General features: G+C 65.8%; 49 protein-coding genes (2 of these 49 cut by a window edge). 36 read left to right on the plus strand and 13 right to left on the minus strand.

From position 1 onward, the window contains the following. Positions 1 to 1,634: the 3' portion of a zinc-dependent metalloprotease gene (locus OU995_RS09360; protein ID WP_267835250.1), read on the plus strand. Its footprint begins 1,111 nt before the window's first position; only the last 1,634 of its 2,745 coding nucleotides appear in the window; its start codon lies off the left edge, out of view; its stop codon occupies positions 1,632 to 1,634. A gap of 240 nt (positions 1,635 to 1,874) precedes the next feature. Here OU995_RS09360 and OU995_RS09365 read toward each other — a convergent pair whose 3' ends face one another. The 4 genes from OU995_RS09365 to thiD all read right to left on the minus strand — a co-directional run bounded on the left by OU995_RS09365 (position 1,875) and on the right by thiD (position 6,806). Beyond that, positions 1,875 to 2,945, minus strand: a complete 1,071-nt coding sequence (locus OU995_RS09365) for an AI-2E family transporter (RefSeq protein WP_267835251.1) — start codon at positions 2,943 to 2,945, stop codon at positions 1,875 to 1,877. 140 nt (positions 2,946 to 3,085) lie between these two features. Then, positions 3,086 to 4,450, minus strand: coding sequence for a UDP-N-acetylmuramate:L-alanyl-gamma-D-glutamyl-meso-diaminopimelate ligase (mpl, locus tag OU995_RS09370; RefSeq protein WP_267835252.1), 1,365 nt, complete (start codon positions 4,448 to 4,450; stop codon positions 3,086 to 3,088). Between the two features lie 92 nt (positions 4,451 to 4,542). Continuing rightward, complete coding sequence (gene hemL, locus OU995_RS09375; RefSeq protein WP_267835253.1) at positions 4,543 to 5,829, minus strand: glutamate-1-semialdehyde 2,1-aminomutase; 1,287 nt, start codon at positions 5,827 to 5,829, stop codon at positions 4,543 to 4,545. Between the two features lie 11 nt (positions 5,830 to 5,840). Further along, complete coding sequence (gene thiD / locus OU995_RS09380) at positions 5,841 to 6,806, minus strand: bifunctional hydroxymethylpyrimidine kinase/phosphomethylpyrimidine kinase (RefSeq protein ID WP_267835254.1); 966 nt, start codon at positions 6,804 to 6,806, stop codon at positions 5,841 to 5,843. A 151-nt stretch (positions 6,807 to 6,957) separates the two neighbouring features. Here thiD and OU995_RS09385 point away from each other — a divergent pair, with 151 nt between their 5' ends. The 10 genes from OU995_RS09385 to OU995_RS09430 all read left to right on the plus strand — a co-directional run bounded on the left by OU995_RS09385 (position 6,958) and on the right by OU995_RS09430 (position 22,260). Next, positions 6,958 to 7,131 carry a rubredoxin gene (locus OU995_RS09385; protein WP_267836224.1) on the plus strand — a complete coding sequence of 58 codons (174 nt, stop codon included), beginning with the start codon at positions 6,958 to 6,960 and terminating at the stop codon, positions 7,129 to 7,131. Positions 7,132 to 7,349: 218 nt separating this feature from the next. After that, a complete protein-coding gene (locus OU995_RS09390) occupies positions 7,350 to 7,730 on the plus strand; it encodes a response regulator (RefSeq protein WP_267835255.1) in 381 nt (126 codons plus the stop codon). A 125-nt stretch (positions 7,731 to 7,855) separates the two neighbouring features. Next, positions 7,856 to 8,221, plus strand: a complete 366-nt coding sequence (locus OU995_RS09395; protein WP_058936517.1) for a response regulator — start codon at positions 7,856 to 7,858, stop codon at positions 8,219 to 8,221. A gap of 4 nt (positions 8,222 to 8,225) precedes the next feature. Further along, positions 8,226 to 8,744: a chemotaxis protein CheW gene (locus tag OU995_RS09400; protein ID WP_092944394.1), complete on the plus strand. Its 519-nt coding sequence runs from the start codon at positions 8,226 to 8,228 to the stop codon at positions 8,742 to 8,744. Positions 8,745 to 8,802: 58 nt separating this feature from the next. Beyond that, positions 8,803 to 11,073 (plus strand): methyl-accepting chemotaxis protein, encoded by a 2,271-nt coding sequence (locus OU995_RS09405; protein ID WP_267835257.1) that lies wholly within the window; start codon positions 8,803 to 8,805, stop codon positions 11,071 to 11,073. Positions 11,074 to 11,150: 77 nt separating this feature from the next. Continuing rightward, positions 11,151 to 17,699: an Hpt domain-containing protein gene (locus OU995_RS09410; RefSeq protein ID WP_267835258.1), complete on the plus strand. Its 6,549-nt coding sequence runs from the start codon at positions 11,151 to 11,153 to the stop codon at positions 17,697 to 17,699. 34 nt (positions 17,700 to 17,733) lie between these two features. Next, the gene (locus OU995_RS09415; RefSeq protein ID WP_267835259.1) at positions 17,734 to 18,771 is read left to right on the plus strand and encodes a GGDEF domain-containing protein; all 1,038 of its coding nucleotides are present in this window, start codon (positions 17,734 to 17,736) and stop codon (positions 18,769 to 18,771) included. Positions 18,772 to 19,062: 291 nt separating this feature from the next. Then, positions 19,063 to 20,523 (plus strand): CHASE3 domain-containing protein, encoded by a 1,461-nt coding sequence (locus OU995_RS09420; RefSeq protein WP_267835260.1) that lies wholly within the window; start codon positions 19,063 to 19,065, stop codon positions 20,521 to 20,523. Beyond that, positions 20,504 to 21,142 carry a response regulator transcription factor gene (locus OU995_RS09425; RefSeq protein ID WP_267835261.1) on the plus strand — a complete coding sequence of 213 codons (639 nt, stop codon included), beginning with the start codon at positions 20,504 to 20,506 and terminating at the stop codon, positions 21,140 to 21,142. The genes OU995_RS09420 and OU995_RS09425 overlap by 20 nt, the downstream gene beginning before the upstream one ends. 233 nt (positions 21,143 to 21,375) lie before the next feature. Then, entirely contained in the window at positions 21,376 to 22,260 is an 885-nt protein-coding gene (locus OU995_RS09430; protein WP_267835262.1) for a diguanylate cyclase domain-containing protein, read from the plus strand. 37 nt (positions 22,261 to 22,297) lie between these two features. Here OU995_RS09430 and OU995_RS09435 read toward each other — a convergent pair whose 3' ends face one another. Continuing rightward, positions 22,298 to 23,806: a cryptochrome/photolyase family protein gene (locus OU995_RS09435; protein ID WP_267835263.1), complete on the minus strand. Its 1,509-nt coding sequence runs from the start codon at positions 23,804 to 23,806 to the stop codon at positions 22,298 to 22,300. A 33-nt stretch (positions 23,807 to 23,839) separates the two neighbouring features. Between OU995_RS09435 and OU995_RS09440 the strand changes: the two genes are divergently transcribed. From OU995_RS09440 to OU995_RS09470, 7 genes are all read left to right on the plus strand, one after another. Next, positions 23,840 to 24,418, plus strand: coding sequence for a YqgE/AlgH family protein (locus OU995_RS09440; RefSeq protein WP_267835264.1), 579 nt, complete (start codon positions 23,840 to 23,842; stop codon positions 24,416 to 24,418). 191 nt (positions 24,419 to 24,609) lie between these two features. Continuing rightward, complete coding sequence (ruvX, locus tag OU995_RS09445) at positions 24,610 to 25,005, plus strand: Holliday junction resolvase RuvX (protein ID WP_267835265.1); 396 nt, start codon at positions 24,610 to 24,612, stop codon at positions 25,003 to 25,005. Further along, entirely contained in the window at positions 25,002 to 25,496 is a 495-nt protein-coding gene (gene pyrR / locus OU995_RS09450; protein WP_267835266.1) for a bifunctional pyr operon transcriptional regulator/uracil phosphoribosyltransferase PyrR, read from the plus strand. The genes ruvX and pyrR overlap by 4 nt, the downstream gene beginning before the upstream one ends. A gap of 2 nt (positions 25,497 to 25,498) precedes the next feature. Beyond that, on the plus strand, positions 25,499 to 26,461 hold the full coding sequence (locus tag OU995_RS09455) for an aspartate carbamoyltransferase catalytic subunit (RefSeq protein WP_267835267.1): 963 nt from the start codon (positions 25,499 to 25,501) through the stop codon (positions 26,459 to 26,461). A gap of 19 nt (positions 26,462 to 26,480) precedes the next feature. After that, positions 26,481 to 27,803 carry a dihydroorotase gene (locus OU995_RS09460; protein WP_267835268.1) on the plus strand — a complete coding sequence of 441 codons (1,323 nt, stop codon included), beginning with the start codon at positions 26,481 to 26,483 and terminating at the stop codon, positions 27,801 to 27,803. After that, the gene (locus tag OU995_RS09465) at positions 27,803 to 28,540 is read left to right on the plus strand and encodes a lysophospholipid acyltransferase family protein (protein ID WP_267835269.1); all 738 of its coding nucleotides are present in this window, start codon (positions 27,803 to 27,805) and stop codon (positions 28,538 to 28,540) included. Before OU995_RS09460 ends, OU995_RS09465 begins: the two co-directional genes overlap by 1 nt. Before the next feature lie 22 nt (positions 28,541 to 28,562). After that, the gene (locus OU995_RS09470; protein ID WP_267835270.1) at positions 28,563 to 29,435 is read left to right on the plus strand and encodes a ribose-phosphate diphosphokinase; all 873 of its coding nucleotides are present in this window, start codon (positions 28,563 to 28,565) and stop codon (positions 29,433 to 29,435) included. 51 nt (positions 29,436 to 29,486) lie between these two features. Here the strand turns inward: OU995_RS09470 and gpmA are convergent, their stop codons facing one another. Beyond that, complete coding sequence (gpmA, locus tag OU995_RS09475) at positions 29,487 to 30,230, minus strand: 2,3-diphosphoglycerate-dependent phosphoglycerate mutase (RefSeq protein ID WP_267835271.1); 744 nt, start codon at positions 30,228 to 30,230, stop codon at positions 29,487 to 29,489. Between the two features lie 261 nt (positions 30,231 to 30,491). Between gpmA and OU995_RS09480 the strand changes: the two genes are divergently transcribed. From OU995_RS09480 to OU995_RS09495, 4 genes are all read left to right on the plus strand, one after another. Further along, entirely contained in the window at positions 30,492 to 30,908 is a 417-nt protein-coding gene (locus OU995_RS09480; RefSeq protein WP_267835272.1) for a rhodanese-like domain-containing protein, read from the plus strand. Between the two features lie 57 nt (positions 30,909 to 30,965). Beyond that, positions 30,966 to 31,223 carry a glutaredoxin 3 gene (gene grxC, locus OU995_RS09485; RefSeq protein ID WP_267835273.1) on the plus strand — a complete coding sequence of 86 codons (258 nt, stop codon included), beginning with the start codon at positions 30,966 to 30,968 and terminating at the stop codon, positions 31,221 to 31,223. Between the two features lie 419 nt (positions 31,224 to 31,642). Then, positions 31,643 to 32,104 (plus strand): protein-export chaperone SecB, encoded by a 462-nt coding sequence (gene secB, locus OU995_RS09490; RefSeq protein WP_267835274.1) that lies wholly within the window; start codon positions 31,643 to 31,645, stop codon positions 32,102 to 32,104. A 114-nt stretch (positions 32,105 to 32,218) separates the two neighbouring features. Beyond that, positions 32,219 to 33,229 (plus strand): NAD(P)H-dependent glycerol-3-phosphate dehydrogenase, encoded by a 1,011-nt coding sequence (locus tag OU995_RS09495; protein WP_267836225.1) that lies wholly within the window; start codon positions 32,219 to 32,221, stop codon positions 33,227 to 33,229. A gap of 136 nt (positions 33,230 to 33,365) precedes the next feature. On the opposite strand, the gene OU995_RS09500 is transcribed toward OU995_RS09495, so the two are convergent. Both OU995_RS09500 and OU995_RS09505 read right to left on the minus strand, forming a co-directional pair. Then, positions 33,366 to 33,836, minus strand: a complete 471-nt coding sequence (locus tag OU995_RS09500; RefSeq protein WP_267836226.1) for a tRNA (cytidine(34)-2'-O)-methyltransferase — start codon at positions 33,834 to 33,836, stop codon at positions 33,366 to 33,368. 173 nt (positions 33,837 to 34,009) lie between these two features. Further along, positions 34,010 to 34,348, minus strand: coding sequence for a ComF family protein (locus OU995_RS09505; protein ID WP_267835275.1), 339 nt, complete (start codon positions 34,346 to 34,348; stop codon positions 34,010 to 34,012). 831 nt (positions 34,349 to 35,179) lie between these two features. Here OU995_RS09505 and OU995_RS09510 point away from each other — a divergent pair. The 7 genes from OU995_RS09510 (at position 35,180) to OU995_RS09540 (ending at position 41,221) form a co-directional block, all read left to right on the plus strand. Then, complete coding sequence (locus tag OU995_RS09510; protein ID WP_267835276.1) at positions 35,180 to 36,097, plus strand: biotin synthase; 918 nt, start codon at positions 35,180 to 35,182, stop codon at positions 36,095 to 36,097. Between the two features lie 310 nt (positions 36,098 to 36,407). Next, positions 36,408 to 37,595, plus strand: a complete 1,188-nt coding sequence (gene coxB, locus OU995_RS09515) for a cytochrome c oxidase subunit II (RefSeq protein ID WP_267835277.1) — start codon at positions 36,408 to 36,410, stop codon at positions 37,593 to 37,595. Positions 37,596 to 37,637: 42 nt separating this feature from the next. Further along, positions 37,638 to 39,263 (plus strand): cytochrome c oxidase subunit I, encoded by a 1,626-nt coding sequence (ctaD, locus tag OU995_RS09520; protein ID WP_267835278.1) that lies wholly within the window; start codon positions 37,638 to 37,640, stop codon positions 39,261 to 39,263. 7 nt (positions 39,264 to 39,270) lie between these two features. Beyond that, on the plus strand, positions 39,271 to 39,387 hold the full coding sequence (locus OU995_RS09525) for a cytochrome oxidase small assembly protein (protein ID WP_267835279.1): 117 nt from the start codon (positions 39,271 to 39,273) through the stop codon (positions 39,385 to 39,387). A gap of 10 nt (positions 39,388 to 39,397) precedes the next feature. Further along, positions 39,398 to 40,021, plus strand: a complete 624-nt coding sequence (locus tag OU995_RS09530) for a cytochrome c oxidase assembly protein (RefSeq protein WP_267835280.1) — start codon at positions 39,398 to 39,400, stop codon at positions 40,019 to 40,021. Further along, entirely contained in the window at positions 40,018 to 40,266 is a 249-nt protein-coding gene (locus OU995_RS09535) for a DUF2970 domain-containing protein (RefSeq protein ID WP_267835281.1), read from the plus strand. Before OU995_RS09530 ends, OU995_RS09535 begins: the two co-directional genes overlap by 4 nt. 73 nt (positions 40,267 to 40,339) lie before the next feature. Continuing rightward, a complete protein-coding gene (locus OU995_RS09540; RefSeq protein ID WP_267835282.1) occupies positions 40,340 to 41,221 on the plus strand; it encodes a cytochrome c oxidase subunit 3 in 882 nt (293 codons plus the stop codon). Between the two features lie 265 nt (positions 41,222 to 41,486). Here the strand turns inward: OU995_RS09540 and OU995_RS09545 are convergent, their stop codons facing one another. Further along, a complete protein-coding gene (locus OU995_RS09545) occupies positions 41,487 to 41,744 on the minus strand; it encodes a DUF2909 domain-containing protein (RefSeq protein ID WP_267835283.1) in 258 nt (85 codons plus the stop codon). Between the two features lie 74 nt (positions 41,745 to 41,818). On the opposite strand from OU995_RS09545, the gene OU995_RS09550 reads away from it, so the two are divergent. From OU995_RS09550 to OU995_RS09575, 6 genes are all read left to right on the plus strand, one after another. Then, positions 41,819 to 42,595, plus strand: coding sequence for an SURF1 family protein (locus tag OU995_RS09550; protein WP_267835284.1), 777 nt, complete (start codon positions 41,819 to 41,821; stop codon positions 42,593 to 42,595). Next, complete coding sequence (locus tag OU995_RS09555; protein ID WP_267835285.1) at positions 42,585 to 43,250, plus strand: SCO family protein; 666 nt, start codon at positions 42,585 to 42,587, stop codon at positions 43,248 to 43,250. The genes OU995_RS09550 and OU995_RS09555 overlap by 11 nt, the downstream gene beginning before the upstream one ends. Before the next feature lie 10 nt (positions 43,251 to 43,260). Further along, a complete protein-coding gene (locus OU995_RS09560) occupies positions 43,261 to 44,553 on the plus strand; it encodes a COX15/CtaA family protein (RefSeq protein WP_267835286.1) in 1,293 nt (430 codons plus the stop codon). Beyond that, positions 44,550 to 45,458 (plus strand): heme o synthase, encoded by a 909-nt coding sequence (cyoE, locus tag OU995_RS09565; protein WP_267835287.1) that lies wholly within the window; start codon positions 44,550 to 44,552, stop codon positions 45,456 to 45,458. Before OU995_RS09560 ends, cyoE begins: the two co-directional genes overlap by 4 nt. A 52-nt stretch (positions 45,459 to 45,510) precedes the next feature. Then, on the plus strand, positions 45,511 to 46,122 hold the full coding sequence (locus tag OU995_RS09570; protein WP_420714842.1) for an SCO family protein: 612 nt from the start codon (positions 45,511 to 45,513) through the stop codon (positions 46,120 to 46,122). Between the two features lie 218 nt (positions 46,123 to 46,340). Further along, positions 46,341 to 47,573 (plus strand): Fic family protein, encoded by a 1,233-nt coding sequence (locus OU995_RS09575; RefSeq protein ID WP_267835288.1) that lies wholly within the window; start codon positions 46,341 to 46,343, stop codon positions 47,571 to 47,573. 84 nt (positions 47,574 to 47,657) lie between these two features. On the opposite strand, the gene OU995_RS09580 is transcribed toward OU995_RS09575, so the two are convergent. The 4 genes from OU995_RS09580 to OU995_RS09595 form a co-directional block, all read right to left on the minus strand. Beyond that, positions 47,658 to 48,587, minus strand: coding sequence for a M14 family metallopeptidase (locus OU995_RS09580; RefSeq protein WP_267835289.1), 930 nt, complete (start codon positions 48,585 to 48,587; stop codon positions 47,658 to 47,660). 200 nt (positions 48,588 to 48,787) lie between these two features. Beyond that, positions 48,788 to 51,787, minus strand: coding sequence for a sensor histidine kinase (locus OU995_RS09585; protein WP_267835290.1), 3,000 nt, complete (start codon positions 51,785 to 51,787; stop codon positions 48,788 to 48,790). A 359-nt stretch (positions 51,788 to 52,146) separates the two neighbouring features. Next, positions 52,147 to 53,118 (minus strand): RNA polymerase sigma factor RpoH, encoded by a 972-nt coding sequence (rpoH, locus tag OU995_RS09590; RefSeq protein ID WP_267835291.1) that lies wholly within the window; start codon positions 53,116 to 53,118, stop codon positions 52,147 to 52,149. A gap of 391 nt (positions 53,119 to 53,509) precedes the next feature. Beyond that, positions 53,510 to 56,254, minus strand: a complete 2,745-nt coding sequence (locus OU995_RS09595; RefSeq protein WP_267835292.1) for a CHASE domain-containing protein — start codon at positions 56,252 to 56,254, stop codon at positions 53,510 to 53,512. Positions 56,255 to 56,626: 372 nt separating this feature from the next. Here OU995_RS09595 and OU995_RS09600 point away from each other — a divergent pair, with 372 nt between their 5' ends. Then, a protein-coding gene (locus tag OU995_RS09600) for a trifunctional serine/threonine-protein kinase/ATP-binding protein/sensor histidine kinase (RefSeq protein ID WP_267835293.1) crosses the window boundary here: on the plus strand, positions 56,627 to 57,398 show its start. It continues 4,418 nt past the right edge of the window; only the first 772 of its 5,190 coding nucleotides appear in the window; it begins with the start codon at positions 56,627 to 56,629; the stop codon falls past the right edge of the window.

Raw genomic sequence — 57,398 nt, forward strand, 5'->3', positions numbered from 1 at the left:
CCTTTGAGAAGATCGGTTTCAAGAATGCCGTGGTGGCCAGGCAGCAGCCGGATGATGCGGACTGGGACAACATGGATGCGCAACATGCGTCCATCCGCTGGTTTGTGGGGGCGGACGTGGGTTTTGCCATCGGCCCCAGCCATGTGGACCCGCGTACGGGCGAGATCCTGGATGCCGACATCGGCATGAGTGATGTGTTTGCCCGTGGCGGCCGCGCCTTCATCAGTGAGGACACACCGCGCCTGACCAGCCTGAGCGACGAAGAGAAGGCGCTGTCGCAGATCAATCAGGGGTGGCGTGAAGGTCGCAATGCCAGCTATTGCACCTACGCCATGGATGCGGCGTCGGAGATGAACTTCGCGCTGGACATTCTGGAGGCGCGGGGCGATATCGACCCGAACAGCCCGGAGGCGGAGGCCTTTGTGCAGGCCCGCATCAAGGATGTGATCATGCATGAGGTGGGCCACACGCTGGGCCTGAAGCACAACTTCAAGGCCTCGACCACCGTGACGCAGGCGCAGCTCAAGGACAAGAGCTATACCGATGCCCATGGCATTTCCGGCTCGGTGATGGACTACAACGCCTACAACATTCCGCTGGAAGGCGAGGCGCCCACCACCTACAACAACACCACGCTGGGGGCCTACGACTACTGGGCCATTGAATATGCCTACAAGCAGCTGCCCAAGGAGCAGGAAGCGGACGAGCTGACTCGGATTGCATCCCGCAATACCGACCCCGGCCATGCATATGCCGATGACACCGACGCGGGCGGCTTTGGCCCCTACGACGGCATGGACCCGATGATCAACCGCTTTGACCTCGGGGATGACCCGCTGTCTTATTATCAAAAGCGGTTGAAGCTTTCGCAGGAATTGTGGACGCGGGTGCAGAACCGCAAACCTGTGGCGGGGGAAGATCCGCTGCGTCAGCGCCGCTCGCTGATCAACGGCTTCACGCAACTGGCCCGTGCCTCGGAACTGGTGGGCAAGTATGTGGGCGGCATGTACACGACGCGGGACGTGCCCGGTGCTGCTCGCCCGGCGCTGGCGCCGGTGGACCCGGCCAAGCAGCGCGAGGCCTTGCGTTTCCTGGCCACGGGCCTGTTCAGCGCGGACAGCTTCCGGTTCAAGCCGGAGTTCCTGAGCTCGCTGACGGCGGACTATGTGGAGTTTGCGCGGCCGCAGTGGGTGAGCATCCCGGGGGCGGTGTCGCTGGTGCAGTTGTCGGCCATGAACCGTCTGCTGAGCGTGAGCACGGCAGTCCGATTGATGGAGCTGCCCAACTATGTGCCGGTGTCGCAGCGCAAGGGCATCATCTCGCTGAACGAGGTGTATGGGACGCTGCAGTCCTCCATCTGGAGCGAACTCAAGACCGGGGGCGAGATTGACCGTCTGCGCCGCAATCTGCAGCGGGAGTATCTGCGTCGCCTGCAGGCCAACCTGACGCATGGCAACGCGTCGGGGCAGTTGGCGGATGCCTTCGCCCTGATGCGGTTGCATGCCACGCAACTGCAATCGGATCTGCGTGCGGCCCAGGCGAAGGGCGGGCAGTCGGTCGAGACGCGTGCTCACATTGCGGAGAGCCTGGACCTGCTGAGCACCACGCTGAAGGCGACGATGAGCCGCAGCTGAGGTTGATCGGTCCAGCAAAAAGGCCAGCAGAGATGCTGGCCTTTTTTATCGTGGTGCCTGAAAGGACAAAGGGCGCTGGCTCAAACAGCACAGCACCCCTGCGGCGGGACTGCCGGCAGATCATCGCGCCGATGTCTGGCGCTGCCGATCGCTGTTGGTGGGGCGGTGAGTGCCTGACTGAAAGTGCTGCGCTTCACTGAATCCCTGGTCGCAGCTTCTTCGGACAGCACGGGGATGTGTTCATGCATCCGGATACCGCCGCTCTGCCGCGACAATGTCCCACACCGCGATGAACATCGCAGCGATCAGCGGACCCACCACAAAGCCGTTGATACCGAACACCGCCATGCCACCGATCGTGGTGAGCAGCACCACATAGTCCGGCATCTTGGTGTCCTTACCCACCAGCAGCGGACGCAGCAGGTTGTCCACCAGGCCAATCACCGCCGTGCCGTAGACGATCAAGCCGACGCCCGGCCCGACGGACCCGGTGGCCAGCAGATAGATCGCCACCGGCGCCCACACCAGTGCGGCCCCCACCGCTGGCAACAGCGACAGGAAGGCCATCAGCACCGCCCACAGCACCGGGGCGTGAATGTCCAGCACCCAGAAGGCCAACCCGCCCAGCGCGCCTTGCAGCGCCGCCACCGCAATGTTGCCCTTCACCGTGGCGCGGATCACCGTGCGGAACTTGTCGCCGAGTTGTCGCTTGTAGGCGTCCTGCAGCGGCAGCGCATCGCGGATGCGCTTGGACAGCTGGTCGCCGTCCCGCATCAGGAAGAACAACAAATACAGCATCACGAAGAAGCTGACCACAAAGTCGAAGGTGTCCTGCCCAAAGCCCAGCGCCTTGGTGGCAACGAACTGGCTGATCTGGTTGAGCGCGGAGCCCAGCCGGTCCTGCAGGCTGGTCAGGTTCTGCAGCCCCAGCCGTTCCAGCACCTCCATCATCCAGCGCGGCATGGCCCCGTAGATCTGCTGCACGTAGGTGTGGAAGTCGAACTTGCCCGACTTGAACATCTCATACAGCACCGTTGCCTCACGCACCAGGGCGGCCGTCACATAGACCATCGGCACCACCACCAGCAGCACGATCAGCAGGATGGTGACCACCCCGGCCACATTGGGCCGCTTGAGCTTGCGCAGCAGCCACAGATACAGCGGGCGGAACACGATGGCCAGGGCCACGCCCCAGAGAATCGCGCCCACCATCGGCCAGAGGATCCAGCCAAATCCCAAGGTCACCAGCGTCAGCAGGACGAGGAAGGAACGGTTCTGCAGTGCTGGAACCTGTTTGCCTGGAAGGCTCATCGTGTGGGTGCTCCTGAATGAACGAATGCGGCACAACGGCAGCGGGATCTGCATGGCCGAACCGTGCGGCACCGGCGGGAAGGCAATCGAGCCGCCCGATCCCTCGGCTCAAGGGCTGGGGCCCGTTGTCGGGTGCGAGCTTACTTCAGCGCCGCGAGCAGTTTGTCGTGAATGCCACCGAACCCGCCGTTGCTCATGCACAGCAAGTGGTCGCCCGGCCGAGCGGCCGCCTTCACCAGGCGGACCAGGTCGTCCACATTCGCCCCCACCACGCCCTGCTCGCCCAACGGCGCCAGGGCTTCGCGGGCGTCCCAGGTCAGGCCGTCCTGGTTGCAGAAGCTGATATCCGCCTCTTCCAGCGCCCAGGGCAATTGGGCCTTCATCGTGCCCAGCTTCATGGTGTTGGAGCGCGGCTCGAAGATGGCCAGGATGCGCTCCGCAGGCGCGATCCGACGCCGCAGGCCATCAATGGTGGTGTGGATGGCGGTGGGATGGTGGGCAAAGTCGTCATAGACCTTGATGCCCCGCGCTTCCCCCCGCAGTTCCAGCCGTCGCCGCACACTCTTGAAGCTGCCCAGCGACGTGGCCGCCGCCTCCGGGTCCACCCCCACATGCTCGGCCGCCGCGATGGCAGCCAGCGCATTCAGCTGGTTGTGCTCCCCCAGCAGCTCCCAACTCACATGCCCCACCTTCAGGCTGCCGCGCAGCACATCGAAGGAGGTGGGCTCACCCCGCGCCCGCAGCGCGCCAGGTTCTTCCTTGCGCGCGCCGAAACGCTGCACCTCGCTCCAGCAGCCGCGACTGAGCACCCGCTGCAGGGCATCCTCGCGGGCATTCACCACCAGCCGGCCCGACGGCGGCACGGTGCGCACCAGGTGGTGGAACTGGGTTTCGATGGCGGCCAGATCCGGGAAGATGTCCGCATGGTCGTGCTCCAGGTTGTTGAGCACGGCGGTCCGGGGCCGGTAGTGAACGAACTTGCTGCGCTTGTCGAAGAAGGCGGTGTCGTATTCGTCCGCCTCGATCACGAAGTACCGGCCGCCGCCCAGACGGGCCGACACTCCGAAGTTCTGGGGGACGCCCCCGATGAGGAACCCCGGCGCCATCGCCGCCGATTCCAGGATCCAGGCCAGCATCGAGGTGGTGGTGGTCTTGCCGTGTGTGCCGGCCACGGCCAGCACATGTTTGCCCTGCAGGACATGCTCGGCCAGCCATTGGGGGCCGCTGGTGTAGGGCAGCCCGGCATCCAGGATGGCCTCCATCAGTGGAAAACGCCCTTCGGATGACCGCGTCACCACATTGCCCACCACAAACAGGTCGGGCTTGAGGTCCAGTTGCTCGGCCCCGAACCCTTCGATCAGCTCAATGCCCAAGGCCTCCAGCTGCGTGGACATCGGCGGATACACATTGGCGTCGCAGCCGGTCACCCGGTGCCCGGCCTCGCGCGCCAGGGCCGCCAGCCCGCCCATGAAAGTGCCGCAAATGCCCAGAATGTGGATATGCATGGTTCGTGCTTCAGCTGCTGTACCAAACGGTAAGCAAGAGTAATACCTGTCTCAGGGTGGGCCGTTGGCGACACGTCTGGCGCGGGGCTTGCCTAGCGCAGCGCCTCGCGTGCGGCGGCCAGCGTGGCGTCGATATCGGCGTCCGTGTGAGCGGCTGAGACAAATCCCGCCTCATACAGCGCCGGCGCCAGATAGACACCAGCGTCCAGCATGGCGTGGAAGAAGCGGTTGAAGCGCTCCTTGTCGGTGCGCATGACTTCGGTGTAGTTCACCGGCAGGCTGGGCAACAGGAAGAAGCCGAACATGCCGCCCTGGCTGTCGGCGCTGAAGGGCACGCCGTTGTCGCGGGCCACCGAGGCGAGCCCCTGCACCAGCCGCTGCGTACGGGCCGACAGGGCCTCGAAGAACCCCGGCTTGCGGATTTCCCGCAGCGTGGCCAGGCCACAGGCGGTGGCCACCGGGTTGCCCGACAGCGTGCCGGCCTGATAGACACCACCCAGCGGTGCCAGGTGCTTCATGATGTCGCGGCTGGCGCCAAAGGCGGCCAGTGGCATGCCGCCGCCGATCACCTTGCCGAAGACGCTGATGTCGGGCTTGAAGCCGGGAATCAGGTCGGCATAGTGACCCTGGGCGCTGCGCAGGTCCACCCGGAAGCCGGTCATCACCTCGTCCAGCACCAGCAGGGCCCCGTATTCGCTGCAGAGCTCACGCAGCCGGGTCATGAAGGGGAGGCTGGCGCGCACGAAATTCATGTTGCCGGCAATCGGCTCGACGATGACGCAGGCCAGGTCCTTGCCGTGGAGGGCGAATGCGTCCTCCAGCTCCTGCACGTTGTTGTATTCCAGAACCAGGGTGTGCTGGGCTGTGGCTTCCGGGACCCCGGCACTGGTGGGGTGGCCGAAGGTCGCCAGGCCCGAGCCGGCCTTGACCAGCAGGGCATCGGTATGCCCGTGGTAGCACCCTTCAAATTTAATGAACTTATTCCGGCCGGTAGCGCCTCGTGCCAGGCGGATGGCGCTCATCGTGGCCTCGGTGCCGGAACTCACCAGCCGCACCTGCTCGCAACTGGGCACCAGCTGAAGGATTTCTTCGGCCAGCTCGATTTCGCGCTCGGTCGGGGCGCCGAAGGACAGGCCCTCGGTCACCGCGCGCTGCACGGCCTCGATCACCGCAGGATGGCCATGGCCCAGGATCATCGGGCCCCAGGAACCGATGTAATCGATGTAGCGCTTGCCGTCGGCATCCACGATGTAGGCGCCTTCGCCGCGCGCGATGAAGCGCGGTGTACCGCCGACGGCCCGGAAGGCCCGCACCGGCGAGTTGACGCCGCCGGGGATGACTCGCTGGGCACGTTCAAAGAGGGAATCGTTCTGGCTCATGATGAGGGCAATCAGTGGATGCGACGCGGGCCGCGGGTGGTCGGCTCTTCGATACGGGGTTCTTCCGCCGAAGGCTCGCTGCCGTCCTCCGGGGCGCCTTCTTCCCCGGGGGGGAGGGCCCAGAAGAAGCGGTCCGGCACCACATTGCCCATGCCGGGCCGGAAGCCCGCCTCGAGCGACTGGTCGAGGAAGGCGAGCGCCTCACCCACCGCATCATGCGGCTCGGACCCCACCGACAGCAGCGCCGCCAGGGCTGCCGACAGCGTGTCACCGGCGCCGACGAAGCTGGCCTCGAACCGTTCAAATTTTTCGCCGGTGATGGCGCCCTGCGGACCGGCCAGCACATTGTCCAGATACTGGTTGGGCAGGCTGATGCCGGTGACCAGCACATGGGCGGCGCCATGCTGGTGCGCGGCCACCGCCAGTTCGCGCGGCGAGGCGGGCCGGTCGGCATCCCATTCGGGGAGCAGGCAGTCGCTCAGTGTCTTGTGGTTGCCCACCAGCACCAGGGTCTGCGGCAGCACCAGCTCCCGGAAGGCATCCAGATAGCTCTGCTGCTGTTCTTCATCCAGCCAGGCGATGCTGGGCAGATAGGCCACCAGCGGCACGTCCGGATAATCGGACAGCACCTCCGCCACCGATGAGATGCCTTCCGCGCTGCCCAGGAACCCGACCTTCCAGGCCGCCACCGGCACATCTTCCAGAATCGACCGGGCCTGTTCCACGATGCAGTCGCCGTCCAGGGTCTGGTGGTCAAACACCTCGGCGGTGTCTCGCATCACGATGGCAGTCACCACCGGCAGGGCGTGGGCGCCCATGGCCGCGATGGTGGCCACGTCGCCTGCGCTGCCGCCCGCACCGCTGGGGTCACTGGCGTTGAAGCTCATCACACAGGCGGGTGGTGGCGATTCCTGCTCCTCGCCCGGCTGGGTGCCGGTGGGGTCGGGGGCAGGGGAGGTGGGGTCTTGACGGCTCATGGATGGGCGGCGGGAAGCCGTGAACTGATGCGCGAAATGTGACGAAGGACCGGTTTTAACTGTTGTTTCATCGGTACTTCTGCCCTCCGGGATACCCAGGGGGCGTGGCTACAATCTTTCGATCATTGTAGTGATGCAAAGTCAACCCATCGTGAGCGACCCAAGGACCTGGATGTGCCTAATTTGTGGCTGGATTTATGACGAGGCCGCCGGAGACCCCGAGCACGGTATCGCGCCCAACACACGTTGGGAAGATGTGAACATGAACTGGACCTGCCCGGAGTGCGGAGCCCGCAAGGAAGACTTCGAGATGGTGCAGATCTGAGCTGAGAAGGCTGAGCTGAGAAGGCTGAGCTGAGAAGAGGGGACGGCGGGCCGGACTCGCCTGAACCTCGTCACAGCCGGACCACGAACTGGCCATGACCCGGCCACGAACTGGGGCCGAGCGCGAAACGGATCACGGAAGCCCTCCGGTTCACTTGTCGCCCGGCACTGAATCGCAACAACACTGACGACCCTGGTCTGACATTTACGGAGAACAGCTTGGAATCCAAGGCCACCAAGGTGCTGGTCATCGACGACAGCAACACCATTCGCCGCAGCGCAGAAATCTTTCTGAAGCAGGGCGGCCATCAGGTGGTGCTGGCGGAAGATGGCTTCGACGCCCTCGCCAAGCTGAGCGACTACCAGCCTGATCTCGTGTTTTGCGACATCCTCATGCCTCGATTGGACGGTTACCAGACCTGCGCCATCATCAAGCGCAATCCGCAGTTCGCTTCGGTCCCTGTGATCATGCTGTCTTCCAAGGACGGCCTGTTCGACAAGGCTCGCGGACGGATGGTGGGTTCGCAGGACTACCTGACCAAACCTTTCACCAAAGATCAGTTGCTACAGGCGGTACAGCAACATCGGCGCGAGCCCTGAACGTCAATAACCTCACACCGCCGCGACTTCGCGGCGTTTGAACTTCCGAGTTTCCTGTCAATCTCATCATCCCTGACAAAAAGGCCTTCGCGGCCGCTGTCTGGCCGCGTTACCTGGGAGCATTCATGTCCATCCAAAAAATCCTGGTCGTCGATGATTCGAAGACCGAGTTGCACCACCTGAGCGATCTGCTGACCAAGCGCGGTTACACCGTGCGCACCGCTGAAAACGGTGAAGAAGCCATGAAGCGCCTGGAAGAAGAAAAGCCGGACCTGATCCTCATGGATGTGGTGATGCCCGGCCAGAATGGCTTCCAGCTGACCCGGGCCATCACCCGCGACGAGCGTTATGCCGACGTGCCGGTGGTGATCTGCACCAGCAAGAACCAGGAAACCGACAAGGTCTGGGGCATGCGCCAGGGCGCCCGTGATTACGTGGTCAAGCCGGTCAAGGCCGACGAGCTGATCGCCAAGATCAAGGCACTGGGCTGACACCATGGCCAACAAGCAAGCCCTGCGCGACCTCCAGCAACGCCTGGCGCAACGGATGCAGGCGGCGCGTGAAGCGCCGCAAGCCGCCAACTGGCTGGCCGTGGAGTGCGCCGGCCTGGGCTTGCTGCTGCCGCTGAAACAGTCCGGCGAAATCTTTACCCCTGTGCCGCTGCAGCAGGTGCCCTATACCCAGCCGTGGATGCTGGGTGTGGCCAACCTGCGCGGCGGCTTGCATACGGTGGTGGACCTGTCGGCCTTCCTGGGCCTGCGGGGCGCCACTTCCCTGACGCCCGCCCATCGGTTGGTGTCGATCAACCCGGAGCTGGGTATCAACTGCGCGCTGCTGGTGGACCAGCTCCTCGGCCTGCGCGGCGACGAACAGCTTCAGGCCGAGCCGGATACGGCCGGCCATCCCGACTTCGCCCCAACGCGCATGCGCGATGGGCAGGGTCGACGCTGGCAGGTGCTGGATTTGGATGCATTGATTCTGCATCCCCAATTCCTGCGCATTGTTTTGAACTGATGGCTGAACGCGGCCTCTGATGGCCGGCTTCGACGAAACGAGACCAAACGAGGGTGTGATGAGCTTCCTGGACAAAATCAAGAACAAGGGCAAAAACGAGGGTAAGGCGGACGTCGACATCGACGACACCGGTCCCTCGACCGAATCCACAGCAGTGGCGGATGAATCGCAGGACTTCCAGCCCTCGATCATCACAACCGCCCAGCCCACCGCTGAATTCCAGGAAACCGGCGCCGGCTTCCAGCCGACGGCCGCCGCTGCGGAATCCGCGTCGTCCATGCCCAAGAAGCTGCCGCCCCAGGCGCCTCGCCGCACCGGCCTGCTGACGGCCCTGGTGGCGGCCGGCCTGGTGGGCACCGTGCTGACGGTGACCATGAGCCTGGTGGGTTCAAACCGCGCCGCCGACCAGGTGGCGGCTGCCGGTCAGGCCATGACGGAATCGCAGCGTCTGGCAAAGGCGGTCTCGACCGCTCTGCTGGGCAACAAGAACGCCTTCCCTGAAATGAAGGAAAGCGCGCAGGTGCTGACCAGCGTGGTCGCCGGCCTGCGGGATGGGTCGGACTTCCTCTCGGAAGCCCCGGGCTCGGTCAAGCCGCTGCTCGAAAAGATCGCGCCGATGATCGACCGGGCCGACAAGAACACCAAGGTGATGCTGGCCCAGGAAAAGGTGTTGACGCAGGTGGGTGCCGCTCTGCGCGCCATCAACCGCCAGTCGTCCGACCTGCTGGAAAGCGCGGAAGCCGTGGCGTCGCTGTCCATCCAGGGCAACGGCACCACCGGTGAAGTGGCGGCCGTGGGTCAGCTGGTGATGCTGACGCAGCGGATCGGCAAGTCCGCCAACGAATTCCTGACCCAGGACGGCGTGAGTCCCGAGGCCGTGTTCCTGCTGGGCAAGGACTTGAACGCCTTCCGTGAAATCGCTCAGGCCCTGCTGGACGGCAACCCCGAGCTGCGTCTGAACGGCGCCAAGGACCCACAGGTGCGTGAGCGCCTGAAGGTGCTGCTGAGCCAGTACGACCAGACCCGTACCCAGGCCACCGCGATTCTGTCCAACCTGCAGGGCCTGGTGGCCTCGCGGGAAGCGCAGACCGCCATCCTCAACGACAGCGAAGTGCTGCGCAAGGACCTGGGCGATCTGTCCAACGGCCTGACCTCGGCCGGCGGCCTGAACCCGCTGCTGCTGATCGGCATGGTGCTGTCGCTGGTGGGGCTGGTCGCAGGTGCGGTGGGCTTCCTGAACCTGTACGTGAAGGATCAGGCGCGTCGTGCCCAGCTCGCAGATGAACAGCGTCGCGAGGCGGAAGCGCAGGAGCAGGAAGCCAAGCGCGTCAACGACGCCAACCAGGCCGCCATTCTGCGTCTGATGAACGAACTGCAGACCGTTGCTGAAGGTGACTTGACCCACCAGGCCACGGTGACGGAAGACATCACCGGCGCCATCGCCGACTCGGTGAACTACACGGTGGAAGAGTTGCGCAGCCTGGTGCATCAGGTGCAGACCACGGCCGTGCGGGTGACCGACACCACCGCCCAGGTGGACCAGACCTCCACCGAACTGCTGGCCGCCTCGACCGAACAGCTGCACGAGATTCGCGCTACCGGTGAAGCGGTGCTGCAGATGGCGCATCGAATCAACGAAGTGTCCACACAGGCGCAGACCACGGCCGAAGTGGCCCGCCAGTCGCGTATGGCTGCTGAACAGGGTCTGCAGGCAATGCAGAACAACATCGGCGGTATGAACCAGATTCGTGACCAGATCCAGGAAACCTCCAAGCGGATCAAGCGTCTGGGCGAGTCGTCGCAGGAAATTGGCGAGATCACCGAGCTGATTTCGGACATTACCGAACAGACCAACGTGCTGGCCTTGAACGCTGCCATTCAGGCAGCGTCCGCCGGTGAAGCCGGCCGCGGCTTCTCGGTGGTGGCGGAAGAAGTGCAGCGACTGGCGGAACGCTCCGCCGACGCAACGCGCCGGATTGCCGCGCTGGTGAAGACCATTCAGACCGACACGCACGATGCGGTGGCCGCTATGGAACGGTCCACGCTGGGGGTGGTGGAAGGTACCAAGCTGTCTGACGCGGCCGGTCGCGCCCTGGAAGACATTGACTCGGTGTCTCGTCGCCTGGACGAACTGATTGGCGAAATTACCAACGTGGCCCAGAACGAAGCCCGTGCCGCCAACGAAGTCGGTGCAAACATCCAGCACATCTTTGCCGTGACCGAGCAAACCTCCGAAGGTACGCGTTCCACCGCCCAGATGGTGCATGAGCTGTCCCGGTCGGCGGAAGCGCTGAAGCAGTCGGTGGCGCGATTCAAGGTGACCAACTAACCTCTGTCGGCCACCGCCACATAGGGAAGACGGCCGCCACAGCGCCCACCATTACAAAGCGACAATAAAGAGCGAGCATGGACCTTTCGCGCGAATCCGAGTTCCCGGCTGATCTGAGCCCTTTGGCTTGGGTCCAGGAGGAATTGCGTCGCACGCTGGAATCGGTGCACAAGGCCCTGCGCCGAGTGCTGCGAGATACCGACGCGCGCGTTTCCACTCTGGGCGGCGAAGGCCAGCCCAGCCCGGCGCTGCAGGGAGCGGCCCAACAGATGCACCAGGCCGCCGGTGTGTTGTCGGTGGTGAGCCTGCCGGCCGCTGCGCAATTGCTGCGCGCGGCGGAAGCCACGCTGTTCCGCCTGGCCGAAAACCCCTCTGCGGTCTCGGTGGCCGAGGTGGAAGCCGTGGAGCGGGCGGACTTCGCCGTCCTGGCCTTCATCGCCAAAACCCTGGCCGGCGGCCAGCCCAGCTCGCTGGCGCTGTTCCCGGCCTATCAGACCTTGCAGGAACTCAACGGGGCAGGCCGTATCCATCCGGCCGACCTGTGGACCCAGGAGTTCCGCTGGCGTGACCTGCCCGCCGACAAGGCGGTGCGGGCCCTGACGCCCGAGCAGATGCGCGCCCCGTTCGAGGCGCTGCTGCTCAAGCAGATGCGGGCCCCGGCCCCGGGCCAGGGGCAGTTGCTGAGCGACCTGTGCGCCGGCTTGGCGCTGACCCAGACACAAACCAACGGCCGCACACTATGGATGCTGGCGGCTGCGCAGTTCGAAGCCCAGTCTCGGGGCCTGCTGCCGGTGGACACCCTGGTCAAGCGCCTGGGTTCGCGTCTGCTGGCCCAGTTGCGCGCCGGCCGGGATGCCGCGCCGTCCGAACGTCTGGCCAAGGACTTGCTGTTCTTCGCCGCCGCCGCCAAGCACCCCGCGCCCGGTACCTCGCCGCGCCTGGAAGCGGTGCAGGTGGCCTATGGCCTGGTGGAAGCCCCGGCTGTTGATTACCGCGACGACACGCTGGGCAAGATCGACCCGACGTGGGTGCAGGCCGCCAAGCGCCGTGTGGCGACGGCCAAGGAATCCTGGGGCTCTGCCGCCGAAGGCGAAACCCATCGCCTGGGTGGCCTGGACGAACAATTCGCCGGTGTGGCGGAGTCCTTGCAGAAGCTCTTCCCGAGTGGCGAGGTGCTGGGGGACACCCTGCGCCGCGCCATCGTGGCCACGCTGCGTTCGGGCCGCGCGCCCGAGCCGACGCTGGCCATGGAGATCGCCACGGCGATGCTCTATCTTGAAGCGGCCCTCGAGGACGAAGCCTTCGACCAGCCCGAGCAGGCGGAACGGGTGACCAACCTGTCGCGCCGGATCGAGGCCGTGGCCAAGGGCCAGACGCCCGAGCCGCTGGAAGCCTGGATGGAAGAGCTGTACCGCCGTGTGGCGGACCGCCAGACCCTGGGTTCCGTGGTGCATGAACTGCGCGCCAGCCTTTCCGAGGTGGAGCGTCAGTGCGACGAGTATTTCCGCGACCCGACCAAGCGTGAGCTGCTGATCCCGGTGCCCGGTCAACTGCAGACCATGCGCGGCGTGTTCAGCGTGCTGGGTCTGTCCCAGGCCGCACAGGCCACGCTGCGCATGCGCGACCAGGTGGATGAGCTGGCGCAGACGGAAGTGGACCCGGCTTTGCCAGGCCCGCGTGCTCAGTTCGACCGTCTGGCCAACAACCTCGGCGCGCTGGGGTTCCTGATCGACATGCTGAGTGTCCAGCCGCAGCTGGCCAAGCGCATGTTCCGCTTCGACGATGCCTCCGGCCTGCTGCAATCGCTGGTGGGTCGTGAGAGCGAGCACCCTCCGGTGCCGGAAGAAGTGAAGCAAGAGGTGCCCGCGCCGCAACTGCTGGACCAGCTCCAGGCCACCGCCGCCGCTGTGGCCCAGGGCGACCGCCCGGCCGAAGACCTGGCACGCGATCTGGAGCGCATCTCGCAGGAAGCCCGCGCTGCGGACGACCTCAACCTGGCCCAGGCTGCTCAACAGGCCCAGCAACAACTGCTGAACGAAGGCCAGGAAAGCACTTCGGCTGCCGAGTCGCTGCAGCAGTTCATCGAGGCTTCGGCCCCGGTGGCGCCGCCGGCCGTGCCTGAATCCGCCCCGATTCCGCAGGAAGAGGCCGACGTCGACCAGGAGATGCTGGAAATCTTCCTGGAAGAAGCCGGCGAAGTGGTCACCACCGCCCGCGATGCGCTGGCCGTGCTGGCCCGCGACAGCACCAACCGCGAAGAACTGACCACGGTCCGTCGCGCCTTCCACACGCTCAAGGGCAGCTCCCGCATGGTGGGGCTCAACGAGTTTGGGGAAGCCGGCTGGTCCTTCGAACAGCTCTACAACCATCGCCTGTCGGAGCATCCGCAGGCGGACGCCGATCTGCTGCGTCTGAGCCACGAGGCGCTGGAGGCTTTCCAGTCCTGGGCCACCGCCATCGGCGAGAAGCGTCCGCATGGTTTCCACAGCGCGCCGTTCCGCGCTGCGGCCGATGCGCTGCGTCTGAACAACCGCTATGAGCCGCTGCAGCTGTCCGCTGCACCGGTCGCTGCTCCTGTGGCTGCCCCGGTGGCTGCACCGGTCGTGGCCGCCCCGCCGGTGACGCCGCCGGTCGAGGTGCCGGAACTGGTGGAAGTGCCGGAACTGGTGGAGGTGCCGGAGATCATCGAGGTGGCCGAGGTGCCCGAAGTGGTGGAAGTGGCCGAGCTGCCCACCGCGATCGAGACCCTGGACGACCTGCCGCTGGCTCCGCAGGAAGCCGGTACGGCGGTGGCTGCCGAGGCCGCCCTGCCCGCGCTGGACCTGCCCCCGCTGTCCACCGACAGCGCGCCGACCTTGGCGGACGAGCCGACGCTGGACCTGTCGCTGGACTTCCCGACCGACGTGTCGGCACCCACCCGCGATGTGCCGCAGCTGGACGCCGCCCTGGACCTGCCTGCGCTGACGGCCGAAGCCGCCATGGACGTGGCCCCGGCCGTGCCGGAGCTGCCGGAAGGTTGGCCGGACAACGTGACCACCGAAGAGGTCACGGCCACCGAGCCGGTGGCGCTGACGACCGAAACGGCCGAGGCCGCCGACGAGCTGCAACTGGACCGTCTGGATCTGTCCAGCCTGGACCTGGCCACCGCCCCGACGCTGGAGACGCTGGACACTCCGGTCACCGCCGTTGAATCGGTTGACTCGGTTGATTCGGTTGAATCAGTTGAATCGGCAGCGCTGACCGGAGCGGTTGAGTCGGTGGATCTCCAGCTCGACCTGACCAGCGAACTGGTGAGCACCCCCGCAGCGGAAACACCGCCGCAGGCCGAAGAGCCCATCATCGAACAGGCCTTTGCGCCGGCCGCGCCCGTGCTGAGCCTGGTCGGTGGTACGGCCGTGGACGCGGGCGAGACGGAGGAGGCCGAGGAGGCCGAAGACAGCGACGAAGGCGTCAAGGTCATTGGCCATCTGCGCATCAGCATCGCGCTGTTCAACATCTTCCTCAACGAGGCGGACGAGCGCTCGCGCCGTCTGCAGGTGGAGCTGACCGAATGGTCGCTGCTGCCGCAGTCGCCGCTGCCGCAGGATGCCGAGCCACTGGCCCACGGCCTGGCCGGCAGTGCCGCCACGGTCGGGTTTGACGACCTGTCCACGCTGTCGCGTGCGCTGGAGCATGCCCTGGGCCGTGCCCAAGGCCATGAGGTGGCCGACCCGACGCTGTTCCAGCGGGGTTCGGATGAGATCCGCCGTTTGTTGCATCAATTCGCTGCCGGTTTCCTGAAGGAGGTCGACGGGGAGCTGCTCGCCCAGTTGCAACTGTTCCAGCCCGGTGCGCCGCTGCCGGATGGCTCGCAAGACAGCGATGAAGGCCTGCTGGCCATGACGCTGGACGAGGTGTCGACCGCTGCGCATTCGGTGGACGCCGTGCCGGCCTACCTGACGCCGACGCCTGTGGCCCAAGAGCCGCAGGCACTGTCCGACGACGATTTCGACTTCAGCCTGCCCGACCAGATCGAGCCGGAGCTGATGCCGATCTTCGAAGAAGAAGCGGAAGATCTGCTGCGCCAGCTGCATGCCTACCTGCGTGAATGGGCGGCCCAGCCGCAGGATGCCTCCCGGGCATCCGCCTGCATGCGGGTGCTGCACACCTTCAAGGGGGGCGCCCGTCTGGCCGGCGCCATGCGCCTGGGTGAACAGGCCCACAACCTGGAGTCCCAGATTGAGCGCCTGATCGGCGACGGCAATGCGGGTCACGGTCAGGTGACCGAGCTGCAGGACGTGGCCGACGCGCTGGATTACAGCTTCCAGAATCTGCAACGCGACTGGCGCAACCCGGCGCCGGTGGTGCCGGCGCCGATGGTGCCGGTGGCCGCTCCAGTGGCTGCACCCGTTGCAGCACCGACCCCTGCGGCCGTCCCTGAAGCCCTTGAAGCTCCGGTGGAGGTGGCAGAGCCGGTGGAACTGCTGGATGTGGTGGAAGCGATCGAGGTCCCCGCTGTGGTGGAGGCGCCGGAGGCCGCTGCCGAACTGCCGGTGGAAGGCTCGGACGCCGTCACGGTCAGCGAGCCGGTGGCACTGCTGCCGGAAGTCGCGCCCGAAGTGGCCGCCGAGACAGCGCCTGCTGATGAAGGCGCCGCCGCTGTGGCCCCGGAGCAGGTCACCCCCGTGACGCCGGTCACGCCGGTGGCTCCTGCCGACATCAACATCGACTGGGCTCACTTCAGCGAAGTCGCCGACCTCGGCCAGCCGATGGAAAGCGCCCCGGTGGCGCCTGCCGCGCAAGTGCGTGTGCGGGGCGTGCTGCTGGAACGCATGGCCGCCTTGTCTGGCGAAGTGGCGATCCGTCGCGCCCGTCTCGAATCCGAGCTGGGCCAGATGCGTACGCTGCTGGGCGACCTGGACGACAACCTGGAGCGTCTGCGCACGCAACTGCGTGAGCTGGAGCTGCAGGCGGAAGCCCGCATCGCTGCCCGCCAGGAAGCCGCGCAGGCCACCGGCAAGGACTTCGACCCGCTCGAATTCGACCGCTACACCCGCTTCCAGGAACTCACCCGGATGCTGGCCGAATCGGTCAATGACGTGGCGACGGTTCAACGCGGCCTGCAACGCAACGTGGCGGCCGGTGAAGACGAACTGGCGGGCCAATCCCGACTGACCCGTGAACTGCAGGATGACCTGCTGCGCACGCGGATGGTGGAATTCGACAGCAGCCTGGGTGAACGTCTGCATCGTGTGGTGCGTCAAGCGGCTCGCGAAAGCGGCAAGCAGGCGCAGCTGGAAGTGCGTGGCGGTGGCGTGGAACTGGACCGCTCCGTGCTGGAGCGTCTGACCGGTGCCTTCGAACACTTGCTGCGCAACAGCGTGGTGCACGGCATCGAGGCGCCTGCGGCCCGTGAAGCGGCCGGCAAGCCGGCGCTGGGCCGCATCGTGCTGAGCCTGCATCAGGAAGGCAACGAAATCCAGGTCCGCTTCACCGACGACGGTGCCGGCCTCAACCTGGACCGCATCCGCGCCCGGGCCGAGAGCCTGGGCATGGTCCAGCCCGGCCAGTCGCTGACCAACAAGCAGCTCATGGAACTCATCTATGAGCCCGGCTTCTCCACCGCCGAATCGCTGACCGAAATGGCCGGCCGCGGCGTGGGCATGGACGTGGTGCGTTCCGAAGTGAACACGCTGGGGGGGTACGTCATCACCGACTCCACGCCGGGGCAGGGGGCGACCTTCGAGCTGCGTGTGCCGCTGACGACCGCACTGACCCAGGTGGTGGTGCTGCGTTATGGCGACCGCAAGGTGGCGGTCCCCGCCAGCCTGATGCTGTCCGTGCTGCGCCTGAGCGCCGACCAGGTGGGCAAGGCCTACGAAGACGGCTTCATGCAGGCTGCCGGCGAGCAGTTGCCCTTCTACTGGCTGGGCGGCCTGATGAACGCCAGCGAGCGCGGCCAGGCCCAGGGCAAGACCCTGCCGGTCGTGCTGGTGCACAGCGCACAGCAGCGTCTGGCTCTGCACGTGGACGAAGTCCTGGGCAACCAGGAAGTCGTGGTCAAGAACCTCGGCCCGCAGCTGATGCAGGTGCCGGGTCTGGCGGGCATCAGCCTGCTGGCCTCGGGCGACGTGGCCCTGATCTACAACCCGGTGGCGCTGGCCAACCGCTATGGCCATGGCGCGCAGCAGCGTGTGCATGACAGCGCGGCCGCCGCCCAGGTGGTGGTGGAAGCGCCGCGTGAGCCGCTGCCGCCGCTGGTCATGGTGGTGGACGATTCGCTCACCGTGCGCCGTGTCACGCAACGCATGCTGGAGCGTGAAGGCTACCGTGTGCTGCTGGCCAAGGACGGCCTGGATGCGATGGAGCGCCTGGCGGGTGATGAATTGCCGGCCGTGGTGCTCTCCGACATCGAAATGCCGCGCATGGATGGCTTCGATCTGGTCCGCAACCTGCGTGCAGATGCGCGCTTGCGAGCCCTGCCGGTGATCATGATCACTTCGCGGATCGCTCAGAAGCATCGCGACTATGCGCAGCAATTGGGGGTTGATGACTATTTGGGCAAGCCGTACGACGAAGAGCACCTTCTGGGCCTCATCGGTCGATACACTTCCCAAAACCTCGCCGGTCAGGCGGTAGTGTCGTAACGCCCGACGAATGGGCGTGGATTGAAACAGCGCCATGCCTCAGGTCGTTGATCACCTTGCGGAGCTCACCGGTTTTCGTGACCGTGACGTCATGGACGTCACACTGGTCACGGCACTCCGGGATCTCCTTGAAACCCCGGCCTCGGTGGCGATCTACCGGAGCGTGGGAGAGCCCGGCCAGCAACGCTGGCTGACCCGGGCCCGCCTGCGTGCTGAAGACACTGTTGCCACCGCCGACTCGGTCTGGGTCGACCCCGAAACGCTGCCCCGTCTGGAAGATCTGCCGCGCCGGCATCAGTGCCTGAAGGAACGCGCCATCCTGCAGGACCGCGACCACAAGCAGTGGGTGACCTACTTCCCCTTGGCCACCGAACGCGACGTCATCGGTGTGCTGGAACTGCAGACCGGCAGCCGTCCGCGGCCGTCCGCACAGCGCCTGGTCACCAGCGTGCTGCGCATTTATCACAACTTCCAGGGGCTGCTGGATTACAGCGAGCGCGACACCCTCACCGGCCTGCTCAATCGCAAGACCTTCGACGAGAGTTTCCTCAAAGCCGTCTCTGAGCTGCCGCTGCGGTCACCATCGTCCAGCCAGGAAGAACGCCGCCAGGTGGAAGTGCATCCGCAGTATTGGCTGGGCGTGCTGGACATTGACCATTTCAAATCGATCAATGACCGGTTCGGCCATTTGATTGGCGATGAAGTGTTGCTGCTGTTGTCCCGGCTCATGCGCAATACCTTCCGCTTCAATGACCTGCTTTATCGCTTTGGCGGCGAAGAATTCGTGGTGCTGATGCGCTGCGAAAACGAAGAGGACGCTGCTCACGCGTTTGAGCGTTTCCGCTACAACACCGAGCAATACGCCTTCCCGCAGGTGGGGCGCATCACGGTCAGCATTGGCTTCACGCAAATCCGTGCCGGGGATTCCCCCGCCGGGGCGTTTGAGCGGGCGGACAAGGCGGTCTATCACGCCAAGGGTGCCGGCCGGAATCAGGTGCAAAGCCATGCGGCGCTGATTGCGCAGGGGCAGATGTCCGAAGCCAATCACCTCAGCGACGTCGAGCTGTTCTGAGCCGCGTCTGCATGCCGGACAAGGTCCGGCGGCCTATTCTTCTCATTGCGCCCTCCCTTTCCCCTCCCTTTCCCCTCCCTTTCCCCCCATTTCGCGCCGATTTCCGATGACGGCGCCGCATGACGGGCTTGCATTTATGGCCGCCCGCCTCTAGCGTAGGGGGGGCACCAATCTGTGCGATTGGCGCGCAAGATGGTTGCTGGCCTGATGTCATGGCGATGCGTCGTCCAAGCGTCGTCCAAGGGCAGCGACTGCAGGGCCATTCAAGAGGGCCGAAAGGTCCCCACATGCATGCGTTTTCTGAGCTTCCCGGTGGCTGCGGGGCTGCTGCTGGCCGGTTGCGTGGCTTTTATCGCCACCGCCTACGGTGAATACAGAAGCCTGGGCGAATTGACCCGCCTGGAGAATGTGCGTGCCCATGCCTTGAGCACGCAGGCGCTGATCAGCCGCTTGAATCACCTGCTGGTGGACCTGGAAACCGGCCAGCGAGGTTTCCTCATCACAGGGGATGCCAGCTTCCTCGAACCCTACGATCATGGCCTGCGGGAACTGGACCCGCGTTATGGCGAGTTGAAGGCCGCCCTGCAAAGCTCCGGCGATGCGCAGGAGGCCGCCATTGCGCGGCTGGACCGCCTGATTGCCGACCGTCGGGTGCAACTGGCCCAGAATGTGGACAGCCGCTGGAAACAGGGCGAGGCCGCCATCCGCAATGTGCAGGCCTGGGTGGCCGGCAAGCAGTTGATGGACGAAATCCGCGGCGAGCTGGACCGGCTGGATGCGCTGCAGCAGCAGCGCATCAACGACATCGAGATCGAGGTCCGGGACCAGCAGGAGCAGACCGCCCTGCTGGCCCAGATCCTTCCCGTGGTGGGCGGGGCCCTGGTCGCCGCCGCGCTGGTGGCGCTCTGGCTGGAGCGGGAACGCCGCGACGAAGCGGAGCGGGCCCTGCGCGACAGTCATGCCCAGTTGGAAACGGTGGTGGGCCTGCGCACCCTGGCCTTGCGGGAAGCCCTGGACCGCATCCAGAGCTTCGCCGCCGAGCTGGACCGGAGTGTCGAAGGCGAACGCCGCCGGCTGGCGCGTGAGGTGCATGATCAGCTGGGCCAACTGGGGACGGCCAGCAAAATGCTGGTGATGTCGCTCACCCGCAAGATGACGCCGACCAAGGAGCCGATGCTGGACGAGTTGCTGGCGATTGCCGACGACGTCATCGGCGCGGCCCGGCGCATTGCCTCCAGCCTGCGCCCGCCGCTGCTGGATGACTTCGGTTTCGCAGCGGCCGTGCAGCATTACGCCCAGGGGCTGGAACGACAGTCCGGCCTGGTCGTCACGCTGGACCTGGCGACCGATGAAGGATTGGATGTCGAGCAGCACAACCAGTTGTTCCGTCTGCTGCAGGAGGCCGCCACCAACGTGCTGCGGCATGCGAAGGCGCAGCATCTGGTGATCGAGTCACGCCTTGAAGGGAACGACTATTGCCTGCGTATCCAGGATGATGGCGTGGGGCCCGGACATGTCCGGGCCGACGCGTGCGGGTTGAGAAACATGCACGAGCGCGCCGTGCTGGCGGGGGGCGACATGGCGTTCGGCCCGGCCCCCGGGCAGGGAACACGGGTGGAAGTGCGCGTGCCGTTGAAAGCGGCGGTTCAGACGTCGGCGTTAAGCTCGTTGCCAGCGCCGGGCGCCACCGCCACGTCCAGAACTGATGCCATTGAGAGCGAGGAGGGTTGGGATGAGGTTTCTGATCGTTGATGACCATCCGATCATGCGGCTGGGGGTCAAGCAGCTGATCCATGCCCATTGGCCTGAGGCCCAGATTGATGAAGCGCCCACCATTGCAGAGGCGCTGCAACTCGGCCAGGCCCATGCGCCGTCGGCCATTGTGCTGGACCTGTCCCTGCCGGACGCCACCGGCACCGAAGGCGCCAGCCGCATTCTTCGCGCCATCAAGGGCGTGCCGGTGCTGGTGCTCAGCCTGAATGCCGAATCCGCCTATGCGGCGCGGCTGCTGCAGATGGGCGTGTCCGGCTATCTGCCCAAGGACAAGGCCACCGACGAACTGGTGCAGGCCCTGCAGCGCCTGCTGGCCGGCGGGCGTTATGTCACCGCCGCCATGGCGGACCACCTGCTGGGGCTGCTCAGCGGCCATGCGCCCAACCAATTGCCGCATGAACAGCTGTCCGCCCAGGAGCATCGGGTGATGCTGTTGATTGCCGCCGGCAAGACCCCGGCAGAGATTGCCGAGACCATGCACCTGTCGGCCAAGACGGTGGGCACCTACCGTGCACGCATCCTGGAAAAAACGGGTTGGCGCAACAACACCGAACTGACCAAATACTGTCTTCAGCAGGGGTTGACCGACGCGACCTGAAGACCCCGTGCGGCCAAGCGCACGACAGGTCCCGGCAACGGCCTGGACCTGCGGCGCCGACGTGTTTGTCACCGAACTACCGCTACCCTGACGCTGTAGGTCATTTCAGTACATCCGCTGCGGCGAGCGTCCGACATCCGCATGCGTGGGCTGCTTCTGACCGATCCCGTGCGGCGGGCCCAAGATGTGGTCCATGCCGTTTAACCAGGAACGGCGCCAGATGAAAGCGTCCCATGGATATCTTCCTCGTCGAGGACTCTGCCGCGATTCGACGACTGTTGGCGGCCCGGCTCGACACCCTGCCGGGTGCCCGTGTGGTCGGCGAGGCCGAAGGGGCGCCGCAGGCGATTGCGCTGATCGACTGGCTGCAACCCGCCACGGTGCTGCTGGACATGAACCTCGCCATCGGTACCGGGCTGGATGTGCTGCGTGCCCTGCGCGGCCGCGGCTACCAGGGACGCATCCTGATGCTCAGCCATCAGCCGGCCGAGGTGTATCACGATCTCTGCATCAAGGCGGGCGCTGATGGTTTTTATGACAAGGGCACCGGGCTGGAGACCTTGTTTGCGGATCTGGAAGAGCTGCTGCAGAGTGAGCGGGTCAGTGGCAAGCAGACCCATGTGTCGCCGCTGCTGCGGGACACGGTGACCGGCCTGCTCGGCCAGGTGGCCCTGCTGGAGCGGCTGGACCAGGTGCTGCGCCTGCTGCGCTCCAACCCGCAACCGGTGGCCGTTGCTGTGGTGGTGCTGCGAGGCTTGCAGGCGTTGATGCAGTCCCATGGACCGGCGGCCACAGCGCCGATGCTGGTGGAACTGGGGCAGCGGCTGAAGAGCTGCACCGGCGAGAACGACCTGCTGGCCCGCCACGCCGACGAGCAGTTCGCCCTGGTGGTCACGCGGGTGGAACACGCCGATGCCGCTGAGGCGCTGGCCCGGCGGCTGGAGGAAGCCCTGCGTCATCCGTTCCAGCTGGCAGGGCGCCCGCTGGTGCTGCACAACTCGGTGGGGGTGGCCAACTATCCCCGCGACGCCATCAGCGCGCGAGGGCTGCTGACCCTGGCCGAATGCCGCGCCCATGGGCAATGCCTGCCGTCGGACGGCAGCGTGGTGGTGCACTGAGCGGAGCGCCCGCGCCCCCGCAGGCTCCCGCCAGGTGTCAGGCCTCGGCAGCGTCGCCAGGCAGCTGCCGGTCCTTGACGACCGAATACCGGTCCAGCGTGGCCACGCGGGCCACGTCATGCCGCACGATGGGTTCGGGATAGTCCCGACCCAGCGCCACGCCACAGGCCTGCAGTTCCACCGGCCTTGCCGTCCACGGTGCATGAATCAGCTTGGGCGGCAGCCTGGCCAGTGCCGGCAGGTAGCGTTTGATGAACTTGCCGTCGGCATCGAATTTCTCGCTCTGGCTCACCGGGTTGAAGATGCGGAAGTAGGGCTGGGCATCACAGCCGCTCGATGCGGCCCACTGCCAGCCGCCGTTGTTGGCCGCCAGGTCAAAGTCCAGCAGTTGCCGGGCGAAATACTGTTCCCCCCAGCGCCAGTCGATGCCCAGGTCCTTGATCAGGAAGCTGGCCGTCACCATGCGCAGCCGGTTGTGCATGTAGCCGGTGTCGTTGAGCTGCTTCATGGCCGCGTCCACGATCGGGTAGCCGGTCCGGCCTTCACACCAGGCGTTGAACAAGGCCTCGGCGTCCGGCCCGGTCTCCCAGCAGATCCGGTCGTATTCGGGCCGGAAGGCGCGCTCCACCACATGCGGATGGTGGTGCATCACCTGATGATAAAAATCCCGCCAAACCAGCTCGGACAACCAGGTCTGCGCGCCTTCATCGCCCTTGTTGGCGCGGGCCCAGGCCTCGCGCGCAGCCTGACGGATGGACAGCGTGCCAAAACGCAGATGCACGCTCAGGTAGCTGGGGCCCTTGACCGCTGGGAAGTCCCGCTGCTCGTCATAGCGGTCGATGCGGGTGAGGAAGTCCTTGAAGAGGCGCTGGGCGCCATCGCTGCCCTCCAGCAAGGTGGGGTTGATGTCCACTGGCTGGAAGCCGATGTCCTTCAAGGTGGGGATGTGCCGGTGCGGCGTTGGGGCCAGCCGGGCCGCATACCGGTGTACCGGATAGGCACTGAGATAAAAGTCGGTGACCGTCTTGAGCCAGTTGTTCTTGTAGGGTGTGAAGACCCCATACGGCTGCCGGCTCCCGGTCAGGATCTCGGAACGCTCGAAGATGACATGGTCCTTGAAACTGTGGACCGCCACCCCCCGCGCCCGCAGAGCCTCGCCCACGGCCGCATCGCGCTGCAGAGCCTGCGGCTCATCGTCATGGTTGACATAGACCGCACCCGCGCCGAGTTCGGCCACCAGCGCCGGCAGTTCCTGCCCGGCACGGCCGTGGCGCACGATCAGCCCGGCGCCGTGGGCCAGCCGGTGCAGATCGGCATCGAGCACGCGCAGCGCGTCCAGGATGAAGGCGACACGGCGGTCGGCCCGTGGGAGCAGGTCCAGGATGTCGGTGTCCAGCACAAAGCCGCAATACACCCGCTCGTGCCGCCGGAGCGCGTGATAGAGCGCCGCATGGTCTTCGGCCCGCAGATCCCTGCGAAACCAGACGAGGGCGGTGTTCGGATCAGGGGCGGCGGTCGAGGCGCTGGTGGAAGAAGCGTTCGTCATGGACGGGGAGTGTCGGTGAAATAGAATGCCCGCATGTCCAAGGACCGCATCGATCTGACCAACCAGTTCCTGATCGCCATGCCGGGCATGGTGGACGAGACCTTTGCCGGGTCGGTGGTCTACCTGTGCGAGCACAACGAAAAGGGCGCCCTCGGGCTGGTCATCAACAAGCCGATTTCATTGACCCTGGGCAACCTGTTCGAGAAGGTCGAACTGGAGTTGCCGGATGAGTCCATGGCGGCACGGCCGGTGTTTTACGGCGGCCCGGTGCAGACCGAACGCGGTTTTGTGCTGCACGAGCCGCTGGACGCGCAGGGCAATCACTACAACGCAACGCTGGCAGTGCCCGGCGGGCTGGAGATGACCACCAGCCGGGATGTGCTGGAGGCGCTCTCCAATGGCGCCGGCCCGAAGCGCGTGCTGATCACGCTGGGCTACAGCGGATGGGCGGCCGGGCAGCTGGAAGAAGAGCTGGGCCGCAACGGCTGGATCACGGTGGATGCTGCGCCGGAGATCATCTTCGAAACCCCGATCGAGGAGCGCTACGAAAAGGCGCTGGCCCTGCTGGGCATCGATCCCCGCATGCTGAGTCAACAAACTGGGCATGCGTAGATGTGGGCCCCCCAGTCGCTGCGCTCCTGCCCCCGAGGGGCGCCGCCTGGTGGACTGGCGGAGCCAGATCCACGGGCGTGGCTGGGTGGAGCCCCCCAGTCGCTGCGCTCCTGCCCCCGAGGGGCGCCGCGCGGTGGGCTGGCGGAGCCAGTGGAGTTTGGCCAGCTCCAGGGGGCTTGGGGGGCGGTGGGATGAGTGAGGGGCGGGCAGTGTCGGTGTTGGGGTTTGACTTCGGGACAAAACGGATCGGGGTGGCGATAGGGAATCGGCTGTTGGGTACCGCGCGAGGCTTGCGGACCGTGACCGAGCAGGGCGATGCAAAGTTCGCGGCCATCACCCAGCTGATCAAGGAGTGGCAGCCCGATGCACTGGTGGTCGGCGTGCCCAGACATCCGGATGGCCAACCCCATGACATGACACAGAGAGCCCTGAAATTTGCAGGGCAGCTGCGCGGGCGCTTTCGCCTCGCCGTGATCGAAGTCGATGAACGCTATACCAGCGCCGAAGCCCAGGCTCAAGGCGCTCGCGATCTGGATGCCGCCAGCGCAGCCCTGATCCTCGAACAATATTTCCGGGAACATCCATGAGTACTCTTCATCTCGACGCACAAGCGCTCTACGCCGACCTGCGCCGCGGCGTGCAACGCCTGTTGCAGCCCCAGGCCGTGCTCGTCGGTATCTGGTCCGGCGGCGCCTGGCTGGCCGAACAGCTTCAGCAGGACCTGCAACTGGAAGGCCAGCACGGCGTGATCTCCAGCGCCCTGCATCGCGACGATTTCGGCTCCAAGGGCATGAGCGCCACCACCGACCACACCCGCCTGCCCTTCGATATCAACGACCGCCACATCGTGCTGATCGACGATGTGCTCTATACCGGCCGCACCACCCGCGCCGTCATCAATGAGCTGTTTGACTTCGGCCGCCCCGCCAGCGTCACCCTGGCCGTGCTGGTGGACCGCGGTGGCCGCCAGTTGCCGATCGAGCCAGCCTTCTCCGCCGCCCGCGTCGCCCTGGCCCCCGAGCAACGCCTGCGCCTGGCCAAGGCCACCGATGGCCGCTTCAGCTTTGACGTGAAATGACCATGCTGAGTAAACGAAACCCCCAACTGAACAAGCACGGCGAGCTGGTCCACCTGCTCTCCACCGAGGGGCTGCCCCGCGCGATCATCCATCAGATCCTGGATACCGCTGGCACCTTCCTGTCGGTGAATGACCGGGAAGTGAAGAAGGTGCCGCTGCTGCGCGGCAAGTCAGTGTTCAACCTGTTCTTCGAGAACAGCACCCGCACCCGCACTACCTTCGAGATCGCCGCCAAACGCCTGTCGGCCGATGTGATCAACCTGGACATCGCCCGCTCCAGCACCGCCAAGGGCGAGACCCTGCTGGATACCGTGGCCAACCTGTCCGCCATGCATGCCGACATGTTTGTGGTGCGCCATAGCGAGTCCGGCGCCCCCTACCTCATCGCCCAGCACTGCGCGCCGCATGTGCATGTGGTGAATGCCGGCGATGGCCGTCATGCCCACCCCACCCAGGGGCTGCTGGACATGTACACCATCCGCCACTACAAGAAAGACTTCACCCAGCTCACCGTCGCCATCGTCGGCGACATCGTGCATTCACGGGTGGCCCGCTCCGACATCCATGCGCTCAACATCCTGGGCGTGCCCGAGATCCGCGCCGTCGGCCCCAAGACGCTGGTGCCCGGCGACCTGAAGGACATGGGCGTGCGCGTGTGCCACGACATGGCCGAAGGTGTGCGGGATGCCGACGTGATCATCATGCTGCGGCTGCAGAACGAGCGCATGAGCGGCGCGATGCTGCCCAGCGCCGGTGAGTACTTCAAGAGCTTCGGCCTGACACCCGACAAGCTGGCACTGGCCAAGCCGGATGCCATCGTGATGCACCCGGGCCCGATCAACCGGGGCGTGGAGATTTCGTCGAGCGTGGCCGACGGACAGCACAGCGTGATCCTGCCGCAGGTCACGTTCGGCATTGCGGTGCGGATGGCCGTGATGTCCATCCTGGCCGGCAACGAGGCCTGACAAGAGGCTGGAGCACTGTATGAAGATCCTGATTCAAAACGGACGCCTGCTGGACCCCGCCTCGGGCCTGGACCAGACCGGTGACCTGGCCATCGCCTCGGGCCGCATCGTGGGCGTGGGCAGCGTGGGCGACTTCACTGCCGATCGCGTGATCGACGCCACCGGTCTGGTGGTGGCCCCCGGCCTGGTGGACCTGGCCGCCCGCCTGCGCGAACCCGGCCATGAGCACGAAGGTCTGCTGGAAAGCGAACTGGCCGCTGCGGCGGCCGGTGGCGTCACCAGCCTGGTCTGCCCGCCCGATACCGATCCAGCCTTGGACGAACCCGGCCTGGTGGAGATGCTGAAGTTCCGCGCCCGCAAGCTCAGCCGCTGCCGGTTGTTCCCGCTGGGCGCCATCACCCGCGGACTGGCCGGTGAAACACTGACCGAAATGGCCGAGCTGACCGAGGCCGGTTGCGTGGGGTTCTCCCAGGCCGCCGAACCCATCCGCAACACCCTGACCCTGCAGCGGGCCATGCAATATGCCGCCAGCTTCGGTTACGCGCTGTGGCTGCATCCGCGCGACCCGTGGCTGAGCGGCGGTGTCGCCGCCAGCGGCGCCGTGGCCACCCGCCTGGGCCTGTCAGGTGAGCCGGTGGCCGCCGAAACCGTGGCGCTGCACACCATTCTGGAACTGGTGCGGGCCACCGGTGCCCGGGTGCATCTGTGCCGCATCAGCAGCGCCGCCGGCGTGGATCTGGTGCGCCGGGCCAAGCAGGAAGGGCTGCCGGTGACCGCCGACGTGTCGATCAATTCGCTGCATCTGACCGATGTGGACATCGGCTACTTCAATCCGGCCTTCCGCCTGCAGCCGCCGCTGCGCCAGCAACGCGACCGCGACGCGCTGCGCCAGGCCTTGGCCGACGGCACGCTGGATGCGCTGGTGAGCGACCACAACCCGGTCTCCACCGATGAGAAGCATCTGCCGTTCGCCGAGGCCACGCCCGGCGCCACGGGCCTGGAATTGCTGCTGAGCCTGGCGCTGCGCTGGGCCCAGGACGAAAAGCTGCCGCTGTCCCGCGCGCTGGATGTGATCACTGCCCGTCCGGTGAAGGTGCTGGGCCAGGCGCTCGGTTCGCTCGCCGCCAGCGCCGGCCGGCTGGTGGAGGGCGGGGTGGGGGACGTCTGCGTCTTCGACCCGGCCGCCTCCGGCGCCGTCACTCCGGAGCGCCTGGTGAGCCAGGGCAAGCACACGCCGTTTGCCTTTGACATCACTGGTTTTGAGCTGCCCGGCCAGGTGCGCTTTACGCTGGTGGCCGGCACGGTGGCCTATGAGTCCCTGGTTACGGAGGCTGTGGCCTGATGCGGGCCGTGGTGGCCGCCGGGCGCGTGGCCCGGATGGTGGCGCATATCGTTCACGGCCTGTGGATCGTGAACACGCGCTGGAAGGGCCTGGATGCGGCGGAGCGCCATCGCTACGTCGGCTGGTGGTCGGCCAAGCTGCTGCGGGTGCTGGGTGTGGGCCTGGATGCCGCCATCACCCCGCAGACCACCGCGCGGCTGATCACCGCCAACCACATCTCCTGGCTGGACATCGCCGCCATGCATGCGGTGCTGCCGCAAGCCCGGTTCGTCTCCAAGTCCGACATCAAGCATTGGCCGCTGGTGGGAGGCCTGGCCACGGCGGTGGGTACGCTCTACATCGAGCGCGCCAGCAAGCGTGACGCATTGCGGGTGGTGCACCAGACCGCCGAGGCATTGCAGCGCGGTGAAACCGTGGCGGTGTTTCCGGAAGGCACCACCGGGGCGGGGTATCCCTTGCTGCCGCTGCATGCCAACCTGCTGCAGGCTGCCATCAGCGTCAATGCGCCGCTGCAACCCGTGGTGCTGCGCTGGTATCAGCCCGGCCACCCCTACAGCCCGGCTGCCAGCTACATCGGCCAGATGACGTTGATGCAGAGCCTGTGGCGCATCCTGACCGCCCGCGACCTGTCGGTGCGGGTCGAAACCTTGCCCCTGATCGAGACCCATGGCCAGGAGCGCCGTGCGTTGGCGGAGGTGCTGAGTCAGCGCCTGTCGGCCGCGCTGCCCAAGCCCTGAGCCCGGATCAAGGAAGCTCCCCATGCTGCTGGCCTTCGATGACGAACAGGTTCTGGCCCAGCGCCTCGCCGCTGAGCTGCAATGCCCGCTGGCCCTGATCACTCGCCACCGCTTCCCCGATGGGGAGGTGCGCCTCGTGCTGCCCAAGCCGCTGCCGCCGCAGGTCTGGCTGCTGCGCGGCCTGCAGCATCAGCCCAATGACCGGCTGGTGGAGTTGCTGATCGCGGCGCCCGCGGCCCGGGCCTGGGGCGCAAGGCAACTGGTTTTGGTGGCCCCCTACCTGGCCTACATGCGGCAGGACATGGAATTCACGCCGGGTGAGGCGGTCAGTCAGCGGCACATTGCCGCCCTCCTGGCGACCCAGTTCGACCGGGTGGTGACGGTGGACCCCCATCTGCATCGCATCAACAGCCTGGATGAGGTCATGCCGCCCGGGGTGGGTACGGCCCTCTCCGCTGCCAGCCTGCTGGGCCGGTGGATCGCGGCGCAGGGGCCTGGCGCCTTGCTGGTGGGGCCGGACGAGGAATCGGGCCAATGGGTGGCAGAGGCCGCCCGTGCCGCAGGCCTGGACCATGCGGTGGGCCGCAAGGTTCGCCATGGTGACACCCAGGTGCAACTCGCTTTCCCCGACGTGGCGGTGGCGGGCCGACCGGTGGTGTTGCTGGACGACATGGCCTCCACCGGCCGCACCCTCATCGGCGCGGCCCGGGAGGCGTTGGCGCGTGGGGCCGTGTCGGTGGACGTGGCGGTGACCCATGCGTTGTTCAACGGCGACGCCCTGCCGGCGCTGCAGGCGGCTGGCATTCGCCACGTCTGGAGCAGCAATGCGATTCCCCATGCCAGCAACGCGGTGTGCATAGCGCCACTGGTCGCAGCCGCACTGCGCGAGCGGTGAGGGTGCCGGGTCACACCGACAGCGACCGGGGAATCGATCCTTGAATGCGGCTCAGGCCTTGCCTTGGCTGGCGACGGCTGCAGCGGCCTTGGCGGCGGCTTCGGCGTCGCCCAGGTAATAGCTCTTGATGGGCTTGAGGTCGGCGTCCAGTTCGTAAACCAGCGGAATGCCGTTGGGAATGTTCACGCCCACAATTGCGTCGTCGGCGATGTTGTCCAGATATTTCACCAGGGCCCGAATGCTGTTGCCGTGGGCTGCAATCAGCACGCGCTGACCCGACTTGATGGCGGGAGCGATCTGTTCATTCCAATAGGGCAGCACACGCGCGACCGTGTCCTTGAGGCATTCGGTCAGCGGAATCTGGGCGGGGTCGAGACCGGCATAGCGGATGTCGCCACGCTCGCTGCGCGGGTCGGTGGCTTCCAGGGCTGGCGGCGGCGTGTCGTAGCTGCGGCGCCAGACCAGCACCTGCTCGTCACCGTACTGCTTGGCCATATCGGCCTTGTTGAGGCCCTGCAGGGCGCCGTAGTGGCGCTCGTTCAGGCGCCAGCTGTGACGCACGGGCAGCCACTGGCGGTCCATCTGGTCCAGGCAATGCCACAGCGTCCAGATGGCGCGCTTGAGCACTGAGGTGTGGGCGACATCAAAGTCCAGGCCGGCTTCCTTGAGCAGGCGGCCGGCCTGTTGCGCCTGGGCGACCCCGGTGGCGGTGAGATCCACATCGGTCCAGCCGGTGAATCGGTTCTCGAGGTTCCAGGTGGATTCGCCGTGGCGAATGAGCACGAGCTTGTACATGGTGGATCTGTGAAGTTTTGCCGGTCTCCGGCGGGGCTGCGCGGATTCTAGAGGCAGCCCTTTGGCGCGGCGGGATCCAGAAGGTTTTTGAAGGACCGACATCCGGTTCGTGCGGGACGAAAGGCTGGGAGCGGGGAGCGAGTCGTTGCTCGGCGCCTGCCGGATCGGTGGCTGCCAGGCGTTGCATGCTGGGGCTGTCGGGAGGGACGTGGCGGCAGGCTGAAACCTATAATCTGCGGTTTTCATTGGTTGGGCCTGGCTTTGAAATTCCTGATCGACAACTGGTATCTGGTGCTGACGGCGGTGATTTCCGGCGGCTTGCTGCTGTGGACGTCGCTGCGCGGCAAGTCTGCGGGCGTGACCACTACGGAAGCGGTGCGGCTGCTCAACCGTGAGAAGGGTGTGCTCATTGACGTGAGCGAGCCTGAAGAATTTGCGCAGGGTCATGCGGTGGGGGCGCGCAATGTGCCGCTGAAGCTGCTCAGCACGGGTGAACCTGTCAAGCAACTGCCCACCAACAAAGCCCTGCCGCTGGTGCTGATGTGCAAGACTGGCGCACGTGCGGGCCGTGCGGCTGGCATGCTTCGTCAACAGGGCTACACGCAAGTGGTGGCCGTGGCCGGTGGTTTGGCTGCCTGGCGGGAGGCGAGCCTGCCGGTGGAGAAGTCCGCAGCCTGACGGGGCGGGTGACCGGAACGCCGCAACGAGGTTGCAAGTCAAGTTTGGAGGTAGGCGATGCGCGCCGTGAAGATGTACACCACTCAGGTCTGCCCGTACTGTGTGCGGGCCAAGTCCTTGCTGAAGCAGCGAGGCGTGGACGAGATTGAGGAGATCCGTGTGGATCTGGACCCATCGCAGCGGGACACGATGATCCAGATCACGGGTCGCCGCACGGTGCCGCAGATTTTCATTGGTGACACGCACGTTGGCGGCTGCGACGACCTCATCGCCCTCGACCAGCGCGGCGCCCTCCAGTCCCTCCTGCAAGGCTAACGCCCGCCCCCACAAAGGCCCCGCCCACCACCCAAGGGCGGCCGCTCAACCTCCACCACCGCGCCAGTCGCCTTGCCGCCCGCCCCCAGCAGAGTCTGGAGATCCGGCTTTGCCGGGCTCCGACTGCCCCCCGGGGGGCGCGCGAAGCGCGTAGGGGGGAGACAAAATTAATTTGCCGCCCGCCCCCAGCAGAGTCTGGAGATCCGGCTTTGCCGGGCTCCGACTGCCCCCCCGGGGGGCGCGCGAAGCGCGTAGGGGGGAGACAAAATCAATTTGCCGCCCGCCCCCAGCAGAGTCTGGAGATCCGGCTTTGCCGGGCTCCGACTGCCCCCCGGGGGGCGCGCGAAGCGCGTAGGGGGGGGCCATGTAATAATGGTTCACGGCCCGCGCCTGCGGGCTTTCCCATTTTTGGAAGAAGCATGGCCGACGACAACAGCACCCCCGTGTTCCAAATTCAGCGCATGTACCTGAAGGACCTGTCGCTGGAGCAGCCCAATGCCCCGCAGATCCTGCTGGAGCAGGCGCAACCGCAAGTTGACATCAAGCTGGCCCTGTCCGCCGAGCCGGTCGCCGAAGGCCTGTTCGAAGTGAGCGTGACCGGCACCGTCACCACCACGGTGCAGGACAAGACCCTGTTCCTGATCGAAGCCAAGCAGGCCGGTATCTTCGAGATCCGCAATGTGCCGCAAGATCAGCTGGAAGGCATCCTGGCCATCGTGTGCCCGCAGATGATCTACCCCTACCTGCGCGCCATCGTGTCCGACGTCTGCACCCGTGCCGGCTTCCCGCCCGTGCTGCTGACCGAAGTCAACTTCCAGGCCATGTTCGAAGCCCAGCAGGCTCAAGCCCTGGGCGCCAGCGGAGAATCCGCTCCCAACTGAGCGGCCTCCCTCTGATGCACGCCGGCCCCCGCGGAAGCGTCCGCCCGGCCGGCGTCGTTGTTTTTTCAGGTCTCTGACATCCTCTTGTCATCCATGTCCGATCCCATCTCGCGCATGAAGATCAGTGTGCTGGGCGCTGGCGCCTGGGGCACGGCGCTGGCCATTGCCGCGAGCGCGCGGCACGAGGTGCTGCTGTGGGCGCGCGATGCGGCCGGCGTCACCGCCATGCGGGCCGACCACCGCAACGCGCGCTATCTGCCCGACTCCCCACTGCCTGAGTCTCTCGGTCTGACCGACGACCTGTCCGCCGCGCTGGCGCATGGGCAGCATGGCCTGGTTGTCATTGCCACGCCAATGGCCGCCTTGCGCGGCATGCTGGCGACGTTGCCCGCCGGGGCACGCTGCCTGTGGTTGTGCAAGGGCTTCGAAGCGGGCACGGGCCTCCTTGGCCATGAGATCGCCCGCGAGGTGGTGCCGCATCTGGCCACCGGTGTGTTGTCCGGCCCGAGCTTTGCGCAGGAAGTGGCCGCCGGTCAGCCGACCGCGCTGGTGTCTGCGTCCGAAGACGCGGCGCTGGCCCAGCTTGGGGTTCACGCGTTTCACAGCGAACGCCTGCGCGTGTATTCGTCCGCCGACCCGGTGGGGGTGGAAGTGGGCGGCGCTGTCAAGAACGTGATGGCGATTGCGGTGGGCATTGCCGATGGTCTGCGCCTGGCTGCGGAACTGATGGGACGCAAGGGCCCCGGCCTCAACGCCCGCGCGGCGCTCATCACGCGTGGCCTGGCCGAGATGCAGCGTCTGGCGCTGGCCCTGGGCGCGCAGCCGGAAACCCTGCTGGGCCTGGCCGGTCTGGGCGATCTGGTGCTGACGGCCACCGGAGATCTCTCCCGCAACCGGCGTGTCGGCCTGCTGCTGGCCGAGGGCCTGGACCTGGAAGCCATCCTGCAACGCCTCGGCCATGTGGCGGAGGGCGTCTACAGCGCCCCCACCGTGCTGGCACGGGCGCGTTCCCTGGGTGTGGACATGCCAATCACCGCCGCTGTTGTGGACGTGCTGGAAGGTCGGTTGGATACCCATGGCGCCATGGAAGCGCTGATGGGACGGCAGGCCAAGGCTGAGTGGTGAAGGCCGAGGGGTGAAGGCTGGATGTCGGGCCCGGATCTTGGGCCCGGCGGGTGAGGCTTTCCGATCAGACCGCCGTGGACAGTGCCCTTACCCCCGGACGACTCCACCTGTGGCGCCAGTGGCCTGGGATGCTGCCCTAGACACCGTCCAGATAACCGTTCTGCCGCCAGCCCTCGAAGACCGCCACCGCCACCGCATTGCTGAGATTCAGGCTGCGCTGGCCCGCCCGCATCGGCAGGCGGACCCGCTGCTCCAGCGGGAATTGCTCCCGCAGTTCGGGCGGCAGGCCGGCGGTTTCACAGCCAAAGACCAGATAGTCCCCGGCGCGCAGCGCCACTTCCGGCAACAGCCGGCTGCCGCGCGTGGTGAAGGCCAGCAGCCTTGTCATGTCCGGCTGCTCGGCCTGCAGGAAGGTGGCCCAGTTTGCATGGCGCATCACCGGGGCGTATTCGTGATAGTCCAGGCCTGCGCGCTGCAGCAAGCGGTCTTCCATTGAAAACCCCAGCGGCTCGATCAGATGCAGCCGGCAGCCGGTATTGGCCGCCAGACGGATGACATTGCCGGTGTTGGGCGGAATTTCCGGATGCACCAGCACGATATTGAACATGGGAACCATGACCTTCTTGGGTGACCGTCGGCGCCGTCCGGTGGGGACGACGGCGTCTGCGGTCGGGCTTCATTCAATGTTGGGGTCTGCCGCCGCAGCGCGGACCAGACCGGATGGCGGCGCGTGCCGACATCCGCGCACTGGCCGCCCCCGGCTGTAGCCGCCCCGTTGATTCACGGGGTGCGTGCCACCACCCAGGCCTGCACCGACGCTGCGCCAGCGCGCTGCAAGGTGGCGGCGGCCTCGAACAGGGTGGCGCCACTGGTCATCACATCATCCACCAGCGCCACATGCAAACCCTGGACAGGCCGCACCACACCAAAGGCCTGGCGCAGATTGGCGCGGCGCTCGGCCAGCGGAAGATCCGACTGACGCAGGGTATGACGCAGACGAATCAGGGTCTGGGCACACAAGCGGTATTGTCGCTGCCCGGGCAGGTGCCGCGCGATTTCCAGGCTTTGATTGAAGCCCCGTTCCTTCAGCCGAGCGGCGGACAAGGGAATGGGCAGCACCAGGTCGGCTGCTTGCGGGGCACCGGGCCCCCTTGCTTCGACTGCCGGGCCGGTTGCTTGTAAGTGAGCCCGGGCTAACGCCGCACCCATGACCTGGCCGAGCAGCGGTAGGGCCTCCAGCCTCCCGTGGAACTTCAGGCTTTGCAGGAGATGGTCCCAGGGAAACGCGTAATCGAGGGCCACCACACAGCGATGAAGGGGAGGGGGCTTGACCAGGCAGCGGCCGCAGCGCCAGGTTGAAGGGTTGGCCTGATGGCAGGGAGGCGGGGAGGGAGGAAGGGAGTGGGGGAGCCTCAAAACGAGCCCGCAGAGTGTGCATCGCGGGCGAACATCGCCGTGTATCCAGGCTTGGCAGGCGTCGCAGCAGCGGCCTCGACACCATTGGCGGCAAAGCAGGCATTGCCCTGGAAGTCCGGCGTTGATGATTGCGGCAATCTGGCTGGCGATCTGTGCAGGGCGTCCCGCCAATGGCGACGTCACTGCCGGCCCATTTGCCAGTTGGACGGCCCGCTGCCCGTCCCGTTTCACGGCCCGTTCCACCAGCGGCATCAGCGGCGGTTTCAACGGCGGTTTCAACGGCGGCTCCACGTGCGGTTCCGCCGTTGGCGTCATGGTCGCCTCCCCAGTTGCCGCCCCGGTTGCTTCTGCGGCCGCGTCCCCGGCCACCCCGCCGACGCTCTCGTCGGCCGATATCCCGTCTGATATCCCGACCGAGTTCCCCCCGCTCCCAGGGGCCCCCCCGGCGCCCACCCGCCACCGCCGCCACAGGCTGTGCGACGGCAAACTCCAGCGCCGGGTGCGGTCTCCCATGGCCCCCTACAATCCCGCCCCATGAGTGGGAATGAGGCCATGCCGCCAGGCACACAGCAGATTGATGCAGCGGCGGCACGGCGGCAACGCCGTCGTCTGGCTTTGGCGGACCAGCCCCCCTGGCTGCATCAGGAAGTGGCCCAGCGGATGCTGGACCGCCTTCCGGTGATCAAGCTCCAGCCTGCCCAGGTGTTGCAGCGACGTCCCTCCCTGGGGGGAGGCGATGCCGGGTTGCGACAACAATATCCCCAAGCTGTGCAGCAATGGTGCGAACCGGACGAAACCGTGCGTGCCCATTGGCAGCAACGCTTGCGGCGCGGCTGGATGCAGTTGATGATGGATCGCCTGCGCGGCGGCAGCTCGCCCGACGTGGTGGGTCAGGCCCCATTGGGTGCGGCGCAATTGCTGTGGTCCAACATGGAACTGCATGCAGAATCCGACAAACCGGGCCTGATCCGCGAGTGGCATGACGCGCTGGCGGTGGACGGATTTTTGATGTTCTCGTGCTTCGGCCCGGACAGCTTCATCGAGCTGCGGCCCCTGTACGAGCGCGAAGCTTGGGGTGTGCCCACGCCGGAATGGGTGGACATGCATGACCTGGGTGACATGCTGGTGCATGCCGGTTTTGCCGACCCGGTGATGGATCAGGAGCATCTGCGGCTGACCTGGGGAACGCCGCAAGCCCTGCTGGCGGACCTGCGGGCGCTGGGGGGCAATGTGTCGGTCTTGCGGGCCTCGGGCCTGCGAGGCCGGGCCTGGCGAGACCGCCTGCTCGGCGCGCTGGAGTCGCTGCGGGGGCCGGACGGCCGTTTGGGCCTGAGCGTGGAGCTGGTGTATGGGCATGCGTTCAAGCCGCAACCGCGTTTGAAGGTGGCGGCCCAGACCGAGGTGCCGCTGGATCAGATGCGCGCCATGATTCGAGGGCCAGGCAAGCACTGACCCCACAGAATGGGGCGGCCATGGGCCGCCAACAACGCCTTGATTTGGGTCAAGCGTTGCGGACAGCGTCACACAAGGGCGCTCTGAGGGTAATCCTGGGCGGTTGACGCCCTCGGTGGCAGTCATAGTCCAGCTTTGGTGCACGGTGCTCCGTGGGTGAAAGCGCGGACAGGGCCGAAAAGGGGCGTGGGATAAAATCTGCCCCCGACTGGAGTACGTCTGCTGGCCCCTGAGGATTTCGCCATTCGACACCGCCTGGTGGAGACCCGGGTGACGAGAGCTTGAGAAAGACTGGATGAAGAGACGAACCATGACGATGATGAACAGTGATGTGCATCAGCTGGGGCGCCGGTGGCGCCAGCTGGCGCTGACCGCAGTGGTCGCGCTGGCCAGCCAGTCGGCCCTGGCGGTGAACGACCTGCCGGGAGGCCCTGCGGTCAACCAGCTCAACCTGCATCCGGCGGTCACCAAGATCGCACACGAGCAGGCCTGGCTCCACAACATGATGTTGGTCATCTGCCTGGCCATCTTCATTGCGGTGTTTGGGGTGATGTTCTATTCCATCTTCAAGCACCGGAAGTCCAAGGGCGCAGTGGCCGCCAACTTCCATGAGAGCGTGAAGGTGGAGATTGCCTGGACGGTGGTGCCTTTTATCATCGTGATCCTGATGGCGCTGCCGGCGACCAAAGTGGTGGTGGCCATGAAGGACACCACCAATGCCGACCTCACCATCAAGGCTACCGGCTATCAGTGGAAATGGGGCTACGACTACGTCAAGGGTGAAGGCGAAGGCATCGGTTTCGTCTCCACGCTGGATGCTTCACAGCGGGCCCTGTCGGACTCCGGCAAGCCGGGTGATGTCGACAACTACCTCCTGAAGGTGGACAACCCGCTGGTGGTGCCCGTCAACAAGAAGGTGCGCATCATCACCACCGCGCAGGATGTGATCCATGCCTGGATGGTGCCGGCCTTCGGCGTGAAGCAGGATGCGATTCCCGGCTTTGTGCGGGACACCTGGTTCAAGGCCGAGCAGGAAGGCGACTTCTATGGCCAGTGCGCTGAACTCTGCGGCAAGGAACACGCCTACATGCCCATTCATGTGAAGGTGCTGAGCCAGCAGGCCTATACCGCCTGGGTGCAGGACGAACAGAAGAAGATCGCGGCCAAGGCGGATGACCCGTCCAAGGTCTGGGCACTGGATGAGCTGATGGCCCGCGGCGAGAAGGTCTACACCACCAACTGCGCCGTCTGCCACCGTCCGGATGGCAAGGGCGCCGGCCAGTTCCCGGCGCTGGATGGCTCCAAGGTGGTGGTGTCGGACACCCATGCCGACCAGATCCATGTGCTGCTCAACGGCCGCAACCAGATGCCGGCCTGGAAAGCCATCCTGAGCGACAGCGAAATCGCCGCAGTCGCGACCTACACGAAAAACAGCTGGTCCAACAAGACTGGCCAGATCGTTCAGCCCGCAGAAGTCGTGGCCGAGCGTGCCAAATAACGGCTGTAAGCCAACCGTGTCTTAGACGGACGAGGACTTCCCATGAGTGCAGTGCTTGACCACCCGACCGGTCACGTTCATGACCATCATGATGACCACCATGCGCCGACCGGCTGGCGACGCTGGGTGTTCGCCACCAATCACAAGGACATCGGCACGCTGTATCTGCTGTTCAGCTTCACCATGCTGATGATCGGCGGCATTCTGGCGCTGTGCATCCGCGCCGAGCTGTTCCAACCCGGGCTGCAGTTCTTCAATCCGGAACAGTTCAACCAGTTCACCACCATGCATGGCCTCATCATGGTGTTCGGCGCCATCATGCCGGCCTTCGTGGGCTTTGCGAACTGGATGATTCCGCTGCAGATCGGCGCCTCCGACATGGCCTTCGCGCGGATGAACAACTTCAGCTTCTGGCTGATGATTCCTGCCGCGCTGATGCTGGTGGGATCGTTTTTCATGCCCGGCGGCGCACCGGCTGCCGGCTGGACGCTCTACGCGCCGCTGACGCTGCAGATGGGCCCGTCGATGGATGCCGGCATCTTTGCCATGCACATCCTCGGCGCGTCGTCGATCATGGGCTCGATCAACATCATCGTCACCATCCTGAACATGCGGGCGCCCGGCATGACGCTGATGAAGATGCCGATGTTCGCCTGGACCTGGCTGATCACTGCCTACCTGCTGATTGCCGTGATGCCGGTGCTGGCCGGTGCCATCACCATGACGCTGACCGACCGCCATTTCGGCACCAGCTTCTTCACACCGGCTGGTGGGGGTGACCCGGTGATGTACCAGCACATCTTCTGGTTCTTCGGCCACCCCGAGGTGTACATCATGATCTTGCCGGCCTTCGGCATCATCAGCCAGATCGTGCCGGCCTTTGCGCGCAAGCGCCTGTTCGGTTACGCCTCGATGGTGTATGCGACGGCCTCCATCGCCATCCTGTCCTTCATTGTGTGGGCCCACCACATGTTTGCCACCGGCATGCCGGTGACGGGCCAGCTATTCTTCATGTACGCGACCATGCTGATCGCGGTGCCCACCGGCGTGAAGATCTTCAACTGGCTGGCCACCATGTGGCGCGGTTCGATGACCTTCGAAACCCCGATGCTGTGGGCCGTGGGCTTCATCTTCGTGTTCACCATGGGGGGCTTCACCGGCCTCATCTGCGCGGTGGCCCCGATCGACATCCAGATCCAGGACACCTATTACGTGGTGGCCCACTTCCACTACGTGCTGGTGGCGGGCTCCTTGTATGCGCTGTTTGCCGGTGTCTATTACTGGGGCCCGAAGTGGACCGGTGTGATGTATTCCGAAACCCGCGGCAAGATCCACTTCTGGGGCTCGTTGATCTTCTTCAACCTGACCTTCTTCCCGATGCACTTCCTGGGTCTGGCCGGCATGCCCCGTCGTTATGCTGACTACCCCATGCAGTTCACCGACTTCAACATGGTGGCTTCGATCGGCGCCGTCGGTTTCGGTCTGATGCAGGTCTACTTCTTTGTGTTTGTGGTCATTCCGATGATGCGCGGCAAGGGCGCCAAGGCCCCGCAGAAGCCCTGGGAAGCTGCGGAAGGTCTGGAATGGGAAGTGCCGTCTCCGGCACCGTTCCACACCTTCGAAAACCCGCCCAAGCTGGACGTGACCGCCACTCGCATCGTGGGCTGAGCTCGCCATGACCACCCCGAACGACCAGAAGAAGAGCAACCTGCGACTGGCGCTGATCCTGTTCAGCGTGGCGCTGTTGTTCGGTCTGGGCTTTGTGGCCAAGATCATCTGGCTGGGCCGCTGAGGAGCTCGCGATGAGCCGCCGTCCCCTGGCCGCCTGGATCCGCAGGGACAACCTGAGGATGACCGGCAAGCTGCTGGTGGTGGTGGCCATGATGGGCTGCTTCGGTTATGCGCTGGTGCCCATCTATCGCGCGGTGTGTACAGCGCTGGGCATCAATGTGCTGGCGTTGGGGGAGCGGCAGCATGGGGTCAAGCGGGAAGACGTGCGCAACACGCAGGTGGATTACAGCCGTCGCATCAGCGTGGAGTTCGACGCCAATGCAAGGGGCCCGTGGGACTTCAAACCCGCGGTGCGCCACATGGAGGTGCATCCGGGTGAGCTGACGACGGTGATGTACACCTTCCAGAATGTGCAGGACCGGGTGATGGCCGCGCAGGCCATCCCCAGCTACGCGCCCAAGCAGGCCACGCCCTACTTCAACAAGTTGGAGTGTTTCTGCTTCAATGAATACACCTTGCAGCCCGGCGAGCAGAAGGTGTGGCCGGTGGTGTTTGTGATCGATCCCAAGATCCCGAAGGACGTGAAGACCATCACCTTGAGCTACACCTTTTTTGAAGTGCCCGGCAAGAACAAGGCCGGGGTGAAGGTGCAGGCGGAGGCCACGCCAGCCGCTGCCGTGGAGCCCCGCACATGACCCCGCCGCGTCCTGGCGACGACCTCAAGCAGGCGATTCAACGTTCCGGCTCCTTCTGGGGCACGGTGCGTGCCGTGTTGTGGTCGTTCTTCGGTGTGAGGCAGGGGGCGGAATATGACAAGGACGTGTCGCAGCTCAATCCCCTGCATGTCATCGTCGCCGGCGTGCTGGCCGCGGCGCTGTTCGTGCTGGGCTTGCTGCTGCTGGTGAACTGGGTGGTGGGCAGCGGCGTGGCCGGGACCTGACGCGCCACCCGCCGAGACAAAGAACGCAGTACCGGTATCGACGAGATCGCCAAGCATTCGAGGAGACCAAGGTATGTCGGCAACGACTCACGGCAAGACCCCTTATTACTTTGTGCCGGCGCCCTCGCGCCATCCCGCCATGGCGGCCTTCGGGCTGTTCTGGGTGATCCTGGGGGCAGGGCAGTGGATCAATGGCCATGACTGGGGCGCGTGGTCGCTGCTGTTTGGCCTGCTGTGGTGGGCATTTGTGCTCAAGCAGTGGTTCGGGGATGCAATCCATGAAAGCGAAGGCGGCCTCTACAGCGAGCGGATCGACCTGAGCTACCGATGGAGCATGGGCTGGTTCATCTTCTCGGAGGTGATGTTCTTTGCCGCGTTCTTCGGGGCGCTGTTCTGGTCGCGCGGTTATTCCATCCCGACGCTGGGCGGGCTGGACAACGCGCTGTTGTGGCCGGATTTCAAGGGCGTCTGGCCCAGCGCGTCACCCGGTGCCACCGGTTCACCGGCCGGCACGGTGGAGCCGTTCCTGATCATGGGTCCGTGGCCGATCCCGACGATCAACACCGCGCTGCTGCTGACGTCGGGGGTGACGCTGACCATCGCCCACCATGCGCTGATTGCCAACCATCGTGGCCGCGCGATTGCGTTCATGTGGGCGACGGTGCTGCTGGGCATCACCTTCCTGGGCTTCCAGGGCTATGAGTATGCGCACGCCTACCATGATCTGAATCTGAAGCTGACCTCGGGCGTGTATGGCTCGACCTTCTTCATGCTGACCGGCTTCCACGGCTTCCACGTGTTTGTGGGCATGCTGATGCTGCTGTTCATCACGCTGCGGCTGATGAAGGGGCACTTCACGCCGGACCGGCACTTCGGTTTCGAAGGCGCCGCCTGGTATTGGCACTTCGTGGACGTGGTCTGGCTCGGCCTCTACATCATCGTATATTGGTTTTGACCCCCCCCCTACCGCCTGCGGCGGCCCCCCCAGGGGGGCGAGCCCGGTGGCCTGGTGGAGTTAGACCCCCCCCTACCGCCTACGGCGGCCCCCCCAGGGGGCGAGCCCGGTGGCCTGGCGGAGCCAGTTCCACGGGCTCCGCTGGAGGGGGCGGCGCTGCGCGCGCCGGGGCACACTGCGCATCCCGCTTTGCCGCAAACTCTCGACTGCGGCGGCGCTGCGCGCGTCGGGGCATAGATGCGGTATGAATGAGTTGGGGGAGGGCTTAGTGGGTGAGGGGGACGCCGGTGGGGTGGATCCAGCCCATGTATGAGCTGAACAAGATAAAGAGGAATAAGGCAATGGAGATGGCGACACGGATCGCCAAGGCATTGGCCATGGTGGCTTTGCCCTTGTGGGGGCCGCCCGCCTCTTGTTCCTCATTGGCCGGCTTGTCGCCCTTGGGGCGGCGCAGCATCAGTACGCCCGCACTGAAGAGAGCCCCAAGAATCCCGATAAAGGCCAGGGTGACAATGATCTTCATGATGATCGATTATTCCACTCGGCCCTCCGTCCGACCCTTCGGGTATGACCACCCTCGCTGGTGGGGTGCCATGCATGCTTAAGCAGCGTTGGGGCCTGGCGCTGTCCACCTTGATCGGGTTGGGCGCTGCCAGCGCGCTAGGGACGTGGCAGTTGGATCGCGCGGCGCAGAAGATCGCCCTGCAGTCGGCACTGGAGCTGCGCGGGCAGCAAGCCCCACTGTCCAATGCAGATTTGCCAGCAGCCGATGAAAGCCCCGCCGAGGCGCTGATGTACCGGCGCGCCACGCTGGCAGGCCGCTGGGATGCTGATCCCGGCCACACCGTGTTTCTGGATAACCGGCCAATGGATGGGCGGGCCGGATTCTTGGTGGTGACACCGTTTCAGTTGCGCGACCGCTCAGAAGCCGTGCTGGTGCAGCGAGGCTGGGTGCCCAGAGACGCTGCGCAGCGCGATCGGCTGCCGACCCTCGTGCTGCCCCAGGGCGATGTGCGGATCGAGGGCCAGCTCATCAGCGCGCCTTCGCGTGCGTTCGAATTGGGGACGCCAGTGAGGTCAGGGCCGATCCGGCAGAATGTGGACCTGTCCGCCTTCCAGGACGAAATCGGCCTGCGGCTGCTTCCCCTGGTGCTGCAGGAGTCCAACAGCCCGGCCTCCCCCAGCCCCTCCGCCGATGGCCTGTTGCGCCACTGGCCCGCACCCGCCGTGGACGTCCACAAGCATTACGGTTACGCCTTTCAATGGTTTGCGCTTGGCGCGCTCATTCTGGGTCTTTATGTCTGGTTCCAAGTTCTCGCCCCTCTCCGGAGAGACCGCCGTCGACGCGATTCCCCAGACACCGATGCCGCCTGACGGCCCGGTGACCCTGGCAGTCCACAGCCTGCCGGTGATCCCCGCCGATCAGCCCCGTCGCAGCCATTGGCAGATGTGGCTGGTGCTGCTGGCCTGTGCCGCGCCGGTGATCGCCTCCTACTTCAGCTTCTATGTGCTGAACCTGCGAGGCTCCGCCTACAGCGATCTCATCAACCCCACCCGCGATCTGCCGCACGATCTGCCACTGCGTACCCTCGATGGGCAGCCGGTTAATCCGGTTTCGCTGCAGGGCCAGTGGCTGCTGACCTATGTGCCGGATGCGAAGCCCTCCTGCAATGAGGGCTGCGAGCGCATGCTGTTCATGCAGCGCCAACTGCGCGAGATGCTCGGCAAGGACCGCGACCGGCTGGACAAGCTGGTGCTGCTGCCCGATGAGCTGACGCTGACACCGGCCCAACTGGAGGCGCTGGTGGGCCACGAACCCAAGGTGACACTCCTGCGGGCGCCAACCGCCGCGCTGCAAGCCTGGCTGATGCCCGCCCCCGGCCATCACATGGGCGAGCACCTGTTCCTGGTGGACCCGATGGGACGCTGGATGATGCGGTCGCCTGCCCAACCCGATCCAGGCAAGTTCAAGAAGGATCTCGAACGATTGATGCGCGCCAACGCCGGCTGGGACCGGCCCGGGCGTTGAAAGACCAGGCATGACCGGATTTGATTTCGCTCCGCTGCTGGAGCTGCTGCTGATCGCAGCCCTGCTGGGCGGCGGGCCCCTGCTGTGGTGGTTCATGCGCCAGCGCAGCGCCACCCCCGGCCAGCGTTTGCGGGCGCTGACGGTGATGACCTTGTTCCTCACCTTCGACCTGATCCTGTTCGGTGCCTTCACCCGGCTGACCGACTCCGGCCTTGGTTGTCCCGACTGGCCTGGCTGCTACGGCACCGCCACGCCCATCGGCGCTCGCGACGAGATTCACGCCGCCCAGACCGCCCTGCCGTCCGGCCCCGTCACCCATGCCAAGGCCTGGGTGGAAATGCTGCATCGCTATCTGGCTGCCACCGTGGGGTTCCTGATCCTGGTGCTGGCGGTGCAGAGCTGGTGGCAGCACTGGCGGGCACGTCGAAGTCCCGCCGTCCAGCGCGGCGTGTCGCGTCAGGGGGCGCCTCATGGTCCCCCTGGCGGCTCCTCCACTGGCCCCTCGACTGACCCCTCCAATGCCCCGCCTGAAGGGTCGATTCGCGGGTCGGGAAGTGGGTTGAGCAGCGGATCGGGCAGCGGGCCGCTGCCACAGCACGTGTCGCTGTCTCCCTGGTGGAGCACGGTGTCCCTGGTGGCGGTGCTGGTGCAGGGCCTGTTTGGTGCCCTGACGGTCACCATGAAGCTGTTCCCGGCGATTGTCACCACCCATCTGTTGCTGGCGCTCGGTCTGTTGATGCTGCTGGCCTGGCAGGCGGAAGCCTATGCGCCGCGCCCGCTGCACTGGGGCGCAGGCCTGCGAGGGGGCATGAAGCTGCTGACCGTGCTGGTGCTGCTGCAGGTGGCACTGGGCGGCTGGGTCAGCACCAACTATGCGGTGCTGGCCTGCCAGGATTTCCCCACCTGTCAGGGACAATGGTGGCCGCCCACCGATTTCGAGCACGGGTTCACGATCTGGCGCGAGCTGGGCCGTGGCGCCCACGGAGACTGGTTACCCTTCGAGGCGCTGACCGCCATCCATGTCACCCACCGCCTGGGTGCAGGCGTGGTGGTGCTGACGCTGCTGGTGATGGCCGTGGCCCTGTGGCGTGAAGGCGGGGAGGCCCGGCGCTGGGCCGGCCGGCTGCTGGCGGTGGGCGCCTGGCAGGTGGCCTCCGGCCTGTCCAATGTCGTGCTGGGGTGGCCGCTGGTGGCCGCACTGGCCCATACCGGTGGCGCCGCCGCGCTGCTGCTGATTTGCTCCCTGGTGCTGGCGCGTCTGCATGCCGGCCGCCAGGCGGTCTTTCTGGATCCTGTGAGATGACTTCGCTGACTCAGGCCGCCATGCCCTCGCGCTGGTGGCAGTTCTATCAACTGACCAAGCCGCGCGTGGTGCAGCTCATCGTGTTCTGCGCGGTGATCGGCATGGCCCTGGCGATTCCCGGCCTGCCACAAGGCAATGAATGGGTGCGCCTGATCGCCGGGACCGCCGGCATCTGGCTGGTGGCCGGTGCGGCCGCTGCGTTCAACTGCCTCATCGAACAGCAGATCGACGCCAAGATGAAGCGCACCGCCTGGCGTCCCACCGCCCGCGGTGAACTGAGCCGGCGCCAGACCCTGATGTTTTCAGGCCTGTTGTGCACGGCCGGTTCGGTCATCCTGTACGTGTGGGTGAATCCGCTGACGATGTGGCTGACCTTCGCCACGTTTGTCGGTTATGCGGTCATCTACACCGTGCTGCTCAAGCCCACCACGCCGCAGAACATCGTGATCGGCGGCGCCTCGGGCGCCATGCCACCCGTGCTGGGCTGGGCAGCCATGCGGGGCGAACTGGGCCCCGAAGCCTGGCTGATGTGCCTGATCATCTTCCTGTGGACACCGCCGCACTTCTGGGCCCTGGCGCTGTACCGCAGCGAAGACTACCGCAAGGCCGGGCTGCCGATGCTGCCGGTTACCCACGGCAATGAATTCACGCGGCTGCAGATCCTGCTCTACACCTGGGTGCTGTTCGCAGCCACGCTGCTGCCGTTCCTCACCGGCATGAGCGGATGGTTGTACCTCGTGGCCGCACTCATCCTGGGCCTGATGTTCTGCCATTACGCCTGGCGCCTGTGGCGGGAATATTCAGAAGCCCTGGCGCGGCGCACCTTCCTTTTCTCGCTCTTCCATCTTTCCCTGCTGTTCGGGGCGCTGCTGCTGGATCACTATCTGAGCCCGTGGCTCGGCTGATCCCGGTTGTGCCGCAGCTCTCGCCGAAGTTCCTGTCCCTGAGGTCTCTCCCATGATCGTCCGACGTTCCCTTGGCCTGGCTGTGCTGGGTGCCGCATTGATGTTGACCGGCTGTGACAAGCTGGGGTTCACCTCGGCCCAGAAGGCCAGCTTCCAGGGCGTGGACCTGACCGGTGCCAACTATGCGCGTCGCTTCGCGCTGCCGGATATCGACGGCAAGATGCGCTCGCTGGAAGACTTCAAGGGCAAGGTGGTGGTGGTGTTCTTCGGCTACACCCAATGCCCCGACGTCTGCCCCACCACCATGGCCGAATTGGCGCAGGTGAAGAAAGCCCTGGGACCGGACGGGGACCGTGTGCAGGGCATCTTCATCACCGTGGATCCGGAGCGGGACAAGCCGGAGTTGCTGAAGGCCTATCTGGCGAGTTTCGATCCGAGCTTTGTGGCGCTGCGCGGCAATGCCGAGCAGATCAAGGAGACAGCCAAGGAGTTCAAGGTGTACTACGCGCAGATGCCGGGCAAGACGCCCGACAGCTACACCGTGGACCACACCGCCGCGAGCTTCCTGTTTGACCCGCAAGGGCGGGTGCGGGTGTATGCACGGTACGGTGCGGGTGCCCAGCCTTTGATGAGCGACATCAAGCAGTTGCTGGCCGGCGCCTGAGCCTGCGAGCGGCGGGCGGCGGGCGGCAGCGCGTCGAAGCCGTCACGCCGTCGCGCCGTCGCGCCGTCCAATTAGACTGCGCATGACTACTGTGGATTCTTGCTGGGTGACAGGTGTCGTTGATCCAGTCGTAGTTTTCAGCGGGCGGTGACCCGGCGAATCCCTCGCCGAATTGACCAGCCAGGACGAGAATTTTTACTCGCACTGGAGCCCTCGTCATGCAGTCCGCCTCTCCTCGCCCAAGCGTCTTTTACCCGCCGCCCATCTTCCGGCGTGCCACCCACTGGCTGGGCCAGCCCACTCCGCTGGCGCTGGCTGAACCCGTCCCCACCTACCACGGCAGCGGCCCCGTCTGGAGCGCCTCCAGCCTGGCCCTGCGGGATGCCCTGGCCGCACCCCTGATGTCGCGGCCCAGGGCCGGTTACGACCGCAGCTTCGTCGACCGTTATCGGCCCAATGAAACCTTCCTGCTGCCCCCGGCGTTGATCGAGGAACTCTCCGGCCTGAGCCGCATCACGGACCAGCAGCCTGCGGGTACCTACATGCGTCGCGTGCTGGAGGAACTGCTGGTGGATCTCTCGTGGTCGTCCTCCTACCTGGAGGGCAATGCCTACACCCGCATGGACACGGTGCAGCTGTTCCAGCGCACCGAAGAGACCCATGAGCCTGACGCCATCATGCTGCTCAACCACAAGCGCGCCATCGAGTTCATGGTGGAGGCTGTCCCCCTGTGCGGGCTCACACCGCAGTTGCTGCGCAACCTGCATGGGCTGCTGATGGCCGATCTGCTGGCCAATCCTCAGGCGCTGGGGGCTGTCCGCCATCAGGTGGTGCATATCAACGGCACCAGCTACGACCCCTGCCAGGTGCCCAGCCTGCTGGACGAGATGTTCGAACAGATCGTGCTGAAGGCCAGCCTGATCCTCGAACCCATTGAGGCCGCCTTCTTCCTCTGGGTTCACCTGGCCTACCTGCAATGTTTCGAGGACGGCAACAAGCGTCTGAGCCGTCTGGCTGCCAATGTGCCGCTGATGCTTTACAACCAGGCACCGCTGTCTTTCATGGATGTCACCCGTGAAGACTATGTGCTGGCCATGATTGGTGTCTATGAGCGCCAAGACCTTTCCATGGCAACGGAGCTGTTTGACTGGACCTATCGCCGCTCCTTGCCCAAATACCGGCTGCTGCTGGAGACCATGAGCCGTCCAGACCCCTTCCGGATGCAACACCGGCGGGCGCTGGAAACGGCGGTGGTGCAGGTGGTGCGAGCACGGGCCAGCCTCGCGCGTGCGGTGGATCAAGCCGGAGTGGCCGCAGCACATCGCGACCGTTTCCTGTCCCTGCTGCTCACGGAACTGCAGCACCTCGGCAGCCACAACTGCGCGCGTTTCAGGCTCACTCCGGGCGAAATCGAGGCCTGGGTCGGCGCTGGTCGACCTCCGTCGCCTTGAACGCCCCCAGGTGCGGCATCACGGCGGAACGGCGTCCCACATGCGTCCCACATGCGTCCCACATGTGCCCCACAGGAGAACCCCTCAAGGGGACGCGGCATGCTCCAGCGCAAAATCAAACGCGGCGCGCACGGCGGCCAGTTGTGCCTCTTCGCACTCCTTCGCATGGGTGCGCGGGCTGTCCGGGTAGACCTCGGTGGTGGTGGTGAATCGCGCGCCGGTCACGCCTGCGCAGAGGCCCGCGGACCGCACCGGAAATTCGATCACGCCAGGGGCGCTGAGCGGGAATCCGATGATCTTTCCCTCGTCATCCGGCGGTGCAATGTGGGTCACCTTCGCCACCGCTTCCACAATGGCGATCTGGAAGTCCAGCCGGGTGGTCGCGCTGTCGCCCACCAGATAAAAACCATCCGGCACCGTCTCCGGTTCCAAGGCCTTGCCATCACGCGAGGCCAAAGCTGGACGGAATTCGGTGATGTCGCTGTTGGTGGTTTCGTGCAGGTCGATGTGCAGCAGGAACTGGCCGAGGTGCGGCGTCAGCAGCTCAATCAGGGCGGACGATTCTTCCGCATGCCGGTGCACGCCGAAGTTCCGGTTGGGGTCGATGGCGTGGTAGTTCCAGCGGCAGATCCGTTCATAGGCCCACGGGCTCACGCAAGGCGCCACCAGCACATTCATGCGGCCTGCGTAGGCGGGTGCCTGTTCCTCGGCAAACCGAAGTGCCCCCATCACGCCGCTGGTCTCATACCCGTGCACACCGCCCGTCACCAGGGCCACCGGCAGCGCCGGGTTCCAGTCGCGGCTCTTCAACGCCAGCAGGGAGTAGTGGTCCGGCCCATAGCTGAGCTGACCATAACGCACCACCTCCAGCGCGCCGGCCAGCCGCTCGACCCGGCTCACCACATCGGTCTCATAGCTGCGGCTGCGCAGCTGCCGTTCGCGCCACTGCAGACGTTCCTGCTCGCCCCACGGAACCCCGGGTGTGCCGACGGGATAGAAGTGCGATGTGCTCATGAGGGCTCCGGAAAACAAGGGTCGAACAGAAAACACATTCTCCCACCGGCGCTCACCGGCGCTCAGCGGCTCCCACCGGCTCCCACCGGCGTGTTGGACGGCCCCTGCGTGGCTGCGAGGCACCGGTCTCGCTGCCGGTCTCGCTGCAGGTTGCACGGCCGTGCTCATTGCCGTGCTCATTGCCAGTCAAGGGGCAGGTCTCAACCGCTATCACGAGCGTACGCAATCCGCGCCTTGATCCGCAGCGACACATGCGTCCCCGGATCCCCCTGGCCATTGATGCGGAGCAGGGCGCCCACGCGGGCCGCACGTTCTTGCATGCCTACCATGCCAAAGTGGCCGGGCTGCAGGTGCCGGTCCTGCGCAAGGCCAATGCCGTTGTCATGCACGTCCACTTCCAGCGCCTGGCTGCCATAGTCGATATGGACCGTCACCTCACTGGCCTTGGCATGCTTGGCGGCATTGAACAGTGCCTCGCCAGCGATGCACAGCACCTCGTCAAACACATTGGGTCGCAGCCGCCTGCGCGGCCCGGAGCTGGAGACGGTGACGCGGGTGCTGGCGCCGAAGGGCTGTTCCTCGACCAGCCGCCGCAGCTCATGTTCCAGATCACTGCCGCTGGCTCGTCGCAAGCCCTGCAGCCGGTCGCGCCCCTCCACAAGCACGGCTTCGGCACGGTCCAGTGCCTGGTTCAGCGATTGCTGCGTTGGCGGGTCGCCCTGCAATCGTCCCGCCACCGCATGGAAGCGCAGGATCAGCCCCTGGACACTCTGCAGCAGGGTGTCGTGGATGTCCCGGGCAATGCGCTCCCGCTCGCGGCTGCGGTCCTCGCTGCGTTCCCGCATGCGGGTGAGGATGTGCCGCATGCGCAGCAGGTAGAGAAAGTACAGCACCAGCGCCACCAGCACGGCCAGGCCCGTCTTGAAGGCCAGCGACTGGGTCAAGGTGGTCGGGATGGTCAGATTCACCGCAGCGGCCTGTTCGTTCCACAGGCCGTCGTTGTTGCTGGCCCTGACTTCGAAGCGATAGTGACCCGGGCGGAGGTCCGACAACACGATGCCGCGTTGCGGGCTCGGTTCGCTCCACGTTTCGTCGTCGGACCCCATCAGACGGTGACGGAACAGAACCCGGCTCGGCACCGGAAAGCTGAGTGCGGTGAACGCGACTCGCACGGTGGTGGTTCCGGCTGGCACGGTGACCGGCGCGTCAGCCGGATAGGTCTGGTCACCCACTTGAAACGAACGTACCAGCACCGGTGGGGGCAGCGGATTGGGCTTGAGTGTGGAGGGGGTCACTCGCACCACATTGCGCCGGGTCAGGAACCACACGCGTCCGTCGCCCCCCGTCACCACCTGCGCGCCAGGCGCCTTCTGGACAAAACTGTTCAACCCATCCTTGAAATCAAACACCCGCACCGGCAGTGGGTTCGGCTGCTTGACAGTCGCCTGCCCGACAGTGGGCCGCTTGAGAGCCGCAGCCAGGTCGGCGGAGCGCATGCGCACGATGCCGGCATCCCCGATGGCCCAGGTTTCGCCATCCGGGGTCTGAGTGATGCCGTTGAGCGAGGCCGCCCAGGGGTGGGTGCTGGCGCTCAAGATCGGGGCCGCGGCGTCCTGAGCCAGGGCCAGGCCCTGGCTGCCACTGATCAACAGCCCGGCGCTCGTCGGCAGCAGCCCTTCGATGCCGCCGACGGCCGACCGGCCGACAGACAGCGCGATGAAGGGGGGCTCGCCGGGCGGCGGGGGGCCCCGGAACAGCACCACCACGCGGCCTTCCTGGTCCTGCGCTGCATTCGCGGGCAGTGAGGGGGAGGGCGTCGGCTCCGGCCACCGTTGCCAGTGGCCGTGCTGCCAGACGTGAAGACCCTGGTCGAGGCCCGGCATCCACAGGCGGCCCTCGGTGTCTTCGGCGCAGCCATAGGCGCCGCCGGGCGCGGGCTTGGGCAAGCGGGTGATGCCGGACGGCTCGACCTTCAGGACCCGATCCGCCAGGAACAGCCACATGCCGCGCTCCCCGGCGGCACAGAGCGCTTCTGCAGGTGACTCGAGGGTGACAAGCGGGCGGGGCGACTTGCCGGGTGCAATTTCATACAGCGCATGGGCATCCGCCACGTGCACCACACCGTCATGAGTCACGGCCATGCGGTAACTGGTTGGCGAGTTGCTCGGGAGGTCCGGTTCGACGATGACGCTGGCCGGCCGCAGCAGGTCCAGGCCCAGTTCGGTGCCCACCCAGACATTGCCTTCCCGGTCCTGGAAGAGGGCGCGAGTCTGGTCCGACGTCAGCCCCGCCGTGGCCTGCAGGGCGGCGATGCGCCGCTCGGCGGGCCATTGCGCCGAGGGCTTGCGGCCCGGTGACCGGATGCGCAGCACACCACTGTTCCAGGTGGTGGTCCACAGGTCGCCTTGACGGTCAAACAGCACACGAGAACCGCCCACCGGGTTCGGATATTTGAAGGCCGTATCGGGGCTGTCCGGGCGCTGCAGGGCACGGATGCCGCGCTCGTCCGACAGCCAGATCTGGCCTTGCGCATCCTCTGACAGACTCGCGCGCGGCGAGATGCCCGCCTCTGCCAGATGAAACCGCACTTCACCGGGTTTGCGATAAGCCAGGGTGTTGGAGAGCACCACCCAGAAAGTGCCGTCCCGCGCGAAGTGCAGGTGCCAGATGGGCTGTGCAGGCAGGCCGGTGTCCGGCCCCAACTCTTGCCATGCCCCCTGATGGAAGCGCGCCAGCGTGCCGGTGCTGCGTCCGCCACGAGCGACCCAAATGCCGCCGTCGGCATCTTCCTGAAGGTCGTTCACTTCGCGGGACGGATTCGGCATCTGCGTGTCGATCAGCCGGCCATCGCGCCAGAGTGCCACTCCCCGGCTGCGGCCCAGTCCTACCCAGAGGTCGCCGTTGCGGGCGGCCAGCAGGCTGGAGACGACCAGCCGGGGGGCGTTGTCACTCTCCAGCCGAATGGGGTCGAAGCTGACGCCGTCAAAGCGGAACAGGCCTTCGACACTACCAATCCACAGAAATCCGTCGCGCGTCTGGGTGATGGAATTGATGCGGCTGGGCGCACCGCGCTCGATGGACCAGGCGTCGTGTTTGAAGTCGACCAGCGCGGGAGGTGTGATCTGAGCCGATGCAGACAGCGGCGCCAGCAGCATCCAGGCGGCCAGAAGTTGCAGGACTGGCAGGAGTGGCAGCAACACCAGGCGAGTGGTGAGGGCAAGGAGGGGTAGCCGCTTGCGGGCACCCCTTGTCCACCGTCTCCAGCCCGGGGGGCCGAGGCCTCTGACTGCACGAGGATGGGGGGCGATCTCTGGCATCGGCTTGGCGGTGCTTGCTCAAGGCTGGTGGAGCAAGGGCGGGCGGATGATACTCGCGCGGGTGCGGATCTTGCCCGTTGCGCTCCGGGGAGCCTGTCATGGCCGGTGCAGCCAAGCGCTGCGGGTGTTCATGGTGGACCCGGAGGTGTGACGGCGACCAAAAACAAAGGCCCCGATGTCGGGGCCTTGTTCAGGTGGGTGCTGGTGTCTGTACCCAGCACCAATCGTCGAGCGGCGGAGGGTCAGGCCACCTCGGCGACCTCAGCCTTGGACAGCTTCTTGGCCGCCGGCTTGGTGGCCGGTGCGGTGTCGCCGGCCATGGCCTTGCGCATCTTCTTCATAGCCGCGACCTCGATCTGGCGAATACGCTCGGCCGACACGTTGTACTCCGCCGCCAGCTCATGCAGCGTCATGCCACCCGAGCTGTCGTCGTTCACCTTCAGCCAGCGCTCTTCCACGATGCGACGGCTGCGCGGGTCCAGCACCTCCAGCGCCTTCTGCAGGCCATCGCTGGCCATCGAGTCGCGGGACCGGGCTTCCAGCACGCGGGTCGGTTCCTGCGATTCATCAGCCAGATAGGCGATGGGGGCAAAGCTTTCGCCGTCATCGTCGCCTTGCGGCTCCAGCGCGATGTCACCCCCGGCGAGACGGGTTTCCATCTCCAGCACTTCCTCGCGCTTGACGTTCAGCTCTTTGGCCACCAGGTCGATCTCACGCTCGGTGAGGGATGAACGCTGCTGGTCTTCCGCGCTTTCCTTCAGGCTGTGCTTCATCGAGCGCAGATTGAAGAACAGCTTGCGCTGAGCCTTGGTCGTGGCCACCTTCACCAGGCGCCAGTTCTTGAGGATGTACTCGTGAATCTCGGCCTTGATCCAGTGCATGGCGTAGCTGACCAGACGGACGCCCTGGTCCGGATCAAAACGCTTCACCGCCTTCATCAGGCCGACGTTGCCTTCCTGGATCAGGTCGCCTTGCGGCAGCCCGTAGCCCAGGTACTGGCGAGAAATCGACACCACCAGACGCAGGTGCGACAGCACCAGGCGGCCGGCGGCTTCCACATCGCCCTTGGTTTTCAGGCGTTGGGCGTAATCCTGCTCTTCCTCTGCGGTCAGCATCGGGAGACGGTTGACCGCGGAGATGTATGCATCCAGGTTGCCCAGCGACGGCACCAGGGACCAAGGATTGCTGGTCTTCAATGCAAGGCTGTTGGACATGTCTTGGAATCTCCTGAACCAGTTGAACCACTGGTGTTGCGATGAATATTAGCACTCATGGGAATCGAGTGCTAAGTGTCGGATGGAAGGCCTTTGTGAGCTTGTGTAGAGGGGTTTTGAAGGAAAAACCTGTGACAAATTTGTCACTTGTAGCAAAACGACCAAATATTCCTTGAACCCAACTCAAACCACCTTCCCCGCGCGCCGCCCGATCCTGAGTCACATCCTTGAAGGCATACCCCTCACGGATCGGCATGGGCACTCTGCAGGCAATGTCTCCGACAGATCCGACAGATCCGGCAGATCCGGCAGATCCCTGCAGAACCTGGCACTGGCACAGATCTTCCTCCAAAAATCCCTCGGGATTGTTGCGCCAATTCGCACACTGTGTTCAAGCTTCATGCCTGCCGGGTGACGGTTCTTTGACGTCATCCTCCCTTGGCAACGCCGCCGCCGCCAGTTCAAACCGGAAGCTGGACCCGGCCCCTGGGGCGCTGGTCACCTCCAGTTGGCCTCCCAGGCGTTCCACCAGCCGCTTGGTGATCACCAACCCCAGCCCCGTCCCCTCAATCCCCCCCAGTTCGCGTCCCAAGCGGTTGAATGGCTGGAACAACTGGGCTCGCTGAGTCTCCGTCAGACCCGCCCCGGTATCGGTCACGCTCAACGCCACCGTGCCGGAGGCGGTCCGGTTGGCGCGCAGCCAGACCTTTCCGCCTTCCTGGTTGTATTTGATGGCGTTGCTGAGCAGATTGGTCAGGATCTGCCGCAGCCGTGTGGCGTCCGTCATCACCCCGGGCAGATCGTCCTCGACCTCCAGCATCACCTCCACCCGGCGCCGCTGGCGCTGTGTCTCCACCATGGCCAGGCTGTCCGACAGGATCGGGCGCAGGGCCTGGGCGGACAGGTCGACGCGGATGTCGTCGGCTTCCAGCCGGGACATGTCCAGCGCGTCGTTGATCATCTCCAGCAGATGCCAGCCGGACTGCTGGATGTGCTGCACCCAGCCACGCTGCCGGGCGCTGATGGCCGGATCGCGGTCCGCCTCCAGCAACTGGGAGAAGCCCAGCATCGCGTTCAGCGGTGTGCGCAACTCGTGGCTCATGCGGGACAGGAATTCATTCTTGGCCCGATGGGCCGCCTTGGCGGTTTCATGCAGGCGCTCCAGTTCTTCCAGCCGCAACTGCTCTCCGATGTCCTCCACCACCCCGACCATCCGGTAGGGCTCTCCCTGCGAGTCCCTGAGCAGCGACACCCAGACGCGGACGGTGATCATCCGTCCCTGGGCGCTGACATAGCGCTTGATCCGGCTGTAACGCTCGATCTCGCCGCCGATGAGTGCGAGGCCCAGCCGGCCGTCTTCGGCCCGGTCCTCCGGGTGCGTGATCTTCATGATCGAGCGATGGCGAAGTTCCTCTTCGCTGTAGCCCACCAATTGGCAGAAATAGGGATTCACCGTCTGGGGCCGCCCGTTGAGGTCGGTGAACACCACCCCTATCGGCGCATGTTCGACGATGCTGCGAAAGCGCTCCTCGCTCTCACGCAGCCGCTGGGTGCGTTCTTCCACCAACTCCGCCACGCGGGCGGCACGCCCGGTCACCACCAGCAGCAGCAGCCCCAGCAGCCCAGTGCAGGCGAGGCCCGCCAGCGCAAACGGTAGGGCGAAGTGGCCGGACAGCACCGGGAGCCCGCCGGGGGCATACACCACCATCTGCCAATCCCGGCCAGCGAAGTCCAGGACCCTCGTGCGGGTGGGCATGCTGGCGGGAAGCGCCTTGCATCGTTCGTCCCCGGCCAGCAGCATTTGGCGAGTGCCCGGGGTGTGGTCCAGCAGGCAGAAATCCAGATCCGTGGCCTGGGCGGGCATGGATTCATGCAACAGGGCTTCCGGCCGGATGGTGGCAAACGCGAGCCCGCGCAGTGCGGCCGGTTGAGTCGGCATGCGGTCGGCGTCCGCATACACCGCCTGGTACACCACCACACCGATGGCACGGGTGCCCACGTCCTGAGACAGCGCAAAAGCCTCGGCCGCCGAGGGCAGCCCGGTGGCAATGGCCCGATCCTGGGCGGCCTTGGCCTGCGGCACGCTGCGTACGTTGACCCCCAAGGCCGTCTGGTTGCGGGCAAAGGGCACGATCAGGCGGATGACCCGTTGATCCGCCGTGGGGTCGAGGGGAAGGTCTCCCGGGCGATGACGCTCGTGTACGTGGAAGTCTGGGTATCCGTCGGCCCGGGCGGCACGTTCAAAGGCTTCCAGCTGCGCGGGCGGCACCAGGGCCAGCCAGCCCAGGGCATAGACACTCTCGCTGCCGGGCGTGCGCTCCGCATGGGCGCGTTCAAAAGCCTGTCGGCTGATGTGTGGCGCCACCGTCAGCAGGCTGTGATTGGCATCCAGCGCGGTCAATGGGCGTCGCAGGGATTCGCCCAGCGCATCCAGGGCCGCCTCGGCCTCCAGATCAAAGGCATGCCGTCGGCGCTCCTCTTCATTCTGCGACACGTAATCACTGGCGGCCACCAGCAGGGCACAGGCCAACAGCATGGGCAGCGACACGCTCAATCGGCGCGGCGCCCAGTGCGTGCGTGGCAGGCCAAACAGGCTCAGCGCCACGGGTGTGGTCAGCATCACCCCGATGGCATCACCCAGCCACCAGCCCAGCCAGTGAGACAGGGCCGCAGCTCGCCCCAGCGGCCCGGCCCAGGACAGCACCAGCACCCCCACTGTCGGCCCGATGACACAGGCGAGCCCGGCCACGGCGGCATAAAAGCGCAGCACCTCCCGGGGTTCCGTCAGACGGGGCACCGGCCCTACCCAGCGTTGTGCCAGCCAGGCGCCGGCATAGGCCTGAAGCGCGGCGCCAGCGGCAATCACTGCGGATGCAAGCAGCGCGCTCTGGCTGAGGGTGTCTGGCAGCAGCAGATGGACCGCCAGCGAGCCGGCCACAAGGCCGGGCAGGACGCGACGCCCCCATCGCAGCACCGCCGCCACGGCCAGCCCGGCCGCCGGATAGACCGGCGCGGCACTGTCCGGCGCCACGATGGACAGTGCCGCCATGCCCAGGGCGGCATACACCGCGCCGATGGCAAGGTTCAGGCCCAACAGCACCTGCCAGCGCCTGTGGGGTGGGGGCGGGGTCGTCATCGAAGCCGCTTGGACGGAGGCATCGCGCATGGCATCAGCCTAGCGCTGGAATTGATCAACCGACATGCTCGAACCGTGGGGGTGGGACGGGGGTTTCCCTAGTCCAGCGAATCAGTGGCGCAGTGTTCATCCGCCTCAATCGCCGCCCCGGCTCCCGTCCGAGCAGTCACCAAACATGGAGGGCCAGAAAGGCAATTCCCCGATGGAGTTAGTTCTTCAATCGGTCGCTTCACCTAGACTCTGCGCCATTCCTGTCCAGATGCCTCGCTCCAGCTCGACGTCCGAGGCAAGTGGCTCAGCCAGCCGTGCCCAGCGAACGCATGCCATGCCTGGCTGGCAGACCTTGTGCCCCCTGGCCCTGCCTTGAGCCTTATGCGCTTTCAAACTTTCGCACCGCGACCGCTGTCGGCGCCGCCGGACCCGCAGCGCCTCACCGACGGGCAGGTGCTGGTCAACGATCTGCTGCCCCCTGCTGCGGGACTCCGGACGCGCCTGGTGCAGGAGGCCGATGGAGGGGCGACCTGGCTGGTGCGTGAAGCCGCGTTTTCCAACGAAAGTGCGTGCCACCGGCTTCAGCGGGAAGCCCAACAGGCGGCAGCCTGCCCTGTTGCGACAGGCGTGCTGCCACAGTCGCCGCTCTGGTCCGCCGATCGCATGCTCCTGGTCCATCGCGCCAGCCCCGGACTCACCACCTTCAAGCGCCTGGGGCACAGCGGCGTGAGCGTGCCGACCTTTGTGGCGCTGTGCCTGGGGGCCGTGGAAGCTGTCCAATCCCTGCACGCTGCCGGACAACTCCACGGCGATCTGCGGACCGAGTACTTTGTTGTGGACGATCAGCAGCAAGTCTCGCTGGTGGCCGCCATCGGGGGCAGTGGTGACCGGCAGGCATTGACCGACAAGGGCGCGCTGCCCTTCCAGGCGCCTGAACTTGATGGGGGCTCGGCAGGCCGACCCACGGTGGCGACTGAACTGTATGCGCTGGGGGTGTGCCTGTTCGAGCTGCTCACCGGCCGCATGCCACTTTCCGCGCAAACGCCCGCGGAATGGGCCCATGCGCATGCGGCGGCCGCTCCGGTCCAGGCGAGCCGACTGCGCCAGGACGTGCCGCAGGCCGTGAGTGCCGTGCTGGAGATGCTGCTGCGCA

This window comes from Roseateles sp. SL47 (genome assembly GCF_026625885.1).
Taxonomy (GTDB): Bacteria; Pseudomonadota; Gammaproteobacteria; order Burkholderiales; family Burkholderiaceae_C; genus Roseateles.

What these genes read in the sequence shown, in the direction of transcription:
- OU995_RS09365 (WP_267835251.1), bottom strand. Translation starts at nt 2,945, where the DNA reads ATGAGCCTTCCAGGCAAACAGGTTCCAGCACTGCAGAACCGTTCCTTC.
- mpl (WP_267835252.1), bottom strand. Translation starts at nt 4,450, where the DNA reads ATGCATATCCACATTCTGGGCATTTGCGGCACTTTCATGGGCGGGCTG.
- hemL (WP_267835253.1), bottom strand. Translation starts at nt 5,829, where the DNA reads ATGAGCCAGAACGATTCCCTCTTTGAACGTGCCCAGCGAGTCATCCCC.
- thiD (WP_267835254.1), bottom strand. Translation starts at nt 6,806, where the DNA reads ATGAGCCGTCAAGACCCCACCTCCCCTGCCCCCGACCCCACCGGCACC.
- OU995_RS09395 (WP_058936517.1), top strand. Translation starts at nt 7,856, where the DNA reads ATGTCCATCCAAAAAATCCTGGTCGTCGATGATTCGAAGACCGAGTTG.
- OU995_RS09400 (WP_092944394.1), top strand. Translation starts at nt 8,226, where the DNA reads ATGGCCAACAAGCAAGCCCTGCGCGACCTCCAGCAACGCCTGGCGCAA.
- OU995_RS09405 (WP_267835257.1), top strand. Translation starts at nt 8,803, where the DNA reads ATGAGCTTCCTGGACAAAATCAAGAACAAGGGCAAAAACGAGGGTAAG.
- OU995_RS09410 (WP_267835258.1), top strand. Translation starts at nt 11,151, where the DNA reads ATGGACCTTTCGCGCGAATCCGAGTTCCCGGCTGATCTGAGCCCTTTG.
- OU995_RS09415 (WP_267835259.1), top strand. Translation starts at nt 17,734, where the DNA reads ATGCCTCAGGTCGTTGATCACCTTGCGGAGCTCACCGGTTTTCGTGAC.
- OU995_RS09420 (WP_267835260.1), top strand. Translation starts at nt 19,063, where the DNA reads ATGCGTTTTCTGAGCTTCCCGGTGGCTGCGGGGCTGCTGCTGGCCGGT.
- OU995_RS09425 (WP_267835261.1), top strand. Translation starts at nt 20,504, where the DNA reads ATGAGGTTTCTGATCGTTGATGACCATCCGATCATGCGGCTGGGGGTC.
- OU995_RS09430 (WP_267835262.1), top strand. Translation starts at nt 21,376, where the DNA reads ATGGATATCTTCCTCGTCGAGGACTCTGCCGCGATTCGACGACTGTTG.
- OU995_RS09435 (WP_267835263.1), bottom strand. Translation starts at nt 23,806, where the DNA reads ATGACGAACGCTTCTTCCACCAGCGCCTCGACCGCCGCCCCTGATCCG.
- OU995_RS09440 (WP_267835264.1), top strand. Translation starts at nt 23,840, where the DNA reads ATGTCCAAGGACCGCATCGATCTGACCAACCAGTTCCTGATCGCCATG.
- ruvX (WP_267835265.1), top strand. Translation starts at nt 24,610, where the DNA reads ATGAGTGAGGGGCGGGCAGTGTCGGTGTTGGGGTTTGACTTCGGGACA.
- pyrR (WP_267835266.1), top strand. Translation starts at nt 25,002, where the DNA reads ATGAGTACTCTTCATCTCGACGCACAAGCGCTCTACGCCGACCTGCGC.
- OU995_RS09455 (WP_267835267.1), top strand. Translation starts at nt 25,499, where the DNA reads ATGCTGAGTAAACGAAACCCCCAACTGAACAAGCACGGCGAGCTGGTC.
- OU995_RS09460 (WP_267835268.1), top strand. Translation starts at nt 26,481, where the DNA reads ATGAAGATCCTGATTCAAAACGGACGCCTGCTGGACCCCGCCTCGGGC.
- OU995_RS09465 (WP_267835269.1), top strand. Translation starts at nt 27,803, where the DNA reads ATGCGGGCCGTGGTGGCCGCCGGGCGCGTGGCCCGGATGGTGGCGCAT.
- OU995_RS09470 (WP_267835270.1), top strand. Translation starts at nt 28,563, where the DNA reads ATGCTGCTGGCCTTCGATGACGAACAGGTTCTGGCCCAGCGCCTCGCC.
- gpmA (WP_267835271.1), bottom strand. Translation starts at nt 30,230, where the DNA reads ATGTACAAGCTCGTGCTCATTCGCCACGGCGAATCCACCTGGAACCTC.
- grxC (WP_267835273.1), top strand. Translation starts at nt 30,966, where the DNA reads ATGCGCGCCGTGAAGATGTACACCACTCAGGTCTGCCCGTACTGTGTG.
- secB (WP_267835274.1), top strand. Translation starts at nt 31,643, where the DNA reads ATGGCCGACGACAACAGCACCCCCGTGTTCCAAATTCAGCGCATGTAC.
- OU995_RS09495 (WP_267836225.1), top strand. Translation starts at nt 32,219, where the DNA reads ATGAAGATCAGTGTGCTGGGCGCTGGCGCCTGGGGCACGGCGCTGGCC.
- OU995_RS09500 (WP_267836226.1), bottom strand. Translation starts at nt 33,836, where the DNA reads ATGTTCAATATCGTGCTGGTGCATCCGGAAATTCCGCCCAACACCGGC.
- OU995_RS09510 (WP_267835276.1), top strand. Translation starts at nt 35,180, where the DNA reads ATGAGTGGGAATGAGGCCATGCCGCCAGGCACACAGCAGATTGATGCA.
- coxB (WP_267835277.1), top strand. Translation starts at nt 36,408, where the DNA reads ATGACGATGATGAACAGTGATGTGCATCAGCTGGGGCGCCGGTGGCGC.
- ctaD (WP_267835278.1), top strand. Translation starts at nt 37,638, where the DNA reads ATGAGTGCAGTGCTTGACCACCCGACCGGTCACGTTCATGACCATCAT.
- OU995_RS09525 (WP_267835279.1), top strand. Translation starts at nt 39,271, where the DNA reads ATGACCACCCCGAACGACCAGAAGAAGAGCAACCTGCGACTGGCGCTG.
- OU995_RS09530 (WP_267835280.1), top strand. Translation starts at nt 39,398, where the DNA reads ATGAGCCGCCGTCCCCTGGCCGCCTGGATCCGCAGGGACAACCTGAGG.
- OU995_RS09535 (WP_267835281.1), top strand. Translation starts at nt 40,018, where the DNA reads ATGACCCCGCCGCGTCCTGGCGACGACCTCAAGCAGGCGATTCAACGT.
- OU995_RS09540 (WP_267835282.1), top strand. Translation starts at nt 40,340, where the DNA reads ATGTCGGCAACGACTCACGGCAAGACCCCTTATTACTTTGTGCCGGCG.
- OU995_RS09545 (WP_267835283.1), bottom strand. Translation starts at nt 41,744, where the DNA reads ATGAAGATCATTGTCACCCTGGCCTTTATCGGGATTCTTGGGGCTCTC.
- OU995_RS09550 (WP_267835284.1), top strand. Translation starts at nt 41,819, where the DNA reads ATGCTTAAGCAGCGTTGGGGCCTGGCGCTGTCCACCTTGATCGGGTTG.
- OU995_RS09555 (WP_267835285.1), top strand. Translation starts at nt 42,585, where the DNA reads ATGCCGCCTGACGGCCCGGTGACCCTGGCAGTCCACAGCCTGCCGGTG.
- OU995_RS09560 (WP_267835286.1), top strand. Translation starts at nt 43,261, where the DNA reads ATGACCGGATTTGATTTCGCTCCGCTGCTGGAGCTGCTGCTGATCGCA.
- cyoE (WP_267835287.1), top strand. Translation starts at nt 44,550, where the DNA reads ATGACTTCGCTGACTCAGGCCGCCATGCCCTCGCGCTGGTGGCAGTTC.
- OU995_RS09570 (WP_420714842.1), top strand. Translation starts at nt 45,511, where the DNA reads ATGATCGTCCGACGTTCCCTTGGCCTGGCTGTGCTGGGTGCCGCATTG.
- OU995_RS09575 (WP_267835288.1), top strand. Translation starts at nt 46,341, where the DNA reads ATGCAGTCCGCCTCTCCTCGCCCAAGCGTCTTTTACCCGCCGCCCATC.
- OU995_RS09580 (WP_267835289.1), bottom strand. Translation starts at nt 48,587, where the DNA reads ATGAGCACATCGCACTTCTATCCCGTCGGCACACCCGGGGTTCCGTGG.
- rpoH (WP_267835291.1), bottom strand. Translation starts at nt 53,118, where the DNA reads ATGTCCAACAGCCTTGCATTGAAGACCAGCAATCCTTGGTCCCTGGTG.
- OU995_RS09595 (WP_267835292.1), bottom strand. Translation starts at nt 56,254, where the DNA reads ATGACGACCCCGCCCCCACCCCACAGGCGCTGGCAGGTGCTGTTGGGC.